This window comes from Citrobacter sp. XT1-2-2 (genome assembly GCF_023516235.1).
Classification (GTDB): Bacteria; Pseudomonadota; Gammaproteobacteria; order Enterobacterales; family Enterobacteriaceae; genus Citrobacter; species Citrobacter werkmanii.
This window is the reverse complement of record NZ_CP097324.1, coordinates 630,084-687,455: the sequence shown is the minus strand read 5'-3', so window position 1 is coordinate 687,455 and position 57,372 is coordinate 630,084. Positions and strand designations below refer to the sequence as shown.

Here is a 57,372-nt window from a genome sequence, read left to right as displayed (position 1 = left end):
TCCAGCTGGCCTCCACGTTTTCCAGCTCGGCATTCACCTCCGCGACTGCGGCCAGCAGCGCCTGACTGATGGTGTCCGCGTCGATATCGGCTGGCAGTGACCGCTGCGCCTGAAAGTCCTTCAGATTCAGATCCGGCCAGAACCCGTTATTCGTTAGCGGTTCATCCTGATAATCCAGCGGTTTTCCGCTAAACATAATTCCCCCGAAAAAGGCGGACTGACCGGTTTCCACGGCACAGTGACACATGGAGTGTTCTGCCCTCCACCGCGTCCGCCTGGCTTGCGGTAGTCTTTACCCCTGCGTCAGTTTTCGGATCCGGGCGGCAATCGTCTGCCGTGCCGTTCTGACGCCGATTTTTAAATAGTATTTTTCTGCGGTGGCCAGCAGTTGATCGGCTTTCTCCAGCGTTTCAATGTCGTCCACGCCCGCAGCCGTTGTCTGGCCATCTTCGCCGCGCAGCAGCTCCAGCCCGGCAAACTTGAACCACTTGGCCGTGACCTGTTCATGCAGCCGCCAGGTACTGGCGACACGCTCAAATGTGCGGGAAAAATACGGCTCAACACTTTCCCCGCGCCCCGATGTTTCCTGCGCCCAGGCCAGCATCGTATCGGCCACGAACGTGGGAAAATTACTGCGCAACCGATCCGGGGTTGCCTGCTGCTGGCTGATTGCAATGTCAGCCCAGTCCAGCGCCTTATCCAGATCGCCCACGTCAAACAGCCAGATAACACACCAGGCAAATACCGGGTTGGCGTACACCTGCCCGCTTTCCAGATACGCTTCCACGGTCGGTGTCCAGCGCGGCAGTAACACATCCCGCTTAAACTCAACGCGATCCGCGATTGTCGGCAGGTTACGGGCATGTTCCACATCCGTTTCCAGCGCCTTAATCAGCAGGTGCATGCTTTCTGTGGTTTCCAGTGCCTGACTACGTTTCAGCTTTTGTTCCATCGCAATGCGCTGGCTGTGACGCTGCGCGGGAGAAAGTGCCATTTATCAGCCCTCTGCTGGTTCGGAAACCTTGCCAATAGTCACGGCGGATTCATCAATGGCCGCATACAGCTCCGGCACTTCAACCGCATAGCCTTCATTACGCAGGTATTTGTTTTCGAACTGCTTACGGTCTTCAACAAATTCCGCTTTACGCATACGGGTGTTACGCTGGGTGTAGATATGCAAATTAGAAAGCGGCGTGACGACCATACGTTTACCCGGCATAAACGGCGGGATAACAGCAGGACGGCCAGCAATGGTGCTGCCCAGCATCTGCGCCGCGATTTTCTCAGTCGGGCGGTCTGCGGCCTGATACAGTCGGTATTGTTCAGCAGCGACCAGATCGGCTCCGACCAGAACCACCAGACGCGGGTCATTGCGGAACTGTGCCGGAATCTTGGCGTTAATCAGGTCTGAAGCCATTGCATCCAGTGATTTGTAATCCCCGGCTTCATCCAGCACGACCGGATCGGTCATAATCTGATTACCACCCAGCAGCGTTTTCATACGCTCATGCCAGCCGATGTTGACATCTTCGCCGTTCGGGTTATCCGTTGGATTCGTCGTTTTTGCGCGACTCTTACCGTTAAAGCCAATACGCAGCATATCCAGCGCAAAAGCCTGTGTGGTAAACGCCTGAACCAGGTTGTAAAACTCGTTTTCGTCCTTACCGGCATTTGCCCAGACCGAAAGCAGATCCCAGCGCAGTGCGGCGCAACTGTCCGTTTCAACCAGTGAATAGTCATTGCCGTCCACGCCAACCTGACGAACAAAGCGGCCATTTTCACTGCGGCCGGTATGCAGCACGGAGGAACCGACAGAAATCACCTGGCCACTCAGCTGGTCAACATCCAGACAGGTGATCATGTTCAGGAACTCCACGGACTCCAGCAGCGCCAGACGCAGCGCATTTTCCTGCGGGTCATTCAGGGAGAAATAGCGACTGGTATCACGTGCACCAAACTGCTGCGCCATACCACTCGAATATTTATCCAGTAAATCCCGTGCACGATTATTAAGGTGCATAAAACTCCCTCGCGATTAAGCGATAATAAAAATGTTTTGTACTAATTAACGTCAGAACGTATTACAGGAAATTAAACTTGCCCGCTTTTTCTGAAATCTTACGCCCTGGTGTACGGGTGGATTTATTACCCAGATCGTTAAAACGTTTAACGATATCTTTTGCATTATCACGAATAGCCGCAAATTCTTCGGTATCGACCACTTCCGCAATGGTATCCACATCACCCTGAACATCATTGAGCTGATTTTCAATTTTGGCCACACGGCCTTCCAGTTCGTTTACCGCGTTGGCCAGCGCCTGTAACTTATCATCACCCTGCGCGGTATCATCAGGCGGCGTTTCATCTTCAAACTTCGGTTTAATACCAAACAATTTTTGCCAGTTCTTCATTCGTATTTCCTGTTTAATTTTTCCATCACGGGAAATCACACAACTGTAATATCCCTGCTTAGATAATTTTTTGCGCCGACTACTAAAGCGCAGCCGTGTGGTGCCAACACTGGCGGGAGTATCTGTAACCGCCAGCCCCTTGAGGTATGTACGCCCACTACCGCGCCAGTTTTCTTCCGGTTCAATCGAGAAGAACAGGAGCTGATCTTCATGGTTGGCGAATATTAATCGCATATTCGGGCAAAGGCTGACGTAAAGCCGCGCCAGCCCGATCCGCCTCAGCAATGGCGCTGAACTGCGTTTTCTCTCAACCAATAAAAACACGGCATCTTCGGTGTAATCAGTAATGGCTAAAAGCTCGTCACAGGTTAAACGGTGCGGCTGTGCTGGATTCAATTTGTTGCGCAGGACCTGTGACCTCATACCAACGGCAGCGGCTACATCTTCCAGATTGTGTTCAATTGCAAATGCTCGGCAAGCCGCATCAAAGTGAGCATGTTTAGAGGTCTGGTAATCAAACATTGTTCGCATTCCCCGAATCCGTAGGATGGATTACGCATTAAGCGAAATATTGCATTCGCTTAACGCCTGAACTGTCAGGGCTGCCATGTTGATATGCACGCCGCTCATAGGTGCATCTTTCTTACCCCGTATTGGCAAGCGGCCATCGCGAACCATATCGCGCGCCGTTCCTTCAGGGGTTCCTGTGAGGCGGCAGTATTCCTTTAAAGGCAGGTAGGGCGTTGGGATGGTGATTGTAATGTTAGGACGCATAAGGCAAACTCCTTCGTTCAGTTGAATGCAGCAACATTCAATAACATTCGCAAAATGAAAAACTACAAGGCAAGCCTACTTTTCATTTTGAAAAGTGTCAATTACTACTTTTCAAAATGAGCATGGCAATGCGGAGTGACTATGTTCAAAATTGATTTTGAGGGGGATAGCACCCCTGTGTTGGATCGGATGATTGAAGCCTACGGATTTACTTCAAAGTTAATGTTGGCTCAGCATTTTGATATGGCAGCCAGCACTCTCTCAGGTAGATATCGCAGAGGGGGATTCCCAGCAGATATGGCTGCTCGCTGCGTAGCTGATACTGGTGTTTCTCTTGAGTGGCTAGCCACAGGAGAAGGCAAAAAGTTTGAAGACGACCAACTGGACATAATGAAGTTTCCCCGCAAAAAATTGGTTGATGGAAAACTTTATGACTCTGGCTACGTAATGTTTGACAAGGTGTTTTTCAGAGCAGGAACTCCGCTCCCCTCAGATCCAATCTGTGTACAGGATGAAAAGGCGCAATACATCCTCGACCAGGAATTCGCCGAAGTATTTGATGGGGAATGGCTGGTTAACGTTGAAGGTAAATCTAGCATCAGGACACTGACGCGCATCCCGGTAAAAAAGGTTCGCGTAAGCGGTGTTGGCATGGCTTTTGACTGCGGACTGGAAGATATCGAAATTATAGGCCGCGTGGTAATGACGATAACAAACGCATAATGGGAATCAGAAAACAGCCGGACGGGAAATGGTTGCTGGACTTTTACCCAGAAGGAAAACCCCAAGGAAAAGCCAGCAAACGCATCCGAAAGACGTTCTCCACCAAAGGCGAAGCCCTAGCCTATCAAAACCACATTATGGAAAACGTCCATGTAAAACCTTGGCTAGGCGGAAAAGAGGATCGCCGCAAATTGCGCGACCTTGTAAACCAGTGGTTTGATGAACACGGCGTTACGTTGGACGATGGTGAAAAGCGCAAATCCACAATGGAATTTGCCTGTGAAAGTATGGGCGATCCACTTGCTCATGAATTCGATGCAACCATGTTTTCCCTGTATCGGAAAAAACGCCTTTCTGGGGAGATATCCCGGACAACTCGCGTCAAACAAGTTTCCCCTAGGACAATGAATCTTGAGCTGGCCTATTTCCGCGCGGTATTTAATGAGCTGAAGCGACTGGGACACTGGAAACTTGATAACCCGCTAATAAATGTCCGCGCTTTCAAATCAGAGGAAGCCGAACTGGCATACCTTGAACATGAAGAGATTACGCGGCTGTTAGAAGAGTGCATGAAAAGCCGTAACGACAGTACATACTGGGTAGCTTGTCTTTGCCTGGTAACTGGCGCACGGTGGGATGAAGCAGAATCTATAACAACGAAACAAATAAAAAATCTGAAAGTTAGCTTTTTCAAAACTAAGGGGAACAGAAACCGGACTGTACCAATCAGCCAGGAATTTTATGACGCACTTCCAAAACCGGCAAAGCCAGGACGTTTCTTCAAATCGTGCTATTCAGCATTCCGCAAAGCCGTCGAACGAGCTGAACTCAACTTGCCCGACGGCCAGCTTTCACACGTATTACGCCATACATTTGCTAGTCATTTTATGATGAATGGAGGTAACATATTGGTTTTACAGCGGTTACTGGGTCATACAGATATCAAAATGACTATGAGATATTCTCATTTCGCACCGGACCATTTAGAAGAAGCAATTAAACTTAATCCACTTAGGAGTATTTATGGAAATAATTAAAAAACATTGGGGGAAAATTTCACTTTCATTACTAATTATTTTAATGCCTATTATTTTCTACTTATGTAAATTTCACTCCCTTCCATTCTCTGACAAAACTCAAGATTGGTCAAACTTTGGATCATATCTAGGTGGAGTTTATAGTTCAGCATTTGGGTTAGCAAGCACACTTATACTATGCCTAACTCTTTATTACACTATAAAAAACAACTCCGAACAATCAAAGATTAATACCATTCAGCTTGAACAATTAAAAAACGAATCCATAAAGAATACATTCACAAGTCATATCCAAGCCTTAAACGAGAAGCTTGACAAACGTGTTAATAAAATCCACACATTATCAAATTACCTTTCATCACCATCAATTTACAGTGAAGATAAATACCTAGAAGAGCTTTGCAATGAATATAATAATAAATTTTCATTAGCTCGAAATAATATACCAACTGGTTCTCCATCTCCCTTCGAGGTTGCATTTGATGTGTTAACCAAATTTAGAATCAGATATCCTCAAGAAATAACAGCTTTACTGAATATTTTATCAATAGTAAATACTTGCCAGGACAATTCTCTCAAAGAAGAATTGATCAGATTATTCCATTCATTGACGTATAGAGACAGAACTTACTGGATAGTAATTTATTCATTTTTCGTTAATGATGAGGCCAAAAGTACGCTTGAACGGAATCCGTCCTTGATTGCAATGGCAGATGGAATGAGTATTTAGAAAAGAGGGGCACGAACTGCCCCTTTTTTGTCCCCTCAGAACTCAAATATTCAATAACATCCAATAGCATTCGTGCGGTAACTTATTGTTTTAAATGTAAGTTATTGTTTTTCAAAGGTGGTACATCGTTCTCATAATCGCTTGGTCGCTGGTTCAAGTCCAGCAGGGGCCACCAAATATCAAGGACTTGCGAGAAATCGCAGGTCCTTTTTTATTAATCTTTCGTTTAGATATGTCTGCCCAATAAGCAGCATGTGGCAACCCTTCTGGACGCCGCCATCCAGAGATGGAAACGTCCGTTAGCGTTTTATTCGATAGTCAGCTCACACAAGTTCTTTGAGCTGCTCCTGCATGTAGGTTGAAAAATACTCTGGGTTTTTGATAAGGATGCGGTTACCGGAGGCAACTTTTTCTGCCCATCCGGCCACTTTTTTCGTGAACTCAGGATTCCATCCCTCCTGCTCACCCCGTGCCATCACAACTTCCGGACTCGCTGGCACACCTAAGTCATGCAAATACTTTAGAATTCCCTTAGCGGTGCTTTCATCCATTGAATGGGGTACTGACGCCGAAGTGTTCATACCACCGATAAAATCCAAGGCTTTCTCAATTGCTGTTGGCATGCTCTTATCCTTAAAATTAACCACGTTAGAGACACCTTGATACTATGTACCCAACTCCGCCGGGATATCAAAGAGAACATCGCCTTTCTTTGACTTACCCCGCAGCTAAACGCTTGCGCGGCTGTTTTCTGCGCTATTTTTTTGCTTCTCCGGCTAAAACCAGCCCGGTCGCCACCGCATTGCGCGGGCCTTCAGTGCCACGGATGTTGCCCTGCCCGGCGACAACGCCGTAATGCGCCAGCGCATCGGTGATCATCTGCGGAATTTCAAAATCCAGCGATGAACCGCCTACCAGCACCACAAAAGTGATATCGCGAATGGAGCCGCCAGGTGATACCTGGCGTAACGCGCGCAGACAGTTGGTGACAAAAACTTTCTCTTTGGCCTGACGACGCACCAGACGAACCTTCTCCAGCGAGGTCTGGTTATCAACCGGGATCAGCTCGCCGTCTTTCAGATACACCACTTTGGCAAATACTGACGGGCTGAGCGGTTCACGAAAAAACTCCACCGCGCCGTTCTCGTGGCGAATGCTGAACAGGCTCTCCACTTTGGCCAGCGGGTATTTTTTAATTTCCTCTGCTAAAAACGGATCGCTTAAGCCCAGTTCCGTTTGAATTAGCAGGCTGACCATATTCCCCGCCCCAGCAAGATGTACCGCCTTCACTACGCCGTCGCTATTAATAATGGCGGCATCGGTGGATCCTGCGCCTAAATCGAGGATCGCCAGCGGCGCGGCGCATCCGGGCGTCGTTAACGCGCCAGCCACGGCCATGTTGGCTTCCACCCCACCCACCTCCACGGGCGTGTTTAGCCGCGCGCTCAGTTCGCTGGCGATAGCCTGCATCTGTAAGCGGTCAGATTTCACCATCGCCGCAATGCCAACGGCGTTCTCCATTGAGCATTCACCGGCAATGCCACCCTGCACCTCGCGGGGAATAAACGTATCCACCGCCAGAAGATCCTGAATATGCACGGCGTTCATGTCATGACCGGTCAGCGAGGCCATCACCTTACGCACCCGCTCAAGCATCCCGCCCGCGTGCGTACCTGCTTCACCGCGAATATCGCACACGGGCGCACAGGCGCTCATCGCCTGCATAATGGCCTGCGCGCCTTGCGCTACGTCGGCTTCACCGCCGCGCTTTTCGCCACGAATAAAGATCTTACCCGCCGGGATCGTGCGCGACTGCACATCCCCCTGCGGTGTTTTCAGCACCACAGCGGAGCGGTTGCCAATCAGCGCTCTGGCGATAGGGACGATGGTTTGCGTTTCCTCCGGCGTCAGGGCAAAAAAGGTCGCGATGCCGTAAGGATTCGACAATACCCGCACCACCTGCCCTGCAGCCGCCACTTCCACCGCCGCCAGCACACCTTCCGGAACCTTCTCCAGTAGCGTGACTTCATCGACCACCGGCATTGCCCGACGCAGGCGATTGTTCACCAGTACGCCATCATCTTTTTTCAGGATCGCCGCCACCACGTTGATCCCACGATCCAGCGCCTCATTGATGAGCCAGACCGCTTCGAGGAAATCAATCTCTTCGCCCACCAGCGGGATCCAGCCCTGCGCAAAGCGATCTTCGCTCAGTGATGCCAGCTTATCCACGCTGATGGTGGTTCCCATCCCCACGCCGACGCCCCCCGGCGTCTGCGGGTTATGGCCAATCATTGTCGATTCCGTAATGATGGTTTCAGTGATGGTTTCCATCGCCACATCGCCAATCACCGGCGCGGCCTCATTGATGCAGATTTTCGCCACGTCCTGAAGCGACCACGGCGTTTTATCCAGTGCCTGCTGCAGGGAGGTCACCACCCCGGCAATGTTGTCCCGCGTCCCTTTCATGCCCGTGGTGGCGACAATCCCGCTGGCAATAAACTGTCCATGTTGCGCCAACGCCACTTCAGTGGTGGCATTGCCGATATCAATCCCGGCGATTAACGGCATGCGCCCTCCGTCACTGGCTGCCTTTACGCAGCTTGTTTCTCTGCTGATACACCTCTGCCGACTCGCGGACAAAAGCGGCGTTCACCGTGGCATGCCAGGTGTGCTCCAGCTCATCGGCAATCGCCTGTAGCTCCGCGAATGAAGAACGAAACGGACGTAGCGCATTGTAGATCTCCAGAATACGAGCATCCGGGATGGCAATCAGCTCCGCCGCGCGACGGAAATTGCGCGCCACGGCGTGACGCTGCATCTGTTCGGCAATCTGCGCCTGGTACTCCAGCGTTTGCTGAGAAATACGCACATCCTGCGGCCCGACCTTGCCTGCCAGCACATTCTCAAGGGTAATGTCGGTTAACTGTTTCCCGCCAGGCGTCTGGATTTTCTCCGGGCAGCGGGTGGCTAATGGGTAATCCTGCGCGGTCATGATGTTGTTGTTCATGGTCATTCCCTTACCAGTGCAATATGCAGCGTGACGGGTGCAGCATCCTGCACCACGTGTTTGGTTTCTTTGATGTGAAACAGCGCGGCCTTGGCCATAAATTTAGGGCGCACCATCTGGTCATTGACCACCGGCACCGGCGAAGGCGACTCTTTGCGTGCATAGCGCGCGGCGTTTTTACCAATCTGGCGATAGGTTTCCAGCGTCAACAGCGGAGCCTGAGAGAACAGCTCCAGGTTACTCAGCGGTAGCAGATCGCGCTGATGAATCACCGTGGTTCCTTTCGACTGGATACCAATCCCGATGCCGGAACCACTGAGATTGGCCGCATCCCACGCCATAAAAGAAACATCCGAGGTGCGCAGAATTCTCACTACCCGCGCATGCAGCCCCTCTTCTTCAATCCCTGCCACCAGCTCTTTAAGAATCGCCTTATGCGGCATATCAATCAGGGTTTTGTGCTGATACTTATCAAAGGCCGGACCGACGCCAATCACCACTTCATCTACGCGTTCGTCCGCTGTAGCCGCCTCGCCTTCGCTTACCTGCAAGGTGAAAACCGGCTTACGTTCAGTTGTGCATTCCACGGTGTACCGCCTTATTCAATTGAGCCAGGCTGAACCACGCCCGCGATATTTTTAATTTCCGCCCAGCGCTCGGCAGAGATGCGATAGCCGGTGCCTGGTCCCTGATAATCATTAATGTCGTTAACAGCGCTGACCACCTCAAACTGGCGATCCAGAATGGCCGACGTTTGCAGGTAATCACCGGTGGCGCGCTGTCTCAGCATATTGAGGATGTTACTGGCGATATCTTCGAAGCCGCTACGGCTTAGCGCGCCGACGATATCCAGCCCGGTAATATTGCGCTTCATCATCTCTTCCACGGCGGCCAGATCTTCCACCACATTGCGCGCGGGCATATCTTTGCTGCCGTGAGCGTAAGTGGCGGCCTCAACTTCCTCATCGCTAATCAGCGGCAGGCCCAGTTCGCGGAACACCGCCTGAATGGCGCGCGCCGCCTTGTTACGGATGGCGATGGTTTCTTCTTCGGTTACAGGACGCAGACCACCGTCCACCATCAGATCGCGTTGCAGAATGTTGTAATCATCGAAGTCTTCCGCGTCGAAGTTCGACCCGGCAAACATGTTGTCGTAGTTCGGCACAGCGCTATAGCCGGAGAAGATAAAGTCGGTACCCGGCAGCATTTGCATCAGGGTACGGGCGGTACGGCGAATATCTGAGTGGGAAAAGGTCTGGTCATTGGCGGAGGCCACTTCAAGGTCGAGCATCGAGGCAATCAGGTTTTCCGCCAGCACCGCGCGGATCCCCGACGGCACTGCGCCGGTCATGCCGATACAGCTGACCGCGCCGTTTTGCAGCCCCTGTACACCCGCGCCTTTGGTGATAAAGATGCAGCGCGACTCCAGATAGAGCATCGATTTACTCTCGGAATAGCCCATCAGCGCTTCCGAACCGGTACCGGAGGTATAACGCATTTTCAGCCCGCGAGACGCATAGGCCGAGGCGAGAAACGCTTTGGACCACGGCGTATCATCGCCGTCGGTAAACACCGACTCTGTACCGTATACCGATACCGTTTCGGCGTAGCTGGTTAACCCGCGCATCCCCAGCTCCAGCTCCGTCGCCTCCTCAACGGAACATTGCGTGAGCACGCCAGGGCGACCGCACTGGGAACCGACCAGCAGCGCCAGGGCGTTAAACGGCGCATAGCGGGCGATGCCGACCGTGGTTTCCTGTTCTGAAAAACCACGGATCCCCGCTTCAGCCGCATCGGCGGCAATCTGTACCGGGTTGTCTTTCAGGTTGGTGACATGGCACTGGTTGGACGGCGTGCGCCTGGCGCGCATTTTTTGCAGCGCCATCATCATTTCCACCACGTTCATTTGCGCCATCACCTCCACCGCTTTCGCCGGCGTGATGGCGGTGGTAATAGCAACAATCTCTTCCCGGCTGACGTGGATATCCACCAGCATTCTGGCGATCTCCAGCGCATCGAGCCGCATTGCCCGTTCAGTTTCAGCCACGTTAATCGCGTAGTCGGCAATAAAACGGTCAATCATGTCGAACTCGGCGCGGCTCTTGCCGTCAAGCTCAACAATACGACCATTCTCTACCTTCACCGACGAAGCCGGATCGTAGGGGCTTTCCATGGCGATCAGCCCCTCTTCAGGCCATTCGCCAATCAGCCCATCCTGATTTACAGGGCGCTTCGCAAGCACTTCGAATCGTTTTGATCTTCTCATAGTTTATGGACTCAAAAGATAAAAAATAGGGACGCCGGGCCGTATTGCCGGGGACACACCACCCGGCATTCGCCTTTCATCAGCAATGGCCGAACTCTAAATGAGCACAGCAATAAAAAAATAAAATTAATTTCGTTCCAATTTGGCACGTAATAAAAATTCATCGTTCCATATTGAAACGGTTCTCAGGAATAGCCGGAGAGAATTGTGACGAAGTTAAATGATCATTATCAATAAATGCCGATACGCAAAATCAAATTAATATTTTTGAAATTCTCACCCTATTGACTTAATAACGCGTGGCGACAAAATAAAGCCAAACCCAATGATAAAAAATAGCTGTCTCGCGATATTTTCGTGACCTCAGCCCTACACTATTTTCAGGAGAAACTGTGAATAAGAGCCAACCAATCGCCACCATTACGCTGGCGGCTGCGAAAAAAATGGCGCAGGCCGTCGAGGCTAAAGCGTCTGAGATCAACGTGCCGGTGGTCTTTTCCGTGGTGGATCGCGGCGGAAACACGCTGCTGATGCAACGCATGGACGACGCGTTTGTCACCAGTTGTGATATTTCACTGAATAAAGCCTGGACCGCCTGCTGTCTGCGCCAGGGGACTCATGAAATTACCGACGCGGTACAACCGGGTGCCTCACTATATGGTTTACAGCTAACGAATCAACAGCGAATCGTTATTTTTGGCGGCGGCTTACCTGTCATATTAAACGATAAATTAATCGGTGCCGTCGGCGTAAGTGGCGGTACTGTCGAACAAGACATGTTATTAGCGAAAACCGCACTGGATTGTTTCTCTGAATTATAAATTAAATCTAAGAAGGTAAATTATGAGCTATCGTATGTTTGATTACCTGGTGCCAAATGTGAATTTCTTTGGCCCGAATGCTATTTCGGTCGTTGGCGAACGCTGCAAACTGTTGGGCGGTAAAAAAGCGCTGCTGGTGACTGATAAAGGTCTGCGAGCCATTAAGGACGGCGCGGTTGATAAAACCCTCGAACATCTGCGTGAAGCCGGTATTGACGTGGTGGTGTTTGACGGCGTCGAACCAAACCCCAAAGACACCAACGTGCGCGACGGTCTGGAAGTTTTTCGTAAGGAGCAATGCGATATTATCGTTACCGTCGGCGGTGGTAGTCCGCATGACTGCGGTAAAGGCATCGGTATCGCGGCGACGCACGAAGGCGATCTCTACAGCTATGCCGGGATTGAAACCCTGACCAATCCGCTGCCGCCGATCGTCGCGGTGAATACCACCGCCGGCACCGCCAGCGAAGTCACCCGCCACTGCGTGCTGACCAATACCAAAACCAAAGTGAAGTTTGTGATTGTCAGCTGGCGCAACCTGCCTTCAGTCTCTATTAATGACCCGCTGCTGATGCTCGGCAAACCTGCGCCACTGACCGCAGCGACCGGGATGGACGCCCTGACCCACGCTGTTGAGGCCTATATTTCAAAAGATGCCAACCCGGTTACCGACGCTGCCGCTATCCAGGCAATTCGTCTGATCGCCCGTAATTTGCGCCAGGCCGTAGCGCTGGGCAGCAACCTGAAAGCTCGCGAGAACATGGCCTATGCCTCTTTGCTGGCGGGTATGGCCTTCAACAACGCCAACCTTGGTTACGTTCACGCGATGGCGCATCAGCTTGGCGGTCTGTACGACATGCCGCACGGCGTAGCAAATGCCGTACTGCTGCCGCACGTGGCGCGCTATAACCTGATCGCTAATCCGGAGAAATTTGCCGACATTGCAGAGTTTATGGGTGAGAACACCGACGGTCTGTCCACCATGGATGCCGCCGAACTGGCGATTCACGCCATCGCTCGTCTCTCTGCCGATATCGGTATTCCGCAGCATCTGCGCGAACTGGGCGTCAAAGAAGCCGATTTCCCGTATATGGCGGAAATGGCGCTGAAAGACGGCAATGCCTTCTCCAACCCGCGTAAAGGGAACGAGAAAGAAATTGCCGGGATCTTCCGTCAGGCATTCTGATCAATAAGGGGGCGCAATGTCACTTTCATCACCGGGCGTACATCTGTTTTATCACTCACGCTGGCAGGATACGCGCGAGCTTGATGAACTATGCTGGGGGCTGGAAGAGCAAGGCGTCCCTTGCCGGACAATCTGTTGCGACGCACATGACTGCGCGCTGGCCCTCAGCAAGCTGGCGGCTAAAAGCTCAACATTACGCGTGGGTCTCGGCCTCAGCGCCAGCGGTGATATTGCCCTAACCCACGCCCAGCTACCCGAGGATCGGGCGCTGGTCCGTGGGCACATCGCCGCCGGGGCAGCAATGATCCGCATGCTCGGCGCCAATGCTGGCCAACTGGTCAAAGTGCTTCCCTTTAGCGAGATAAAATAAATGTACCGCATCTATACCCGAACCGGCGATAAAGGCACGACTGCGCTGTTTGGCGGCAGCCGTATCGACAAAGACGACATCCGCGTTAACGCCTACGGTACGGTGGATGAACTGATTTCCCAGCTTGGCGTCTGCTATGCCAGTTCGCGCCAGGCAGAATTACGCGAAGATCTGCATGCCATCCAGAAGATGCTGTTTGTACTGGGGTCGGAACTCGCCAGCGATGAGAAAGGTCTCGCCCGCTTAACGCAGGCGATTAACGCCGAGGATATTCAGGCGCTGGAGCAGCTTATTGACCGCAATATGGCGCAGAGCGGCCCCCTGAAAGAATTTGTCATTCCGGGGAAAAATCTGGCATCGGCACAGCTACACGTTGCGCGCACCCTGGCACGGCGGCTGGAGCGGATCCTCATCGCGATGGACAGAACGCTGACGTTACGCGATGAACCCAAGCGTTATATCAACCGACTGTCGGATGCGCTGTTCTCCATGGCCAGAATCGAAGAAACTACTCCAGATGTTTGCGCTTAAACTGGCTGGCGTCGATGTCGTACTGCTTCATCTTACGCCACAAGGTCGTGCGACCAATATTCAGCAGTTGCGACATCTCCTGCACGCGCCCACTGGTGACGCGGGCGGCGTGGATAATCGCCTCTTTTTCGATAGCGGTAAACGTCAGGCTGGCAGGCAGCAGGGAAGACGCGGTCTCCAGACCGGGGCGCTCGGCAAACAGATAATCAGGTAAATTACTCAGCCGGATATGGCCGTTATCGCTACTGATGGCGATGTTTTCGATAATGCTGTTCAGCTCGAAGTCATTGCCCGGCCACGAATAAGCCACCAGTTGCGCCAGCGCGTCGTCGTCGATCTTCAGGCTGGTTGAAAAGCGTTTTTTCAGGCTATTCAGTCGCGTATAAATCAGCGAGGGAATACTGTTACGCCGCGCGCGTAGCGGCGGGATAACAATCTCAAAAGAGTGCAGCGCGTAATACAGCTGGCGGCTAAAGCGGTTTTGCTCCACCAGATTAGCGAGATCAACCGTGGTGGTGGCGATCACTTTTACATCCACCGGGATCAGGCGACGGGCATCCAGGCGGGTTAATACTCCCTGCTTGATCACCTGTAACAGCGCGGATTGCAGTTCCGGCGCCAGATATTCAATTTTCTCCAGAAACAGCGTGCCGCCGTTCGCCAGCTCAAGGCGGCTCAACCGACCATTTTCATCATCGGTGGGTGCACTGCCCATAAAATCCTGCCCCAGCACGCTGTTGGCATACAGCTGACAGTTGACGGCGATATACGGCCCACTGGCGCGTTCACTTTCATTGTGAATGGCCTGGCTCAGCAGCTCTTTCCCGACGCCCTCTTCCCCGCACAGCAGGATCGGGAAACTCCCCCTTGCCGCCTGGCGACCAAAATGGATCAAGCGTCGGGTTTCTGGATCGTCCGTCGACATCTGCTCAAAGGTGTGGCTCACCTTACCGAGCTGGCTGGTCATCAGCTGACGCATTTGCTCCACCGGGTGCAGCAGCAGGATAAAGCTGTTGCCCTGCTCCTCAACAATCGGCTTCAGGGTGATGACGGCATCAACAAACTGGTGCTGACTTTCAAAAGTGACTTCGACGTGATTCAGACCGCGGGCATGTTTAATTGCCCGACGCAGCAGCATGGGCAAATTGAGCAGGTCGTGAATGTTTTTGCCCTGGCTGGCCTGCGCGTCGAGATGCAAAAGCAGCGCCGCGCGCGCATTGAGGAACTGCAACACCCCCTGCTCATTCCAGGCCATCACGCCATCATCCATGCTCTCCAGCAGCCCGTACATCTGGTTCAGATGGCGGTTGGATTCTGCCAGCAGGCTGTCGGTCAGCAATGAATTGCCGACTTCTCTGGCAATCGCCAGCGTCAGGGATAAATCAGAAACGGACTCATGTTCTACCAGACAGCACAATGAGATGGAGCCAAACAGACGTCCATGGTTATCGAACACCGGCGTCGAGCAGAACGACCACGGATGCAACGCCTGTTTAAAGTGCTGAGCGCCAGAGGTTTTTGTCGGCTGCCCCGGCATCGTCGCCAGCGACAGCGCACAACTGCCGATAATGCTTTCCGCGCAATAGCTGCCGTCGCGAAATCCAAGCTCCGCCAGCTGTTCTATCGTCTGCGGATCGCCGCAACGGCTGAGAATACAGGCTGATTCATCCAGAATCAGCAGTGCGCACGGACGACCGTCCATAAACTCCCAGGCATCTTCCAGCGCGGCCTGCGCAATCGTCAGCAGCGCCGTCTTGCGACGACAAATCGACTCAAAGGTCAGCCCTTGCGCCTGATGCGGCGCCTGCCAGGTTTCCCGCTGCATAAACTTGCTGCAACGATGCCAGGACTGGGCGAGAACCGAAGAGACTTCCTGCCCGATGCTATGCGTGTGCGCCGTCATATCCATTTCCGCTGTTTTGCCATAGACAACCCCTCCGGCAGAGACTGTCAGAGGGGGAGAAGATGCTGGGTAAATTTACCTATGCCCGATTAACGCGCCAGCCACTGCTGTCCCAGCAGGTCTGCCGTCAAAATAGCGGCATGTACGCTTTCAGGCGTCACCGGGAACGGCATATTGTGAATGGTTTCACCTTCTGCGCAGGTGGCTTTAGCCACGGCCATAATCTTGTCGTCAATGTCGTCTTTCACGCCCATTTCCGCTAACGTTACCGGCAGGCCCACTTTCTGACAGAAATTCAGCACGGTTTCGATCTCTTCCATCGGGCTGTTCTGCAGCACCAGCTGCGCCAGCGTACCAAAGGCGACTTTTTCACCGTGGTACAGATGGTGACACTCTTCCAGAATCGTAAAGCCGTTATGGATGGCATGTGCCCCCGCAAGGCCGCTGCTTTCAAAGCCGATACCGCTGAGGTAGGTGTTGGCTTCGACAATACGTTCCAGCGCATCGGTCACCACGCCAGCCTGGGCGGCTAAGCGTGCCTTTTCGCCTTCCGCCAGCAGGGTATCATAGCACAGGCGCGCCAGGCTCAGCGCCGCCACGGTGGACTGCCCGCCCGCCATGCTGGTCGCCCGAGCGTCATAACAGGCTTTCGCTTCAAACCAGGTAGAGAGCGCATCGCCCATCCCGGCCACCAGCAGACGTACCGGCGCTTTGGCAATAATTGCAGTATCCATCACCACCATATCCGGGTTTTTCGGGTAGATCAGATACTCTTCAAACTCACCCGCTTCGGTATAGATAACGGACAGCGCGCTGGTTGGCGCATCGGTAGATGCGATAGTTGGGATCACCACCACCGGCAGCTTCTGGTAATAACCAATCGCTTTGGCGGTATCTAACGTTTTCCCACCGCCAATCCCAACCACACCACGGCAACCGTGTTTTTTCAGAATGGCAATCAGGCGATTAATTTCAACATGGCTGCATTCACCGTTGAAGCGTTCCGCGTGGCAGCTAATGTCATGGCTATGCAGACCATTGAGTACCTTCTCTCCCGCCAGCTTCATGACGAAGTCGTCCGCAATCACGAAAAAGCTGTCCGCCAGATTTTTAGCGTATTGACCAAATAAGGTAGAAGCGTCAGGACCCTGGAGATATTTGGCTGGAGATTGAATAACTTTTAGCATTCCTTTCATCCTCAAATAAGTACATGTTTTTACATGGTGAGCCCTGGCGTTAACCCGTTTAGCCTGATGTTGACGGCGAAAGCGGACGTACCGGAGCGATGTAATAACTGTATGGCGAGGCGTGCACAAAAAAATCTTTCGTCATTTTGTTCTGATATGAAACAGATAAAAAAGGCACACGTTTCATATTGGAACGCTTAACCACAAAAATAATAAGGTTTGCGATCCCGATCCGTTCCTTTACCGCGAAATCACCGTCCAACACGAAGATCAATTTCCCCAATAACGCGCCATCCTGCGTAAAAACCCGCAAAAAAAGGCTGACAGCGCCGTGCAGCCTGCTCTGATCGCAGAAGAAAAAAGTCGAGCGAGTTCGCATTGTGCTGATTTTTCGCCTAATTAAGTTTCATTTCGGAACAAAAAACAGCAATCACGTTTCGTAATGAAACTCATTTTCGCGTTGTTTTTTTCCATGCTGACTTCGCCAGAATCTCTCTATCGCCTCCGCACCATGAACATGCATTCGGGGGTTTGTCTTACACTCAACCTCGAGGAGCCGTTATGTCTCAATTCTTTTTTAACCAACGCACCCAGCTTGTGAGCGACGTGATCGACGGTGCAATTATCACCAGCCCGTGGAATAACCTGGCGCGTCTGGAGAGCGATCCGGCCATTCGCGTCGTGGTTCGCCGCGACCTTAACAAAAATAACGTGGCGGTGATCTCCGGCGGCGGTTCAGGTCACGAACCTGCGCACGTTGGGTTTATCGGCAAAGGAATGCTGACCGCGGCGGTCTGCGGCGACGTGTTCGCCTCCCCGAGCGTGGATGCGGTACTGACCGCTATTCAGGCAGTGACCGGTGAGGCTGGCTGTCTGTTGATTGTGAAGAACTACACCGGTGACCGTCTTAATTTCGGTCTCGCCGCCGAGAAAGCACGACGCCTGGGCTACAACGTTGAAATGCTGATAGTCGGTGACGACATCTCCCTGCCGGATAACAAACACCCACGCGGCATTGCGGGAACCATCCTGGTGCATAAAATCGCCGGCTATTTCGCTGAACGCGGCTACAACCTCGCCACCGTCCTGCGTGAAGCGCAGTACGCAGCCAACAACACCTTCAGCCTGGGCGTCGCCCTCTCCAGCTGTCATCTGCCGCAAGAAACCGACGCCACGCCACGCCATCATCCGGGTCATGCTGAGCTGGGGATGGGCATTCACGGCGAGCCGGGGGCCTCGGTTATTGATACCCAAAACAGCGCGCAGGTGGTGAACCTGATGGTGGATAAACTGCTGACGGTCCTACCTGAAACCGGCAGAGTGGCGGTGATGATTAACAATCTTGGCGGCGTATCCGTTGCGGAAATGGCCATTATCACCCGCGAACTGGCCAGCAGTCCGCTATACCCACGCATCGACTGGCTGATTGGTCCGGCCTCGCTGGTCACCGCGCTGGATATGAAAGGATTCTCACTAACGACCATCGTGCTGGAAGAGAGCATCGAAAAAGCGCTGCTGACCGAAGTGGAAACCAGCAACTGGCCGACTCCCGTCCCACCGCGTGAAATCAGCTACGCGCCATCATCCCAGCGCAGCGCGCACGTGGAATTCCAGCCCTCTGCCAACGCGCGGGTCGCTGAAATTGTGGAGCAGGTCACCAGAACGCTTTCCAATCTGGAAGCACATCTCAACGCGCTGGATGCCAAAGTCGGCGATGGCGATACGGGTTCAACCTTTGCCGCCGGCGCGCGTGAAATTGCCAGTCTGCTGCAGCGTCAGCAGCTTCCACTGGATGACCTTGCCACGCTGTTCGCGCTGATTGGCGAACGCCTGACCGTGGTGATGGGTGGTTCCAGCGGCGTGCTGATGTCTATTTTCTTTACCGCCGCCGGGCAGAAACTGGAACAGGGAGCTAACGTTGCCGAAGCGCTGAATGCGGGTCTGGATCAGATGAAGTTCTACGGCGGCGCAGACGAAGGCGATCGCACCATGATAGATGCACTGCAACCCGCGCTGACCTCACTGCTGGCGCAGACGGACAACCTGCATGCCGCTTTTGACGCCGCGCAAGCCGGGGCCGAACGAACCTGTTTGTCGAGCAAAGCCAATGCGGGTCGCGCATCGTATCTGAGCAGCGAAAGTTTGCTGGGTAATATGGATCCCGGGGCGCATGCCGTCGCAATGGTATTTAAAGCGCTGGCGGAGAGTGAGTTGGGTTAAGTGATAAATGCCTGATGCGCTTCGCGCATCAGGCAGAACGTTAACGATAAACGCGGAGGCCACCCTCGACGCCGCGGCTAAACAGTACCTGCCAAAGCTCAATATCTCTGGCGCGGAAAGCCCCAGCGCAGGCGCATAAATAGTAATTAAACATTCTTCTGAAGGTGGCGGAGTAACGTGAAGACAGCTCCGGCCATGCCTGATTAAAACGCTCATGCCAGGCCATCAGCGTTTTATCGTAATCGCTGCCAAAGTTATGCCAGTCTTCCATTACAAAGCGTGATTCGCTGGCCTCGGCAATATGCGATATCGACGGTAAGCAACCGTTCGGGAAAATGTATTTATTGATCCACGGATCGACGCTCATACCCTTTTTGTTGCTGCCAATGGTATGCAGCAGGAACAGCCCGTCCGGTTTTAAACAACGGTCGGCGATGCTGAAATAGGTGTCGTAGTTTTTCGGCCCGACGTGTTCGAACATCCCCACGGAGACAATGCGATCGTAGTGTTTATCGAGATCACGATAATCCTGCAGCAGAATATTAACGTCCAGCCCTTCACAGCGCTGTTGCGCCATTTTCTGCTGCTCTTTAGAGATAGTGACGCCTTCTACCGCCACGCCGTAATGACGCGCTGCATATTCCGCCAGTCCGCCCCAGCCACAACCGATATCGAGTAAACGCATACCCGGTTTGAGTTGTAGCTTCTCACAAATCATTTTTAATTTGGCATTTTGCGCATCGTCTAATGTGGTCGCGTCTTTCCAGTAACCACAGGAATATTGCATATGCGGATCCAGCATCAGCGCAAAAAGATCGTTCCCAATATCATAATGTTCTTTGCCGACAATCCACGCGCGGCTCCGCGACTGCAAATTAAACAGGCGAGCGCTGGCAATGCGTAAAATATCTTTCAGGTTGCCCGGCATTTGCTGGTCGAGTTTTGCTTTGAGAATTTTACAGAACAGAATATCGAGCCGCTCGCAGTCCCACCAGCCTTCCATATAGCTTTCGCCCAGCCCTAACGAGCCTTGTTGCAGTACCCGCTTAAAGAAACCGGCATGATGAAGTTGAATGTCCCAGGCACGAGAGCCATTAATCTGGATATCCGCTTGCGAAAGCAGCTCTTTCCCCATTCGGGTCCAGTTATCATTTGTTTCATTGACGATGACAGCATCTGAACAAAGCGTGTTCATGGTATTTACCAAAGTGGGCTAAAAATCGTTACGCAAGATTATTATGGAAAACTGAATGTATGTATTATGATCTGCGGACAAGATCTATCGAATAGCGGACACATCACCGGGAGCATTGACGATTTATTTATGGAGACTCTCGCGCAAAAACAGTGGAATTCATTTCCCGATAACTCCATTACGGAGCTGCCGCAGGACGTGTACTTTCGTTCTTATGTCCTGGAAGCCAACCATCATGTTCCGCAGCATTCGCACTCTTTTATGCAGTTTCATTTCGCCCGTAAAGGCAGTATGCGAATTGATGTTGCCGGCAAATGCTGGATAATCCCGGCGCATTATGGCATCTGGATCCCCAATAATACCGAACATGCGGTCTGGGCACTGGATGATGTGCATTTAGAGAATCTGGATATTAAGCCGGGTTTTCTTGAAGAGAGCATTAATGAATGTAAAGTGGTGGCAATCAGTGATTTCGCCAGAGAGTTTATTCATTACGCCACCAATTTAATTTCGGGCCATTATGATAGCCAGTCAAAAGAGGGCAAGCTGGTTAGTGTTCTGGTCGATATTATTCTGCAGCTCCCGGAAGTCGCTTTTGTATTACCCTGGCCGCACGATCGCGAATTAACCAAAGTGTGCCGGACAATTCAGGAATCCCCGGCGCTGGAGCATTCGGTTGAATACTGGGCGCAGCATCTGGGCATGTCAGCCCGTACCTTTTCACGGCATTTCAAAAAAGAAACCGGATTGCCCTTCAGCGTCTGGAAGCAAAAAATGCGTATTCTGGAGTCCGTATTAATGCTGAAGAAAAATAAAAGCGTAACTGCCGTGGCGCTGGATGTGGGGTATTCCAGCACCGCGGCATTTAGCTACGCCTTTCGCCAGGCGTTTGGCGTACCACCGTCTAATTACTGATTAACGGCGTTGATGCCAGTAAGCCGTTGCGCGCACCAGTTGCTGATCGAACGCCGCGGTTTCAAAGCGAGCGCAGAGGTTTTTTACCACCCTGCCTTCGCCGGTAATCCAGATGAAATAATCGTCTGCGGGCACGTTCAGCCGCGATAAATGTTCGTTCACCGCCTGTTCGTCATGGCCGATAATCCACTGAATAGTAAACTCGTCGAGATGGGCAAAATAGTCCTGATACGCCGCATCCTGCACGCTTACCAGCGCCGTTACGTTCGGACGTACCGCTAAACGGCTGAGCGACTCCAGGCGTCGGCGCAGCGCGGGCATTCCTGATTCATCACACACGTAAACCTGATACGCATAATCCTCTGGCACCACCAAAGAACCGCGCGGACCACCGATCGTCAGCTTGTCACCCTCGCGAGCATTCATTGCCCATGTGCTCGCCACGCCACCGTCATGAATATAAAAATCCAGCGCCAGCTCATGGCGCGCTTCGTCATACAACGGCGTGTAGTCACGGGAGAGCGGACGCACCCCCTCGGCCCAGACAATGCCTTCATCGGTGACAACAGGCGGCACAAAATGGCTGCCCGGCTCCGGGAAAAAGACCTTGGTATGGTCATCAAAGCCGTGCGAGCTAAAACCGTCCAGCGCATCACCGCCCAGTACGATGCGCTGAAAACCCGCGCTGATACGTTCTACGCGCAGGACGGTAAGTTCACGGAAGCGCAATTCATTGCGAACGCGCTGTGGGTAGCGTGAGGTGTTTTTTGTCATTTTTTCGCCTTCGTGAAGATAATACGATATATCTAAATTTATTTTTAAATGATAATGATTACTAATCAGAAAGATTGCAAGCACTTTTTTGATATAGCCACATTGTGATTACCAGCCATCACAGACCTTATGAAAATAGATAATAATCAATAAATTAAACAATATTGAATTTGTCGACTTGCGTAAAAACAACATTTAGATATAAATTAGATATATCTAAAACACATCAGGAGACGATGATGCAAAACCATCATGAAGGTTGCTGTAAACAGACAGAGCACCAACACGAAGGCTGCTGCAAGGGTGAAGGACATCACCACGAAAGCCGCCACAGTGAGCACCATGCAGGCTGCTGCAAAGGTGAAGAGCATCGCCACGAAGGCTGTAACAAAGAACATCGCCATGAACAAGGATGCGGACACCGCCACGGTCGCGGCGGCGGTCGTCGGCAGCGCTTCTTTGGTCACGGCGAATTACGCCTGGTGATTCTGGATATCCTGACCCGCGACGCCAGCCACGGCTATGAACTGATTAAAGCGATTGAAACCCTGACTCAGGGTAACTACACCCCGAGCCCGGGCGTTATCTATCCGACGCTGGATCTGTTGCAGGATCAAGCCCTGATCGCCATCAGCGACGAGGAAGGTGGGCGTAAGCAGATTGCCATCACGACTCAAGGTCTGCAGTGGCTGGATGAGAACCGCGAACATCTGGAACATATCCACGAACGTATTAAAGCCCGCTGTGTGGGTTTTGAATTACGTAAAAACCCACAGATGAAACGCGCGCTGGAGAACTTCAAAGCTGTGCTGGACCTACGCGTCAATCATGGTGATACCAGCGAGGCGCAGATCAAAAAAATCATTGGTATTATCGATCGCGCCGCGCTGGACATTACTCAGTTAGATTAATCTGCGCAGCAGGCAGAACCCGTGTCCGGCGTTGCGCCTGCTGTGGTTAAGATTAATGCAGCACCGTGACCGCATCTTCCAGACGACCCGCGCGATGTTTCACCATCGCGGAAATCTGGGCGCTCTCTTCAACCAGTTCAGCGTTTTTCTGCGTAATGCTGCTCAGTTCATTCACCGCACGAGTCAGGCTGGAAAGACCATCGGACTGTTCCAGCGTTGAGTGGCTGATTTGCGCGATCAGTTGAGTGACGTTTTGCACCTGCGCCACAATATCGTCCATCGTACGCCCCGCGGCGTGCACCTGATCGGAGCCGGACTGTACCTTATCGGCGCTGGCATCAATCAGCTTGCGGATATCATTGGCCGCGCTGGCGCTACGACTGGCAAGATGACGCACTTCTCCCGCCACTACGGCGAAACCTTTGCCCTGCTCGCCCGCCCTCGCGGCTTCTACGGCGGCGTTCAAGGCCAGAATATTGGTCTGGAAAGCAATATCGTTTATCAGCGTGGTAATGGTGCCGATCCGCTGAGTGCTGTTGGCAATATCATCCATGGTTTTGATGACGATATCCATCGCCTCGCCGCCGTGTGTTGCCGCGCTGCTGGCAGCAATCGAGAGTTTATCGGCTGCGGCGGCGGTCTCAGAGTTTTGTTTCACCGACGCCGCCATCTGATTCATGGTGGTCACCGTTTCCTGCACATTCTCCACGGTCTGCTGCGTATGCTTGTTCAAATCATCACTGCCTTTTGCCAGCGTTTCGCTGTCGCTGCGCACACAACTCACCTGGCTGGAGACATCATGGATGAGCCAACGGCACATTAACCCCAGTTGCCCCACCGCTCGCAGCATCAAACCCAATTCATCACTGCGGTTAAGATGCGATACGCTGTTGCGCTCACCGGTCGCCACTTTCAACGCCTGGCGAGCAACATTCTCGATGGGACGCACAATTTGCCATTCGAAAATAGCCGTCCCCAGCAGCATTACCAACGCACTCATCAACAGTAACGGCCATTCGGCGCCCGTTTGCTGCAATGCGGTCGCCAGTACGGCAAACATCAATGCCATCACGCTGCGTACCCGCCAGCGAATAGGCAGTGCCGGGAGTTTACCCAGCCAGCCTTTGCGTACCACCAACCCTTTATGAATACGTCGGTTGCAACGTCCTTCATTCAGCGCCTTATATAAAGGCTCTACTGCCGCAATTTCTTCGTCAGTTGCCCGGGTGCGAATCGACATGTACCCGGTCACTCGCCCCTCCCGCACCATCGGCACCGCGTTGGCCCTCACCCAGTAGTGATCGCCATTCTTACGCCGATTTTTCACAATGCCGCTCCATGGTTCACCCTGCTTAAGGGTGTACCACATATCCGCAAACGCCGCTTTTGGCATGTCCGGATGACGAACCAGGTTGTGCGGCTTATCGAGCAATTCATTCAGTTGATAGCCGCTGACCTGGACAAAGGTATCGTTCGCATGAGTGATATAGCTTTGTAAGTCGGTGGTGGACATGAGGGTGATATCATCATCCAGCGGTGTATTTTGCTGACTAACGTAGGGATGAGAAGACATGGTTGCGTCCTGTGCAGGTTATCTGGTTGTTAACTCTTTCGGCTTATGTTATTTCGGCGATAATCTTTTTATCTTTAGTTGTTAAATTTGATTTAGATCGCAATTTGCGATTAAACCTCAAAATCTGTACGCATTCTAATTCGTTGATTTAAAATACTTTCATTAAGTAACTATTCAATTGCACGTCTTCCCCCGCACCGTGACAGTGCAAACATTGCCCATTTTTAGCGCAAATACGCGTTAATTCGATCTGTTTTCAGGTGCCAAATCTGGGCAAAATGCCAGCAAATGTTAAATACTGGCATTAAATGTTGCGCAAATAAGATGTTTCCTGCTGTTTATCCCGATTTTTGCTAAGCGCGCCGGAATGGCGCAATCCCTGCAATACTTAAATCAGTATCATGTGATACGCCAGCTCCGGGAGCATATTTTGAACAGGTTACCTTCCAGCGCATCGGCCCTGGCCTGCAGCGCACACGCACTGAATCTCATCGAAAAGCGCACGCTTGATCATGAGGAAATGAAATCATTAAACCGAGAGGTGATTGAGTACTTTAAGGAGCATGTCAATCCGGGGTTCTTAGAGTATCGAAAATCTGTAACTGCAGGCGGGGATTACGGAGCCGTAGAGTGGCAAGCGGGAAGCCTGAATACGCTTGTCGACACCCAGGGACAGGAGTTTGTTGATTGCCTGGGTGGTTTTGGCATTTTCAACGTGGGGCACCGTAATCCAGTCGTGGTTTCCGCCGTACAGAATCAACTCGCGAAACAACCTCTGCACAGCCAGGAGTTACTTGACCCGTTGCGGGCCATGCTGGCAAAAACCCTCGCCGCACTGGCGCCCGGTAAGCTGAAATACAGTTTTTTCTGTAACAGCGGGACCGAGTCGGTTGAAGCCGCCCTGAAGCTGGCGAAAGCGTATCAATCGCCACGCGGTAAATTTACATTTATCGCCACCAGCGGCGCATTCCATGGTAAATCCCTGGGCGCGCTGTCCGCCACGGCGAAATCCACCTTCCGTAAACCCTTTATGCCGCTGCTGCCGGGCTTCCGTCATGTGCCGTTTGGCGATATTAACGCGATGCGTACCATGCTCAGCGAATGTAAAAAGACCGGTGACGACGTCGCAGCCGTGATCCTTGAGCCTATTCAGGGCGAAGGGGGCGTGATCCTGCCGCCGCAAGGGTATTTGACCGCCGTGCGTAAACTTTGCGATGAGTTTGGCGCGCTGATGATCCTTGACGAAGTGCAGACCGGCATGGGGCGTACCGGCAAAATGTTCGCCTGCGAGCACGAAAACGTGCAGCCCGACATTATGTGTCTGGCCAAAGCGTTGGGCGGCGGCGTGATGCCGATTGGCGCAACCATTGCCACCGAAGAGGTGTTCTCCGTCCTGTTCGATAATCCTTTCCTGCATACCACTACGTTTGGCGGCAACCCGCTCGCGTGTGCGGCGGCGCTGGCCACCATTAACGTCCTGCTGGAGCAAAATTTACCGGCTCAGGCAGAGCAGAAAGGCGATATGTTGCTGGATGGTTTCCGCCAGCTTGCGCGGGAATACCCGGATCTGGTGCACGATGTACGCGGCAAAGGCATGTTGATGGCGATTGAGTTTGTCGATAATGAAATCGGCTATAACTTTGCCAGTGAGATGTTCCGCCAGCGGGTGCTGGTCGCCGGGACCCTGAACAATGCCAAGACGATCCGCATCGAACCGCCGCTAACGTTAACGATCGAGCAATGCGATCTGGTGTTGCGATCAACACGCAAAGCTCTGGCAGCATTACGGGTGAGCGTGGAGCAGATGTAATACCTGTCGGATGGCGCTGCGCGTGTCCGGCCTACGAAAGTTTGTCCTTTGTAGGCTCAGGCGTAGCCGCCATCCGGCAGAATCGTTCTCTGGCCCCATTCCTTTTTTGAATCCCATCACAATCACGGCATTCCTCTTTTCCCTTTTACGCTGCGACGGCTAAATTATTAACTCATCCGACCACATAACAATAATTTTACATACTGGACACCTTTATGAGCTATCCGTCGCTGTTCGCCCCGCTCGATTTAGGCTTCACCACGCTTAAAAACCGCGTGCTGATGGGTTCAATGCACACCGGGCTGGAAGAGTATCCCGATGGTGCCCAACGGCTGGCCGCGTTCTATGCCGAACGCGCGCGTCACGGCGTGGCTCTGATTGTGACCGGAGGCATTGCGCCAGCGTTATCCGGCGTGGGTATGGAAGGCGGCGCGGTGCTCAACGATACCAGCCAGCTCGCGCATCATCGTGTGATTACCGATGCCGTGCATGACGAAGGCGGCAAAATCGCACTGCAAATCCTGCATACCGGGCGTTACAGCTATCAGCCGCATCTGGTGGCGCCTTCCGCCATTCAGGCCCCCATCAACCGCTTTACGCCGCATGAACTGACGCACGATGAAGTTCTGCAGCTGATTGAGGATTTTGCCCACTGCGCGCAGCTGGCGCGAGAAGCGGGCTACGATGGCGTGGAAGTGATGGGCTCGGAAGGGTATCTCATCAACGAATTCCTGACCTTGCGCACCAATCAGCGCGACGACGAATGGGGCGGTGAGTATGCCAACCGCATGCGTTTTGCCGTCGAGGTGGTGCGGGCAGTACGTCAGCGTGCCGGCAATGACTTTATTATTATCTTCCGCCTGTCGATGCTCGATCTGGTAGAAAACGGCGGCACCTTCGAGGAAACAGTCCAGTTGGCGCAGGCTGTAGAAGCCGCAGGCGCAACTATTATCAACACCGGTATTGGCTGGCACGAGGCGCGTATTCCCACCATCGCCACCCCGGTGCCGCGTGGCGCATTTAGCTGGGTGACGCGCAAGCTGAAAGGTCATGTGACGATCCCCCTGGTCACCACCAACCGCATTAACGATCCTAAAGTCGCCGATGACATTCTGGCCCGCGGCGATGCCGATATGGTGTCGATGGCCCGTCCGTTCCTCGCCGATGCAGAACTGCTGTCAAAAGCGCAAAGCGGACGGTCGGATGAGATCAATACCTGTATCGGTTGCAACCAGGCCTGCCTGGATCAGATCTTCGTCGGCAAAGTCACCTCTTGTCTGGTGAATCCACGCGCCTGCCATGAAACCAAAATGCCGATCGTTACAGCCACTGTGCCGAAAAATCTGGCGGTTGTCGGCGCGGGTCCTGCTGGCCTCGCCTTTGCCATTAATGCCGCCGCGCGCGGGCATCACGTAACGCTGTTTGACGCCCATAGCGAGATTGGCGGACAGTTTAATATCGCCAAACAGATCCCCGGCAAAGAAGAATTCTATGAAACCCTGCGCTACTACCGTCGGATGATCGACGTGACGGGCGTGACGCTAAGGCTGAACCACGTTGTCACCGCGCGCGCTCTGGAAACTTTTGACGAGGCGATCCTCGCCAGCGGGATCGAACCGCGGATGCCGCCGATCGAGGGGATCGATCATCCGAAAGTGTTGAGCTATCTTGACGTCCTGCGCGATAAAGCGCCGGTGGGTAAACGCGTCGCCATCATTGGTTGCGGCGGGATCGGTTTTGATACTGCCATGTATCTGAGCCAACCCGGCGATCCCACCAGCCAGAACATCGCGGAGTTCTGTGTGGAATGGGGGATCGACACCAGCCTGCAACAGCCTGGCGGATTACGCCCGGAAGGTCCGCACTTATCCCGCAGTCCGCGTCAGATAGTGATGTTGCAGCGCAAGGCCAGCAAACCGGGGCAAGGTTTAGGTAAAACGACGGGCTGGATCCATCGCGCCACCCTGCTCTCACGCGGCGTGAAAATGATCCCGGCGGTCAGTTACCAGAAAATTGATGATGATGGATTACACGTCGTATTGAACGGCGAACCGGTAATCTTTAACGTGGATAACGTGGTGATTTGCGCCGGACAAGAGCCACGCCGTGAGCTGGTCGATCCTCTCCACGCGGCAGGTAAAACGGTGCATCTGATCGGCGGCTGCGATGTGGCGTTGGAACTGGATGCCCGCCGCGCTATCGCGCAAGGCACGAGGCTGGCACTGGAAATTTAACGGCATGTCTTTCGTGTGCCGGATAAGGCGCTCACGCCTCCATCCGGCACACGCGATTACCGACGACGACCTAATTTCACCGATTTGAGAATCACAAACTTATTATTGGTGGCGATGGTCTCGCAGTTGCCGAAAATCTTCTTCAGCTTGTGGAAGTAGTCGAGGTGACGGTTCGCCACGATATACAGCTCGCCGTTGATTTTCAGGCAGCGACGGGCGTGATGGAACATCTCCCAGGCGATATTGTCGGTCAGCGCGTGCTTCTGATGGAACGGCGGGTTGCACAGCACAGCATTAAAGCGGAACGGCTCAACCCCGGACAGCGCGTTGTTAATCATAAACTCGCAGCGATCCAGCGCCTCAGGCATATTGCTTTCGACGTTCAGACGACTTGACGCCACCGCCATCGGCGATTCATCCACAAACACCACGCTGGCTTGTGGGTTTTTCTCCAGCAATGTCAGGCCAATCACGCCATTCCCACAGCCGAGATCGACAATCTCCCCTTCAAGATTTGCAGGCAGGTGCTCAATAAAGAAGCGCGCGCCGATATCCAGTCCTGTACGAGAGAAAACGTTGGCGTGGTTATGGATAGTCCAGTCGGTACCTTCCAGCTTCCAGCTTAGCGTTTGCGAAGCAGCGGCAAGTTCAGGTTTGCTGAACGTACAGTTGATCAGACGGGCTTTTTTCCACGCCAGCGTCGTGGTGGTTGGACCCAACACCTTTTCAAACAGCTCCAGCGTCGAGGTATGAATGTCGCGTGCTTTCGCTCCGGCAATAATCCGCGTTTGCGGCGTCACCACTTCACGCAGCGCGCGCAGCTGTTGCTCCAGCAGCGCCATGGTTTTAGGAATTTTAATCAGCACCACGCCCGGCGCCTGCGGATAGTCAGCGGTGCTGTCGAGAAATTTGACGCTCGATTCGGCGATGTCGTTGTGACGCAGGTTCTCGCGAGTGGCAAGTTCGCTGAGGTAGGAGTCGCCAATGCTGTACGGTGTATGTTCCGCCAGCGCACAGCCCAGCGCGCCGAAGGTATCATTCAGGATCAGCACCGGGCCGCTAATCTCGGTATCGTCCAGCTGTTGCAGCAGATATTCATCCGCCGCTTCCCACGCCAGCAGCGGGTTAACGTCATCCGTTTCCGGGAAACGTTTAAGTGACAGCGAACGGAAACCGTTGTCTATGTGGCTCATCGGCCCTCCTGAATGGTAAAATTTCGGCGTATCCCTGAAAAGGGTGCGTGAGTATACACTTTTTATACTTTATATGGGGCAATAATGAGTCAGTTGACCTATCTGCAGGGCTACCCGGAGAACCTACTTGATCAGGTACGCACATTAATTGCCGAGCAACGTCTGGGATCGGTATTAGATAAGCGCTATCCCGGCACGCATGATTTCGCGACCGACAAAGCGCTCTGGCAATATACGCAAGATCTGAAAAATCAGTTCCTGCGTAACGCCCCGCCGCTGAATAAGGTGATGTACGACAGCAAGATCCATGTTCTGAAGAATGCGCTGGGACTGCATACCGCCGTTTCTCGCGTGCAGGGAGGCAAGCTAAAAGCCAAAGCGGAGATCCGCGTGGCGACCGTTTTTCGCAATGCCCCGGAACCCTTCCTGCGAATGATCGTGGTCCATGAACTGGCGCATCTGAAAGAAAAAGAGCATAACAAAGCGTTTTACCAACTGTGCTGTCATATGGAACCTCAGTACCATCAACTGGAGTTCGATACCCGCCTGTGGTTAACGCAACAATCGTTAAAGCAAAGTGCGTAGTCGCGCACTGGCTTTGTCTTCAGGGCATGCTAAATTGACGAAAGGATCCCTTTTAGCAGCCTGAAGGCCTTTATGATACGTTTCGCAGTAATTGGCACAAACTGGATCACTCGCCAGTTTGTCGATGCCGCCCATGAAACCGGCAAGTATAAGTTAACCGCGGTTTATTCCCGCAGTCTTGAGCAGGCACAGACCTTCGCCAACGATTATCTCGTCGAGCACCTGTTTACCTCGCTGGAAGCGATGGCCAGCAGTGATGCGATTGACGCCGTCTACATCGCCAGCCCAAACTCCCTGCACTTCCCGCAGACAGCGCTATTTTTGCAGCACAAAAAGCATGTCATTTGCGAAAAGCCGCTGGCCTCAAATCTGGCGCAAGCTGAAGCCGCTATCGCCTGCGCGCGCGAAAATCAGGTGGTGCTGTTTGAAGCATTTAAGACCGCCAGCCTGCCTAACTTCCTGCTGCTGCAGCAAGCGTTACCCAAAGTGGGCAGAATCAGGAAAGCGTTTATCAATTACTGCCAGTACTCCTCGCGTTACCAGCGTTATCTGGACGGTGAAAATCCAAATACGTTTAATCCGGCGTTCTCTAACGGTTCGATTATGGATATCGGCTTTTACTGCCTGGCCTCAGCGGTTGCGCTGTGGGGCGAACCACAGAGCGTGCAGGCCAGCGCCAGCCTGCTGGAAAGTGGTGTGGATGCCCACGGCGTGGTCGTACTGAATTACGGTGATTTCAGCGTCACACTCCAGCACTCCAAAGTCAGCGACTCGGTATTAGCCAGTGAAATTCAGGGCGAGTCGGGTTCGCTGGTCATTGAGCATATCTCTGAATGTCAGAAAGTATGCTTCGTGGCGCGTGGTGGCAAAACGCAGGATCTGACGGTGCCTCAGCATATCAATACGATGCTGTATGAGGCAGAGACATTTGCTCATCTGGTTGAATCTGGCGAAGTGGATCATCCGGCACTAAGCGTCAGCCGGATCACCGCCAAACTGCAAACGGAAATTCGCCGTCAGACCGGCGTGATTTTCCCCGCAGACGAAACGGTGACGTCGCTGACTGCGTAAAGGTATGTAAAACGAATGTTGCAGGCCATTGACTGCATCCATGGCCTGTAATATTTTGTAACCCGCAAAGGGGAGTAACTTCGTTGTCGGTTGATCGTCATTACGATGTGTGCAAAACCACATCCGGTCACCGGGCAACAACAAAGGAATACGCTAGCGTATTCCTTTGTTGTTGTAAGTGAGACCTTGCCGAATGGCAAGGTCTATGCATAAAAAGCAGCGGCTAACGTCATTCGGCGTTGGCCGTTTTTTTATGCATGGGGGAATTATGAATACTGTCGGCACACCGTTGTTGTGGGGCGGCTTCGCTGTTGTGGTGGTGATTATGTTGGCCATCGACCTGCTGCTGCAGGGTCGCCGTGGCGCACATACTATGTCGATGAAGCAGGCGGCAGCCTGGTCTATCGTCTGGGTCACGCTGTCGTTACTGTTTAACGCCGCATTCTGGTGGTACCTGGCCCAAACGCAGGGCCGCGCCGTTGCCGACCCACAGGCGCTGGCGTTCCTAACCGGCTATCTGATCGAGAAATCACTGGCGGTAGATAACGTCTTTGTCTGGTTGATGCTGTTCAGCTACTTCTCGGTACCGCCTGCGTTACAGCGTCGGGTACTGGTGTACGGCGTACTGGGCGCGATTGTGCTGCGTACGATTATGATCTTCGCAGGTAGCTGGCTTATCGCCCAGTTCGAATGGCTGCTGTACGTCTTTGGCGCGTTCCTGCTGTTTACCGGCGTGAAGATGGCGCTGGCGAAAGAAGACGCTTCCGGTATCGGCGACAGACCGTTAGTCCGCTGGCTGCGGAGTCATTTACGCATGACCGATACCATCGAAGACGAAAAATTCTTCGTGCGTAAAAACGGACTGCTGTTCGTCACGCCGCTGATGCTGGTGTTGATTCTGGTTGAGCTGAGTGATGTCATTTTTGCCGTCGACAGTATTCCGGCAATCTTCGCCGTCACAACCGACCCGTTCATCGTGTTGACCTCGAACCTGTTTGCTATTTTGGGTCTGCGTGCGATGTACTTCCTGCTGGCTGGCGTGGCGGAGCGTTTCTCCATGCTGAAATACGGCTTGTCGGTCATTCTGGTGTTTATCGGTATTAAGATGCTAATCGTCGATTTCTACCATATCCCGATCGCTATCTCGTTAGGCGTGGTGTTCGGTATTCTGTTCGTTACGCTGGTCGTGAATGCGTGGGTTAATCACCAGCACGATAAAAAGCAGCAAATACAGTAACTTTCATTCGCTAGCTGAAAAGCCCGACAACACACTGCGTGCGTCGGGCTTTTTGTTTATCATGTCAAAATAATGTTAATTTAAAGTTATAAAACATGATCTGAACGCAAAAATCAGGAGATTTCGCTTTCCGGGACTTCATCTTTCCTTATACTCAACCAGGCAAACACTTTGTTACATCCAGAAAGATGCGTCATCAGAATGCACACTGGATGAGCAACAACACAATGAAAGGATTACTACATGACTACGCAACGTTCATCGGGGCTGCTCTCGCGTTTGGCGCAAGGGAGCCTGGTTAAACAAATTTTGATCGGTTTAGTACTGGGGATATTGCTGGCGCTGGTGTCAAAACCTGCTGCAGAAGCCGTCGGGCTGTTGGGTACGCTGTTTGTTGGCGCATTAAAAGCCGTGGCACCTATTCTGGTCCTGATGCTGGTTATGGCGTCCATCGCTAACCACCAGCACGGACAAAAAACCAATATCCGTCCAATCCTGTTCCTTTACCTGCTGGGAACATTTTCCGCAGCATTAGCGGCGGTTGTCTTCAGCTTCGCCTTCCCGTCCACACTGCATCTTTCCAGCAGCGCCAGCGACATCGTACCGCCATCCGGCATTGTCGAAGTCATGCGTAGCCTGCTGATGAGCATGGTTTCTAACCCGATTGATGCTCTGCTTAACGCCAACTATATCGGCATTCTGGTATGGGCCGTCGGCCTGGGTTTTGCGCTGCGTCATGGGAATGAAACGACCAAGAATCTGGTCAATGATATGTCCAACGCCGTCACCTTTATGGTGAAGCTGGTGATTCGTTTCGCGCCGATCGGTATTTTCGGTCTGGTCTCCTCTACGCTGGCAACGACCGGTTTTGCCACCCTTTGGGGCTACGCTCAACTGCTAGCCGTGCTGGTAGGCTGTATGCTGCTGGTCGCGCTGGTGGTTAACCCGCTGCTGGTATTCTGGAAAATTCGCCGTAACCCGTATCCGCTGGTGCTGGCCTGTCTGCGTGAAAGCGGCGTGTATGCCTTCTTTACCCGCAGCTCCGCGGCAAACATTCCGGTGAATATGGCGCTGTGTGAGAAGTTGAATCTGGATCGTGATACCTACTCAGTGTCTATTCCGCTGGGGGCCACCATTAATATGGCGGGTGCGGCGATCACCATTACCGTGCTGACGCTGGCGGCGGTGAATACGCTGGGTATTCCGGTCGATTTACCGACAGCGCTGTTACTCAGCGTGGTGGCTTCGCTGTGTGCCTGTGGCGCATCGGGCGTGGCGGGTGGTTCGCTGCTGTTAATCCCGCTGGCGTGCAACATGTTCGGGATTCCGAATGACATCGCCATGCAGGTGGTTGCCGTTGGCTTTATCATCGGGGTGCTGCAGGACTCCTGTGAAACGGCCTTGAACTCTTCTACAGATGTTCTGTTTACCGCTGCAGCCTGTCAGGCAGAAGACGAACGTCTGGCAAACAACGCCCTGCGCGGCTAATCTCTGCTCCGCTCCGTCATCGGGCGGAGGGGTTCTTAGCTTGTACGCTTTTTTCAATTTTGAACGGATCAATTCCGCGTTTTTGCATCCGCCGGAAGCGAATAATGTTCAGGCCGTTCATCACCAGAAAACTCCCTTCGATCATCGTCCCGCCAATCGATCCCAGCCAGAAATTATGGATAACCCAACAGGCGGTTGCGCACCACATAACGCAACGCACGGTTAACCCCTGGCAGCGAAACAACGCCCAGGTGCTGGCCAGCGTGCCGATTATCGGCAACAGCTCCATCGCATGCTGTAATTTCGCAAGTCCGAGAACCAGGGTGAGGATAATAAAAACGGTCATTACCCACAGTTTGCGGGTATGCATCGAGACGAGTGTGCGGATAGTATTAAGCTCGGCACTCATTCCTGCAGGCCAGGCACCCATCAGGAAAAAATGCACACCAATGGTGGCACTATAGACAGCGAGTTGCAGCCGGAACCGACGCTCATCACGATTGAAAAAGGTGGTAATGCCGATTAGAAAGGCGATGACACCTACGCCCTGAGCCAGCCAATACGCGGTCATGCAAGCAACCCCAACTCCATTTCGTAGGCCGGATAAGGCATGTTCGCCGCCATCCGGCCACGGTTTGAGCCTGATGGCACTGCGCTTATCAGGCCCACATCTTTACAATCAAAGGGTTACGCCGCTTTTAAAGATAGCCAGTTCTCTAAAATCGTTTCGCTCGTTGCAGGTTTGCTTACCGTTAGCGATATCGACGATGGTATCGACAAATTCTTCCAGTAACTGTGGCATCGCTTTGCCGTGGATCAGTTGTCCGGCGTCAAAATCGATCCAGTGCTTTTTCTTCGCTGCCAGCTCGCTGTTGGTAGCAATTTTCACCGTCGGCACAAATCCACCATACGGCGTACCGCGACCGGTACTGAACAACACCATATGACAGCCCGCGCCCGCCAGTGCACTGGTGGCGACTGCGTCGTTACCCGGTGCGCTTAGCAGGTTCAGGCCGTGCGTTTTCAGACGTTCGCCATAGCGCAATACGTCCACCACCTGGCTGGAACCCGCTTTCTGGGTACAGCCCAGCGATTTATCTTCCAGGGTGGTAATACCGCCCGCTTTGTTACCCGGCGATGGGTTCTCGTAGATCGGCTGGTCGTGAGCAATGAAGTACTGTTTGAAGTCATTCACCATAGTGACCAGCTTGCCGAACGTTTCTTCGTCACGGCAGTGGTCCATCAGCAGTTGCTCGGCGCCGAACATTTCCGGTACTTCGGTCAGCACGGTGGTGCCGCCGTTGGCAATCACGTAGTCGGAGAAACGGCCCAACATCGGGTTGGCGGTAATGCCGGACAGGCCGTCAGAGCCGCCGCATTCCAGACCAAACTTCAACTCGCCCAGCTTACCAGGTTCACGCTTATCGTTACGCATCACGTTGTACAACTGGTGAAGATGTTCGATCCCCGCTTCCACTTCGTCTTCCTGGTGTTGACAGACCATAAAGTGAACGCGATCGGGATCATACTCGCCTAAGGTTTCGCGAAAAGCGTCAACCTGGTTGTTTTCACAGCCGAGGCCGACCACCAGCACTGCGCCCGCGTTCGGGTGGCGCACCATGTTTTGCAGCATGGTGCGGGTGTTGATATGGTCGTCTCCCAGTTGTGAGCAGCCGTAGGTGTGGCTGAAGAGATGCACGCCGTCGATACCTTCGGCGTCGTTGGTCTCTTTCAGGAAGCGATTCTGCATCTGACGGGCCATGGCGTTGACGCAGCCTACTGTCGGCAGGATCCACAATTCGTTACGCACGCCAACATCGCCGTTGGCACGACGGTAGATCTGTACATCACGATCCGCTGGTTGCGCTTCAGGTTCCTGAAAGTCGGGTTGATAGCTATATTCATCCAGATCGCTCAGATTGGTACGCGTGTTATGAGCATGAATATGCTCGCCCGCCGCGATATCAACCAAAGCATGGCCGATCGGCAGGCCATATTTCATGACGTTCTCACCCTGTGCGATCTCGCAGAGTGCGAATTTATGTCCACGAGAGACCGCCTGGCGCAGGGTTACCGCCTGCCCGTCAACGGTCACGTCGGTTCCTTCAGCCAAATCAGCGAGCGCTACCGCAACGTTATCCAGCGTATGGATCTTGATGTATTGCATATCAACCCCGGACCTTAGTTCAGTTCAATGGCGAAATAATCGCGCGCATTGTTGAAGCAAATGTTTTTCACCATTTCACCCAGCAGTTGGATGTCGGCTGGGGCTTCGCCCGCAGTAACCCAACGACCGATCATCTGGCACAGAATACGACGGAAGTATTCGTGACGGGTGTAAGACAGGAAGCTACGGCTGTCGGTCAGCATGCCGACGAAGCGGCTCAGCAGGCCCAGTTGCGCCAGCTGTGTCATCTGACGTTCCATCCCGTCTTTCTGATCGTTGAACCACCAGCCGGAACCGAACTGCATTTTGCCCGGCATGCCTTCGCCCTGGAAGTTACCGATCATGGTGCCCAGCACTTCGTTATCACGCGGGTTCAGGCAGTACAGAATGGTTTTCGGCAGCAGGTTCTGTTCGTTCTGCTTACTCAGCAGTTTGGACAGTTCTTCCGCCATCGGACGGTCATTGATGGAGTCGAAGCCGACGTCCGCGCCCAGCAGTTTGAACTGACGCAGGTTGTTATTACGCAGCGCGCCGATGTGGTACTGCTGTACCCATTCGCGACGTGCGTATTCTGCACCGAGGAACACCAGCACAGCGGTTTTGAACTGGGCGACTTCATGCTCGCTCAGGGTTTCACCGGCCAGACGACGAGCCAGGATGCTATCCAGCTCCGCTTCGTTAGATTCCGCGAAAAGGACAACGTCCAGCGCGTGGTCAGACACTTTACAGCCGTGAGCGGCGAAGTGGTCCAGACGTTTGGTCAGCGCGGTCTGCAGGTCAGCGAAACGACGGATATCGGTGTCAGAGACTTCACCGAGCTTGGCCATGTAATCGTTAAAGGTCGCCAGTTCGATGTTGAAGGCTTTATCCGGCCGCCAGCTCGGCAGCACTTTCACATCAAAACTTCCGTCTTTGGCAACGGCGGCGTGATGCTCCAGAGAATCGATCGGGTCATCGGTGGTGCCGACCATTTTCACGTTCATCTGCTGCATGATGCCACGCGCGGAGAATTGATCCTGCGCCAGCAGTTCGTTGCACTGGTTCCAAATTTCGTCAGCCGTTGCCGGAGACAGCAGCTTACCTGTAATACCAAACGGGCGACGTAACTCGAGGTGGGTCCAGTGGTACAGCGGGTTACCGATAGTGTGCGGAACCGTAGCGGCCCAGGCATCAAACTTCTCACGATCGGAGGCATCGCCGGTACACAGGCGCTCAGCGACGCCGTTGGTACGCATCGCACGCCACTTATAGTGGTCACCCTTCAGCCAGATGTCATACAGGTTATTAAAACGGTAGTTTTCAGCGATTTGTTGCGGTGGTAAATGGCAGTGGTAATCGAAGATCGGCTGGTCTTTGGCGTAATCATGATACAGACGGCGGGCAAATTCGGTATCCAGCAGGAAATCTTCAGTCATAAACGGAGTCATTATCGTCTTCCTCTCAACGAGTGCGTCAGATTGCTTATGTTTTGATGTTGACAAAGTTATCACACCAATTTCCACACCCCGAAGATATTTTCGTGAGTTAGATCAACAAATGATGACAAAAAAATTACTCTCAAAGAGGTAAATCATGCCTCAGGCCGCGCCAGTACTGGCTTTGCTGAATCGAAATAATGACCACACGAAGATTCACACTTTTGTGATGGCACTCACCTTTTAAAGTTGTATGACAAGTTATCTTTTGGCCGTCGCGATACATAAGCCGACGGAATGCAAATTACCGATGTATCAACATCGGATTGACCGGTACGGAAACCGAATTAGCACAACTATTGACATGGCAACGTTCGGGGAGTACCGGCTTTTTTTTCGGTTCCCCCTCGTAAAAGAACATCCTCCGCCCTGAACTGGAAGATGACCGCTCGTTGGCGGACATAACAAAACGATGAGGTTTTACATGCGTAAAATTAAAGGGTTACGTTGGTACATGATCGCACTGGTGACGCTTGGCACCGTGTTGGGTTACCTCACACGTAACACTGTGGCGGCAGCTGCGCCGACTCTGATGGAAGAGTTACACATCTCCACTCAACAGTATTCCTATATCATCGCAGCGTATTCTGCTGCTTACACCGTAATGCAACCCGTGGCAGGTTACGTGCTTGATGTACTCGGCACAAAAATCGGTTACGCGATGTTCGCCGTTCTGTGGGCCGTCTTCTGTGGCGCGACCGCACTGGCTGGCAGTTGGGGCGGACTGGCGCTGGCGCGAGGCGCGGTAGGTGCAGCTGAAGCCGCAATGATCCCGGCTGGCCTGAAAGCCAGTTCAGAATGGTTTCCGGCAAAAGAACGTTCCATCGCCGTGGGTTATTTCAACGTTGGTTCTTCTATCGGCGCGATGATTGCACCGCCGTTGGTGGTCTGGGCTATCGTCATGCACAGTTGGCAGATGGCATTCATTATTTCCGGCGCCCTGAGCTTCATCTGGGCGATGTCCTGGCTGGTGTTCTACAAACATCCACGCGACCAGAAAAAACTGTCTGATGAAGAACGTGATTACATTCTGAACGGCCAGGAATCACAGCATAAAAACACGACCTCGAAGAAAATGTCGCTCGGCCAGATCCTGCGTAACCGCCAGTTCTGGGGCATCGCGCTGCCGCGTTTCCTGGCAGAACCGGCGTGGGGGACATTCAACGCCTGGATCCCGCTGTTCATGTTCAAAGTCTACGGCTTTAACCTGAAAGAAATCGCCATGTTTGCCTGGATGCCAATGCTGTTTGCTGACCTGGGCTGTATCGTTGGGGGTTACCTGCCACCGCTGTTCCAGCGTTGGTTCGGCGTGAACCTGATCGTGTCCCGTAAAATGGTGGTCACCATGGGCGCGCTGCTGATGATTGGCCCTGGCATGATTGGTCTGTTCACCAGCCCGTATATCGCTATCGCCCTGCTGTGCATCGGCGGCTTTGCTCACCAGGCGCTGTCCGGTGCGCTGATTACGCTCTCTTCTGACGTATTTGGTCGTAATGAAGTGGCAACCGCGAACGGTCTGACCGGTATGTCCGCCTGGCTTGCCAGTACGCTGTTTGCTCTGGTCGTTGGCGCGCTGGCCGACACCATCGGCTTTAGCCCGCTGTTCGCCGTGCTGGCGGTATTCGACCTGCTTGGCGCGTTGGTCATCTGGACGGTACTACAGAACAAATCAGCCAGCGAGATAGATTCAGGTCCACAGACGGGCGATCCCGCGACGCAAAGTTAACCAGATGCGATACAGCAAGGTTATTTAATGCTAAGCCGCCAGCTATCTGGCGGCTTTTTTGTCCTCGCGAGTGGAGGCGTAATCGCAAAAGTGGTATAACAAATATAGTCTGCCGTATCATGCCTGGAGCGCATATGGAAATCACTGAACCACGCCGTTTATACCAACAACTTGCCGCTGATCTTAAAGAACGCATTGAGCAGGGCGTCTATCTGGTGGGTGACAAACTTCCCGCCGAGCGCTTTATCGCCGATGAAAAAAATGTCAGCCGTACCGTGGTTCGTGAAGCGATTATCATGCTGGAAGTTGAGGGCTATGTTGAGGTGCGTAAAGGATCGGGGATCCACGTCATCTCTAACCAACCCAAACATTATGTTGCTCCCGACGAAGGTCTGGAATTCGCCAGTTACGGTCCTTTTGAGCTGCTTCAGGCTCGACAGCTCATTGAAAGCAACATTGCCGAGTTTGCCGCCACTCAGGTGACCAAACAGGACATCATGAAACTGATGGAAATTCAGGAGAAGTCGCGTAATGAAAAAAGCTTTCGTGACTCCGAATGGGATCTCCAGTTCCATGTGCAGGTCGCGCTGGCCACGCAGAACTCCGCCCTGGCCGCCATCGTGGAAAAAATGTGGACTCAGCGTATTCACAACCCTTACTGGAAAAAACTGCACGACCACATCGACTCGCGTACGGTAGATAACTGGTGCGACGACCATGATCAGATCCTGCGGGCGCTGATTCGCAAAGATCCCCATGCCGCTAAACTGGCGATGTGGCAGCATCTGGAGAACACGAAGCAGATGCTGTTTAACGAAACCAGCGATGATTTTGAGTTCAACGCGGACCGTTACCTTTTTACTGAAAATCCGGTCGTTCATCTCGATACGGCCGCTAACGGCGCAAAATAATCAATCTTATCGATACAGGCGTGACGAAGCGCCTGTACCTGATGCTTGGTAAGCATTAGGTATAAAATGTCAGCCTGTGTAAATCCTCTCGCCTCCCTCTAATGCGATAAGCAAAATCAGAGTTCAGCAACCGTAATTTCTATAACGGACAACGTTGACCTTTGTTACAATTAGATGCTATTTGAATTTTTGTGTTTAAGAGCTTGCTAACTTCACAACTTCACAGGGAACAGTTCAGGCCGTGAATTTGTATCAGACCGCGCACCTTGCAAAAAATATCAATAAAATCGCGGTGTTACAAAATCCAGAAAAACCGGCATGACGATAACCGATTCTCCAGGAATATTGAATGGAACTACTGACTCAATTACTGAATGCTTTATGGGCTCAGGATTTTGAAACTCTGGCCAATCCTTCCATGATTGGCATGCTCTATTTTGTACTATTTACCATTTTGTTTCTGGAAAATGGACTGCTGCCAGCAGCGTTTTTACCCGGCGACAGTTTGCTGGTACTGGTCGGCGTGCTTATTGCCAAAGGCGCAATGGGTTTTCCGCAAACGGTACTGCTACTCACCACCGCGGCCAGCCTCGGCTGTTGGCTTAGTTATATCCAGGGGCGATGGCTGGGAAACACCCGCACCGTGCAAAACTGGTTGTCGCATCTTCCTGCGCATTACCATCAGCGCGCGCATCATCTTTTTCATAAGCATGGCTTGTCTGCGCTGCTGGTTGGTCGCTTCATTGCGTTTGTCAGAACATTACTGCCGACCATCGCAGGGTTATCCGGCCTGAATAATGCGCGCTTTCAGTTCTTTAACTGGATGAGCGGATTGCTTTGGGTCCTGATCCTCACAACGCTTGGCTATCTGCTGGGCAAAACGCCGGTATTTCTTAAGTATGAAGATCAGCTCATGTCTTGCCTGATGCTGCTTCCTGTGGTGTTACTGGTGTTTGGTCTGGCGGGTTCACTGGTTGTGCTGTGGAAAAAGAAATACGGGAACCGAGGATAAATTATGCTGAAATCATGCATAACGCTCCGACGACTTGCCTGGGCCACCACCTTTATGCTGTTTATCGGGGCGCTGCTCCTGACCTGGTCGGTTATTCGCCAGCAGGAGTCAACGCTTGCCATTCGCGCCATAAACCAGGGAGCCAGCATGCCTGATGGCTTCTCTATCTGGCATCACCTGGATGCCAACGGCATCCGCTTTAAAAGTATTACCCCGCAAAATGACGCGCTGCTGATCACTTTTGATTCCAGCGCGCAGAGCGCAGCCGCCAAAGTGGTGCTGGACCGTACGTTGCCACATGGTTTCGTCATCGCTCAGCAGGATGATGATAATCAGGCGGTGCAGTGGTTATCCCGCTTACGTGATACCCCGCACCGTTTTGGTTAATCTCCAGGAATCTGAATTAGATCACTCACTTTGGTGATTTCACCGTTTAGCGCCTATGATTAATAAACTGGGATTATGGCCCAACGTTTTATTAATCTGGAGCATCGACCGCAAGCCACAACGTCGAATCACAATGGAAGGTTCAAGAATGAAATACCGCATCGCTTTGGCTATTAGCCTTTTCGCTCTCAGTGCCGGCAGTTACGCCACCACCCTCTGTCAGGAAAAAGAACAGGATATTCAGCGGGAGATTAGCTATGCCGAAAAGCACAACAATCAGAACCGCATCAATGGTCTGAACAAAGCACTTAGTGAGGTTCGGGCCAACTGTACTGACAGCAAACTGCGCGCCGACCATCAGAAAAAAATCGCAGAGCAGAAAGATGAGATAGCCGAGCGTCAAGATGATTTAGCCGAGGCGAAGCAAAAAGGTGATGCGGATAAAATTGCCAAACGCGAACGTAAGCTTGCCGAAGCTCAGAATGAGCTGAAAGAACTCGAATCACGCGATTACTAAGTACGGTAACTACCCACTCAACTGGAGAAAACTATGTCGAAAGATAATGCTACGGACAACCTGCGCGCTGAGCTGAAATCTCTTGCGGATACGCTTGAAGAAGTACTTAGCTCCTCTGGCGATAAGTCGAAGGAAGAGATGAGTAAAATTCGCAGCAAAGCCGAACACGCCCTGCGGGAGAGCCGTCATCGTCTGAGTGAAACCAGCGATGTGATTGCCAAACAGACCCGTGAAGCCGCGGCCAAAGCCGATAACTATGTACGCGAAAACCCATGGACTGGCGTCGGGATTGGCGCTGCAGTCGGTGTGGTGCTTGGTGTACTGCTGTCGCGCCGTTAACAATGGCTGACTCTCAACACGCACAAGGTCCAGGCAAAAGCGTACTGGGTATTGGACAGCGGATCCTGACGATTCTCGTTGAGATCGTAGAAACGCGGTTGCGGCTGGCCGTCGTGGAACTGGAAGAGGAAAAATCAAATCTCATCCAGATCCTGCTGATGCTTGGGCTGACCATGCTGTTCGCGGCGTTTGGGCTGATGAGCCTGATGGTGCTTATCATCTGGGCCATTGATCCGCAATATCGCCTGAACGCAATGATTGCCACCACCGTTGTGCTGTTGGTTATGGCGCTTATTGGCGGGATATGGACTCTGCGTAAAGCTCGCAAAACAACACTGCTACGCCATACGCGCCACGAACTCGCAAACGACAGGCAGGCCCTGGAGGATGATGCATAATGAGCAGTAAAGTCGAACGTCAACAACGTAAGGCGCAACTGCTTGGACAGATCCAGCAGCAACGGCTGGATCTGTCTGCTACTCGCCGCGACTGGCTGGAGGCCACCGAAGTCTACGATCGTGGTTGGAAAACACTGTTGAACCTACGTGGCTGGGTGTTAGTGGGTAGCAGTATCATGGCAGTTCGTACCATTCGTAACCCTAATCTGCTGGTACGCTGGGCTAAGCGCGGTTTTAGCGTCTGGAGTATCTGGCGTCTGGTTAAAGCGACCATCAGACAGCAACAACTGCGCGGCTAATCCCTCTCACTCCCCTAACCTCAAAATTTTTGAAAAAATTTGACAGTTTTCCTTGCTAACAATTGTCATTAAGCACGTTTATGATTCTCTCCATCGACAGCAACGACGCGCTCTGCAGCGTCGTTGCACACAAAACAAAATAAGCCGCCTGAGTGGTTTCCTGGAGTGAATGATGAAGAAATTAGAAGATGTTGGTGTACTGGTAGCGCGCATTCTGATGCCAATCCTGTTTATTTCCGCAGGCTGGGGAAAAATCACCGGATATGCGGGTACCCAACAGTATATGGAAGCCATGGGCGTGCCTGGTTTTATGTTACCGCTGGTCATCCTGCTTGAGTTTGGCGGTGGTCTGGCAATCCTGTTCGGCTTCCTGACCCGTACTACCGCGCTGTTCACCGCAGGCTTCACGCTGCTGACAGCGTTCATCTTCCACAGCAACTTTGCGGAAGGCGTGAACTCTCTGATGTTCATGAAAAACCTGACCATCGCAGGCGGTTTCCTGCTGCTGGCTATCACCGGTCCGGGCGCATTCAGCATCGACCGTGTACTGAATAAAAAGTGGTAAGCGAACTATACTGAACACATGAAAAAGCGAGGAGACATCTCCTCGCTTTTGCTATCTGAGGAGGCGATAAAATGGGACAACTGATTGACGGCGTATGGCATGACACCTGGTATGACACCAAATCAACCGGGGGAAAATTTCAACGTTCAGCATCGGCTTACCGCAACTGGCTCACCGCGGATGGCGCACCGGGTCCAACGGGCGAAGGGGGATTCGCTGCCGAAAAAGACCGCTATCATCTCTACGTTTCTCTGGCCTGTCCGTGGGCGCACCGTACGCTGATTTTGCGTAAGCTCAAAGGGCTGGAACCGTTTATTTCCGTTTCCGTTGTGCATCCGCTGATGCTGGAAAACGGCTGGACCTTTGATGATACCTTCCCGGCTGCAACCGGCGATACGCTGTATCAACACGAGTTTCTTTACCAGCTCTATCTGCACGCCGATCCGCATTACAGCGGTCGGGTAACCGTCCCGGTGTTGTGGGATAAAAAAAATCACACCATTGTCAGCAACGAATCTGCGGAGATCATCCGCATGTTTAACACCGCTTTTGATGCTTTGGGCGCAAAAGCCGGGGATTACTACCCGTCAGCCCTGCAAAGTCAAATCGACGAGCTGAATGGCTGGATTTATGACAACGTCAATAACGGTGTGTACAAAGCCGGATTTGCCACCAGCCAGGAAGCGTACGACGACGCCGTGGAAAAAGTCTTCCAATCCCTGGCGCGTCTGGAGCAAATTCTGGGGCAGCATCGCTATCTGACCGGCAACCAGTTAACAGAAGCAGATATTCGCCTGTGGACCACGCTGGTACGTTTTGATCCCGTGTATGTGACCCATTTCAAGTGCGACAAATACCGGATTAGCGATTATCTGAACCTGTATGGTTTCCTGCGCGACATCTACCAGATACCGGGCATTGCGGAAACCGTCAATTTCGATCACATCCGTAATCACTACTTCCGTAGCCATAAAACCATTAACCCGACTGGTATTATTTCTGTTGGGCCGTGGCAGGACCTTAACGAACCCCACGGGCGTGACGAGCGTTTCGCGTAATTTACACTGGCCCCTTTGGGGAATACCGATTAGTTAAGCATGTATGGCGAACATGTGATTTTTGCTCAGGGTTCCGTTCACCTCAGCGGTGTCATTTCTTTGAAACGCCGTTACCCGTGAACGTGCAAGGGAGGCTCACCGCCGCCTCCCTTGCAACCCAGGCTCCCGGCGGGAAAATCGTCGCTGCGCGATTCATTCGTCTTATGCCGTCTGCCTGTCGGGTCGGGGCCGAGCCTGCATCCCTGCAGGCCATCCCCTCTGCCCGCATCCCTGCGGGCAGACCCGGTCAGCCGTCAACGCCTCATCGATTTTCAGCCGGACATGGGTCATCGCTTCAACGCTCTGACTTCCAGTAAAATCTGTTTTGCTGTTCAGATATATTCAAATAAAAATACAGATGGTCAGGTGTGGCTGGTCCGGCTGAAAATTGCCGACGTGTTTCCGTAAGGCCGGGAGAACCCGCAGGGATGCGGGTTCAGGGCGCGCTTTGCAAGGACGCTTCATCGCGCCCGGCCCGAAAGCCTGAAGGAATAAGCGGAGGGAACCACGAAGTGGCAATTTTCCGTGCCGGGAGCCGGGATTGTAAAGGGCGTGGCGGAGAACGCCCTTTACACGTTCACAGGAATCGATGTCTCAGAGAAACGATGAACATAAGGTGAACGGAACCCTTTCTCTGAGAGCGCATATTCATAACGTCTACCACACTGGCGATAGTTTCTGAAACTAAGGCGTTCACTGATAAGTATTACCCATCAGCGGGCCAAATAATTAACACATCAAACATTTACCATCATTTCATTCACAGCTATTCTTAATTTGATTGCTTTAAAAACAAGTAATTGAATGCAGAACGAGGCAAAAATGGATTGGTATTTAAACGTATTAAAGAATTACTTTGGTTTTGGTGGTCGCGCGCGTCGTAAAGAATACTGGATGTTTGTGCTGGTCAACATCATCTTCACGTTCGTGCTGGGTATCCTGGACAGAATGCTTGGCTGGGAACGCGCCGGAGGGGAAGGCATCTTAACGACGATTTATGGGGTTCTGGTGTTTATCCCCTGGTGGGCGGTACAGTTCCGGCGTTTGCATGACACCGATCGTTCAGCCTGGTGGCTGCTGGTGCTGCTGATCCCGATCGTTGGCTGGTTGATTATCATCATTTTCAACTGCCAAAACGGGACACAGGGGAGCAACCGCTTCGGGCCCGATCCCAAACAGTTATCCTGACGTAGCATATGTAGATGCCTGATGGCGCTGCGCTTATCAGGCCTGCAACATACTCCGTCCTCCAGGCCGGATAAGGTGCAATTGCACCGTATCCGGCGTAACAGTCCGGCTATTTTCCCGCAAACAGTTTCGGGATTTCCCGCAGACACCAGGATTTCGCCTCGCCCATACTGTCTCGCCGCCAGGCCATAATGATATCAATTTCACTTGTCGACTCTGGGCTTACTACCCGCAACCGACCAGCCGCAATATCCTCTTCCACCAGCGGGTACGGCATCGTCGCCACGCCCAGTCCGGCTAACAGCGCCTGACGTTTATCTTCTATCGAACTCACCGTCAGACGAGGTTGTTTATCCAGCAGTTGTACGGTCAACACCGGACGTTCACGCGCGGTATCCGCCACCGCGATACCACGGTATTTCACGCGGGTGACTTCTGATAACGGTTCCGGCTCCTGATGGATAGGATGATCCGGTGCCGCCACATACACATTCATCAGCGAGTACAGCTTGCGCGAGTTGATTTCTGAAGATGAGCGAAAATGCATATCCGGCGCAATCACAATATCCGCTCGCCCTTGCTCCAGACGCTCCCACGCCCCGGCCAGAACTTCGGTGATAACGGAAAGCTGGGTATTGGCCTTCCCGGCAAGCCTGTCGATCAGCGGGAAAAACGCCGCCGTCGGCACCAACGCTTCGGTCACGATAGTCAGATGCGTTTCCCACCCACGCGCCAGCGCTTCGGCATCGGTAGTCAGCTTATCCGCAGCTTCCAGCAGGACGCGTCCACGCTCCAGCAGCATACGCCCGACGTTGGTGAATTTTGTGCGGTGACCTGAACGGTCAAACAACACGACGTCCAGCTCTTCCTCCAGCTTCTGCATGGTATAGCTGAGGGCTGACGGAACCCGCCCCAGTTCATCTGCCGCGGCGGCAAAGCTACCGCGTCTGTCTATTGCGTCCATGACGCGTAACGCTTCAAGCGTTAAAGCCCTTTCTTTGGCCATCTCGTTCTCATTCAGGAAATTTGAACATACCGGGCAGAATATCTGGCTAACAATGCAGCGTCTAGCCATTTAACATAAAAGGAAGTAAAGAGAGGTCAAGAACTATGATTACTACCCGTACAGCCAAACAATGCGGACAGGCAGACTACGGCTGGCTGCAGGCCCGTTATACCTTCTCCTTTGGACACTATTTTGATCCTAAACTGCTGGGTTATGCCTCGCTGCGTGTTCTGAACCAGGAAGTTCTGGCACCGGGGGCCTCTTTCCAGCCACGTACCTATCCGAAAGTGGATATCGTCAACCTGATCCTCGAAGGGGAAGCTGAGTACCGCGACAGTGAAGGCAACCATATCCAGGCCAAAGCAGGCGAAGTGCTATTGCTCGCGACACAACCCGGGATCAGCTATAGCGAACACAATATCAGTAAAGATAAGCCGTTAACCAGAATGCAGCTCTGGCTGGATGCCTGCCCGCAGCGCGAAAATACCTGCGTGCAGAAAGCCACGCTGAGTGCCGGTAAGCATCAGCTGCTGGCCTCGCCGGACGGTGAGCAAGGCAGCCTGCATCTGCGCCAACAGGTTTGGGTGCATCATGTTGAGCTGCAACAAGGCGAATCGCTCAGTTTTCAGTTACATGGGCCTCGCGCTTATCTGCAGTCGATCCACGGCAGATTCCATGCGGTGACGGCTGGCGCCGAAAAAGAAGCCCTCACCTGCGGCGATGGCGCATTTATTCGTGACGAGACTAACATAACGTTAGTCGCCGATACCCCGCTGCGTGCTTTGCTGATAGATTTGCCCGTATAGTCATGGAAAACAATGGAGTACGGCTATTGAGCAAGAAAAAAACAAAAAAACGCCAGCCGCAGGCTGAGCCGCAAAAACAGAATACGGCGACTTTCGGTTATGAAGAAATGCTGACAGAACTGGAAGCGATTGTGGCCGATGCCGAGCTACGGCTCGAAGATGAAGAAGCCGCCTGAAAGGCGGCTAAGAGTGATGCCGGGTGGCGGCTGCACCTTACCCGGCCTATAAATTAATGCGCTTTACTGGCCATGATCTCAATGATCTGCTTGTCGGTTTCCTGCATTGAACGACACGCCAGCGCGCACAGGTTAGTGATAGATTGCTCCACGTTATGCGCCACAATCCCTTCGTTACCCGTTACGGCAGTATCGTCCAGTGCCATCAGCACCGCTTTCCACGCCGCAGATGCGCTGGTTGAAACTTTCATCGCGCAGCTGTTTGAGGCGCCATCGCAAATCATTCCGCTCACGTCGCCAATCATGCTGCTGATCGCCATCGCGATGGTGTTGTAGCGCCCATCGACAATCCATGCCATACCCGCCGCAGCGCCCATCGCCGCCGTGGTTGCCGCGCACAGTGCGGACAAACGTGGAAGCTGATGATGGATGTAGATTGCGCTCAGGTGAGACAGCATCAGCGCACGCGCCAGTTTTTCCTCATCCGCGCCAAAATGCTCAGCAACCACCATCACCGGAACGGTGGCGGTAATACCTTGATTACCGGAGCCGGAATTGCTCATCGCCGGTAGCGTCGCCCCGCCCATTCGCGCATCCGATGCCGCACTGGTACGGATCAGAATAGCGGTAGACAGATCGTTTGCCAGCAGGCCACGCGCGCACTGCTTCTCAAGCGTAGTCCCGATGTGCAAGCCCCAGTTGCCGCGCAGCCCTTCCTGAGACAGCGCCCCGTTCAGTTTTGCCGCATCGAGAATAAAGCGGATTGACGCAAACGGCACCGCATTCACAAACGCCAGAATCTCTTCCAGCGAGGTGTGAGACAGTACCGCCAGCGGTGATTCCTGCTCCTCTTCCTGAGTGCTCTCTTCTGTGGCGAACACCACGCCTTTGTTGGTTTCAATGCGCACAACGTTGGTATGGCCGCCAACAATGGTCACGCACACCCATCCTTCAGCGCTGTACACTTTCGCGCGGGAAAAGAGAATATCTTCGCAAGGCTCCTGCAGCATCACCGTAACCTTCCCGGCACTCAGCATCGCTTTGGCCTGCGCCACCGCCTCAGCCGAAGCGTCTTTCAGCACTTCCAGCCCGGCTTTGGCATTACCGCCGATCGCGCCCAGCGCGGCGGCAATCGGTAACCCCACCATGCCAGTCCCCGGAACGGTCACTCCCAGGCCATTTTTCATCAGGTTTGGCGAGACCCACGCATCAATGCGTTCAACCGCGCCTTCCAGCTCAGAGGAGGCGACGGCCGCCGCCAGAGCCAGAGAGATAGGTTCCGTGCAGCCCAGCGCGGGCTTCACTTCTTCCTGCACTGCGCGAATAAAACTATCCCATAATGGATTCAATGTAGTCTCAAACATAACAACAACCTTTGCTCAGATAACTCAGGAAAATGCCAGGAACGGAGAAACGCACAGCAGCAGGCCCGTGATAATAATCAGATACAGAGAGGCGCCTTTGTATTTGTGCAGTGCAGGAACTTTGTAGACCAGCCACGCCGGGATCAGACAACCCACCATGCCGAAGATTGGGCTACAAATAGAGGTGAAGCTCAGTACCGGCGCATTGAGCACAATTGCGCTCCAGGCCAGTAAGATGGCGAAAACCATAATGCCGCGCTGCACCAGGGTTTCATTGATTTTCTCGGCTGGCATTTTACGGCGCAGCACGTTCATCACGATCCCCTGAGTAGCTTCACGGAAGCCTAAATAGACGCCGAAGAAGGCGGTCATTACGGCAAAGATGTTCAGGATAACGCTGACGATTTTCACCCAGCCAGCGCCATCGCCGCTAATAAACTGCGCGGCAATCGCCAGAGCGGAAATGTTCTGCTCATAGGCTTTAACCGCTTCGTCATGACCCATCGCCAGCGTGAAGGAAACGGCGTAGAAAAAGACCGTAACGAACAGAATACCAAACGCGATGTTCATAGCGCGCAGCGCTTTATGACGCGCCACCTCAATGGATTTTTCGCGAGAACGATATGAGATAACCATTGGGCTCAGAGTCTGAATAAACAGAATCGAGGTCAGCGTAAACGGCAGCGTGATAATCGCGTTTTTGATCAGCAGCGCCATCGGCGGCAGCGAACCTACGTTATATAAATGCCACATCCCTACCATCGACACGCCAAGCGCCGCTACCACCAGCAGCTTGGTCAGTACCATACCGGTAGAGATTTTAAACAGCAGTTTTTCCCCGCGCGACGAGATGGCCACCAGGATACAAATCAGCACCAGGCCATAGAACGGGCTGTCGGACAGTAAGCCTTCAGTCACGCCAAACGTGTGCAGATAGGAGGCGCTGTCGTTAGTAATGGCGGTGGAATAGACGAACATCCAGATGACCAGCATCACAAAATACAATGCCCCCAACAGGATGCCCCAGTTTTTACCCAGGTAGCCGCTGATCACGCTCGGGTAGTCTTTACATTCCGGAGATTCAGCCAGTGTATTGATAAACAGACGCTGGAACAGATACATGGCAGGGTAGCCAATAATGGAGGAGAGTAAGAATACCCACAGCCCCATCAGCCCTACCTGGACGGGAAGAAAAACAATTCCCGCGCCGATTGCCATACCGATACTCATAATGACCCAGCCGGTGTCCGTGCTGTCGAATTTAATGGCTTCGCGCCATTCGCTTTCGGTCATTCCCGCCCGACGCGCCGGAGCAGATGCGTCGAGTATTACGCTGCTATTCGTTGCCGTTTCCATAATTTCCCGCTCAATGTGTAGGTAGAGGTTTTTTATTTTTTTCGTACTGCTTAATGCGATACGCAGTACATAAGATGCAGGTGAGCTATTGGAGTAATGAATAAATGATACGCGCGGGATCAGAGAAAAACTTCACAAACAAACCCCTGTAATTTCTAAAAGTTAAGAAATAATTTCTCTTTTAATACCATTAAATGTATTAAATTTCTGTTTTTGAAGCAGATCACAACAAAAAATGCGCGCTAAAGTGCTAATGCTGATCAGTTAACACCTCACCTTCTGCGTTTTTGTTAAAACAGCAAAACAGATTTAACTGGAAGTCAGAGCGTTGAAGCGATGACCCCGGTCCGGCTGAAAATCGATGAGGCGTTGACGGCTGACCGGGACTGCCCGCAGGGATGCGGGCAGAGGGGACGGCCTGCAGGGATGCAGGCTCGGCCCCGACCCGACAGGCAGACGGAATAAGACGAATAGCTCGCGCAGCGACGATTTTCCCGCCGGGAGCCTGGGATGCAAGGGAGGCGGCGGTGAGCCTCCCTTGCACGTTCACGGGTAACTGCGTTTCAGAAAAATGACAGCGCTGAGGTGAACGGAACCCTGAGTAAGAATCACATGTTCTCCATACATGCTTAACTGAGCGAAATTACACTAAAGTGCACCTTTTCTATCATGCCAAATTGATGGATTCATTGCCGGATGGCGGCGCTTACGCCTTATCCGGCCTACCAACACACCCTTTCATCTCAGGTACAAACCACTTTAATCGCCAGGCCACCGCGTGAAGTTTCACGGTACTTGTCATTCATATCTTTGCCCGTTTCGTACATGGTCTCGATCACCTTATCGAGCGAAACGCGTGGCTCAGACGTCCGACGTAACGCCATACGCGCGGCGTTAACGGCTTTTACCGCGTTGATCGCGTTGCGTTCGATGCACGGTATTTGCACCTGTCCGGCTACCGGGTCGCAGGTCAGCCCCAGGTTATGCTCCATGGCGATTTCCGCCGCAATGCATACCTGCGCAGGGCTACCGCCAAGCAACTCTGTCAGCCCTGCTGCCGCCATGGAACAGGCTACTCCAATCTCTCCCTGACAGCCCACTTCGGCACCAGAAATAGAGGCATTCATCTTATACAGCGCGCCTATCGCCCCAGCCGCCAGCAAATATCGGGCAATCGAGTTCGCATTCACCGGGCGGCGGAATTTATCGTAATAGGCCAATACAGCGGGAATAATTCCGCAAGCGCCGTTGGTTGGCGCGGTAACAACCCGACACCCGGCGGCATTTTCTTCGCTCACGGCCAGAGCGAACATGTTGATCCAGTCGATAACGTTCATCGGGTCGCTGGACAGGTTGTCGCTGGAAACCAGCAGTCGCCGCAGCGCCACGGCGCGACGCGGGACGTTAAGCGGGCCCGGCAGGACGCCTTCGGTGTTCATGCCGCGCTCAATCCCGGCGTGCATGACGTCCCAGATGGCGGCAAAACCAGCATCGATTTCTTCTTTGCTGCGCATCGCCAGTTCGTTTTGCATCATCAGGCCAGAAACAGACAACCCGTTGCGCTCGCACAGCTTCAGCAGTTCGCTGGCGGAATGAAAGTTGTAGGGCACGGGTGTTTCAATGTCATGCGCCTGACCAAATTGCTCCTCTTCAACGATAAAACCACCGCCGATGGAGTAATAGGTTTTACTTAGCAGTGTCTCGTTGCCGTGCCATGCGGTAATACGCATACCATTTTCATGGCGCGGCAGCGTTTCGCTATGAAAGAGAATATTTTCGTCTGGCGAGAAATCGACAATATGCGTGCCCTCAGCAACCGGCAAACGTCCGGTACGGGCCACTTCCTGAGTAAAACCAGCGATTGAATCTATATTAACGTTTTGCGGACTGTTACCGGCCAGTCCCATCATGATGGCGACGTCTGTCGCATGACCTTTGCCGGTCAGAGAGAGCGATCCATAAAGATCAACCACGATATGCGTGGTCCTGAAGAGTTCCCCGCTGCTGACCAACAGATCGATAAAGCTTTTACCTGCGTTCATTGGCCCCACGGTATGGGAGCTGGAAGGTCCAATGCCAATCTTGAAAATATCGAATGCGCTAATCATATCCACACCCTCGGATTGCCGTTCAGTGAAGACCAGGTTTCACACTCATTAAGGATCGGGGCGATCCTGCGATCGCCCCGCAAGGGATTACAGCGTATCGCCACGCACGGCGATGGCTTCAATCTCCAGCTTCACATCCTTTGGTAAGCGGGCGACCTGTACGCAGCTGCGCGTAGGGTAGATTGCCTTGTGCTCATCAAAAAACTGCTGGTACACCTGGTTAATGGTGGCGAAGTCGTTCAGGTCAGAAACGAAAACGGTGGTCTTGACGATATCGCTCACCTTCAAACCGGCGGACTCGACGATCGCTTTCACGTTTTCCAGGCTTTGACGCGCCTGATCGGCCACGTGTTCTGCCACTTCACCGGTCTGTGGACACACCGGAATCTGACCTGAAGTCAACACCATACTGCCCAGATCCACACCCTGTACGTAAGGTCCAATCGCCCCTGGCGCACATTCGGTTGCAATAACTTTTCTCATATCCCCTCCGGCGTCAGAGCGCCTGGGTGAAAGTACGTGAAATAACGTCCTGCTGCTGTTCGCGGGTCAACGCATTGAAGCGCACCGCATAACCAGACACGCGGATCGTCAGGTTCGGATAGTTTTCCGGATGCTCAATGGCATCCATCAACATTTCACGGTTCATAACGTTAACGTTTAGATGCTGCCCACCTTCCACATGCGCTTCATGGTGGAAGTAACCATCCAGCAGCCCGACCAGGTTGGTTTTACGCACGCTATCCTCTTTGCCAAGCGCAGCCGGCACAATGGAGAAGGTGTACGAAATACCATCTTTGGCATAGGTAAACGGCAGTTTGGCGACCGAGGTTAACGACGCCACCGCACCTTTGCGATCGCGGCCGTGCATCGGGTTCGCCCCTGGCGCAAACGGCGTGCCTGCGCGACGTCCATCCGGCGTGTTACCGGTTTTCTGGCCGTACACTACGTTGGAGGTGATGGTCAGAATGGACTGCGTCGGCACCGCATTACGGTAGGTCGGCAACACCTTAATTTTCTTCATAAAGCGTTCGACCAGGTCGCAGGCAATACTGTCTACGCGCTCGTCGTTGTTGCCGTATTGCGGATAGTCGCCTTCGATTTCAAAATCAACCGCCAGACCGTTTTCATCACGAATCGGTTTCACGCGGGCGTATTTAATAGCCGACAGTGAATCCGCCGCTACGGACAGCCCCGCCATACCACAGGCCATCGTGCGATAAACATCACGATCGTGCAGCGCCATCAGCGAAGCTTCGTAGCTGTACTTGTCGTGCATGTAGTGGATGATGTTCAGCGCGCTGATGTACTGCACGGCCAGCCAGTCCATAAAGTGGTCCAGGCTCTCCATCACCGTGTCGTAATCCAGCACTTCATCCATTAGCGGCGCCGTTTTCGGCCCGACCTGAATTTTCAGCTTCTCATCCACACCGCCGTTGATTGCGTACAGCAACGTTTTGGCGAGGTTGGCGCGCGCGCCAAAGAACTGCATTTGCTTGCCGATAACCATCGGGCTTACGCAGCAGGCAATGGCATAGTCATCGCTGTTAAAGTCAGTACGCATCAGATCATCGTTTTCGTACTGTAAAGACGAGGTGATGATGGACACCTGAGCGGCATATTTTTTGAAGGCAATCGGTAGCTGCTCGGACCACAGTACCGTCAGGTTCGGCTCAGGCGCCGGCCCCATGGTGTGCAGCGTATGCAGGTAGCGGAACGAGTTTTTGGTCACCAGCGTACGGCCATCCAGCCCCATACCGCCGATAACTTCGGTTGCCCAGATAGGGTCGCCTGAGAACAGGGTGTCGAATTCCGGCGTACGCAGGAAGCGCACCATACGGATCTTCATAATGAAGTGATCGATCAGTTCCTGCGCCTGCTGTTCGTTTAAAATTCCCGCTTTGAAGTCGCGCTCAATGTAGATGTCGAGGAACGAAGCGGTACGGCCCAGCGACATGGCGCCGCCGTTCTGCGATTTCACCGCAGCCAGATAAGCAAAGTACACCCACTGTACCGCTTCCTGCGCATTTCGCGCCGGACGGGAGATATCGCAGCCATACTTCGCCGCCATTTCCTGCATTTGCAGCAGAGCGCGACGGTGTTCAGACAGCTCTTCACGCAGACGAATCGTGGCTTCAAGATTCTGCCCCCACTCCAGATTCGACTGAAGATCGGCAAACTGCAGTTCACGCTCACGCACCAGATAGCGGATACCGTACAGCGCGACGCGACGGTAGTCACCGATGATACGGCCACGACCATAGCCGTCCGGCAGACCGGTCAGTACGCCGGATTTACGGCAACGCAGCATATCCGGGGAATAAGCATCGAATACCCCCTGGTTGTGGGTCTTACGCAGGTCAGTAAACAGGTATTCAAAATTAGCGTCCATCTCACGACCATAAGCGTCAAAAGAGCTTTTGATCATGTTGATGCCGCCGAACGGATGCAGGGCACGCTTGAGCGGCGCATCCGTTTGCAGACCGACGATTTTTTCCAGTTCTTGTTCAATATAACCGGCGTCATGCGCGGTTATCGTGGTGGCAATATTGGTATCGAAATCAACCGGCGCATGGGTCGAGTTTTCAATACGGATGCCCGCCATAACTTTTTCCCACAACGCCGTGGTTGCTGGCGTTGCTTCGGCGAGGAAAGATTCATCCCCTTCATAAGGCGTGTAGTTGTGCTGAATAAAATCACGGACATTAATTTCTTCTTTCCAGTCCGTACCTTTAAAGCCTTTCCAGGCTTCGGCATACAGCATATCGCTGGTATCGATATTTACCTTCATGAAAAATAATCTCTCTGCTGAAAATTAATTATGCAAATGCTACTGGGATATTAATTTTGCCTAACGCAATGGCATCACGAGCAATCATTTTCTCTTCATTTGTGGGAATAACCGCACAAATAACACGAGCATCCTTATTAGAGATAATTCTTTCGCCATGGGAATTTGGCAGACCATTCATCTCGCTATCGATATTTACACCTAAAACGGCCAGATGCTCGATAACCAAACGGCGAATTAATACTGAGTTCTCACCGATTCCACCGGTGAAAATAATGCCATCAAGACGATGCAGCGATGCGGCATGTCCGGCGATATGACGCGCAATACGATGCACAAACGTTTTAATCGCCAGCTGCGCGCGCTCATGCCCTTCGTGCCAGGCTTTTTCTAACGTACGTAAGTCAGAGGACAGACCGGAAATACCCAGCAACCCGGACTCTTTATTCACTACGCGCTCAAGGTCGCTCAGCGTCTGGTTGGTTTCAGCGGCAATCCACGCCATCGCGCCGAAATCTACGTCGCCGCTGCGTGTGCCCATCATCAGCCCTTCCAGCGGCGTCATGCCCATCGAGGTATCAACGCTCTGCCCGTTACGTACCGCACAGATAGAGGCGCCGTTGCCCAGATGCGCCACAACCAGACCAGAATCATCATTCTGCAGATCCAGAAGTTCATGCGCCCGTTGCGAAACATAGCGATGCGACGTGCCGTGGAAACCGTAACGACGAACGCCTAACTCCTCAAAATATTTCCACGGTAAACCGTACAGATAGGCTTCTGGGGCCATCGTCTGGTGGAAGCTGGTATCAAATACCGCGACCTGCTGCACGCCTGGGAAAAGATGCTGAGCAGATTCAATCCCGCTCAGGTTCGCATAATTATGTAGCGGTGCTAATGGCGATACCCGGCGAATATTGTCGATAACTTCCTCAGTAATAATTGCTGATTCGGTAAAGATATTTCCGCCGTGGGCAATGCGGTGGCCAATTAAGGCCACGCTGTCCATTAAATTACGTTTTTCCAGTTCAACGGCAATCGCTTTTAATGCATCTTCGTAGCTGTGGTGAGCCAGCTTAGCTGGCTCTCCTCCATTAATTGCTATGAACGCATTTTCAGAGTTAATACCGTCTGCAATTCCCGCCATTAAAACTTCACAGTTTGCTGCATCGAGCACTGAGAATTTAATGGAAGATGAACCACAGTTAATAACCAGTACTACCGGAAACTCATTCATTTCACTACTCCGCTCATCCTGAGCTTAAGGATTAAAACAGTTTGTAGACAATGTTCAGGATGGTCAGCAGACCAATCACGGTAACAAACACGTTATCCAGACGGCCACGGTATTTCGCCAGCGATGGCGCTTTACGGATGGCATACATCGGCAGCAGGCAGAGCAGAGAGGCAATAATCGGCGCGCCCATTGCTTCAATCAGGTCCAGGATGTTCGGGTTGGCGTATGCCACAACCCAGGTGGAACCCATGATGAAGATCATGCTGATGGTGTTGAGCTTGCCCATGGAAAC

General features: G+C 52.8%; 57 protein-coding genes and 1 pseudogene (2 of these 58 running past the window's edge). 29 read left to right on the top strand and 29 right to left on the bottom strand.

What is annotated here, in order from left to right:
• The 6 genes and pseudogenes from M4I31_RS03365 to M4I31_RS03345 all read right to left on the bottom strand — a co-directional run.
• Window positions 1–196: the start of a head completion/stabilization protein gene (locus tag M4I31_RS03365; protein ID WP_250856873.1), read on the bottom strand. The gene continues 245 nt to the left of window position 1, outside the view; 196 of the gene's 441 nt are visible here — the first part of the coding sequence; its start codon is at window positions 194–196; the stop codon falls past the left edge of the window.
• A gap of 96 nt (window positions 197–292) precedes the next feature.
• Window positions 293–994 carry a phage terminase small subunit gene (gpM, locus tag M4I31_RS03360; protein ID WP_052928182.1) on the bottom strand — a complete coding sequence of 234 codons (702 nt, stop codon included), beginning with the start codon at window positions 992–994 and terminating at the stop codon, window positions 293–295.
• A gap of 3 nt (window positions 995–997) precedes the next feature.
• Window positions 998–2,020, bottom strand: a complete 1,023-nt coding sequence (locus tag M4I31_RS03355) for a phage major capsid protein, P2 family (RefSeq protein WP_003838043.1) — start codon at window positions 2,018–2,020, stop codon at window positions 998–1,000.
• A 61-nt stretch (window positions 2,021–2,081) separates the two neighbouring features.
• Window positions 2,082–2,696, bottom strand: coding sequence for a GPO family capsid scaffolding protein (locus M4I31_RS03350; RefSeq protein ID WP_371924035.1), 615 nt, complete (start codon window positions 2,694–2,696; stop codon window positions 2,082–2,084).
• A gap of 30 nt (window positions 2,697–2,726) precedes the next feature.
• Window positions 2,727–2,933, bottom strand: a pseudogene (locus tag M4I31_RS24075) (phage regulatory CII family protein); the annotation flags it as partial.
• Between the two features lie 30 nt (window positions 2,934–2,963).
• Window positions 2,964–3,185 carry a hypothetical protein gene (locus M4I31_RS03345; RefSeq protein ID WP_060683173.1) on the bottom strand — a complete coding sequence of 74 codons (222 nt, stop codon included), beginning with the start codon at window positions 3,183–3,185 and terminating at the stop codon, window positions 2,964–2,966.
• A gap of 141 nt (window positions 3,186–3,326) precedes the next feature.
• Here M4I31_RS03345 and M4I31_RS03340 point away from each other — a divergent pair, with 141 nt between their 5' ends.
• The 3 genes from M4I31_RS03340 to M4I31_RS03330 are packed head-to-tail and all read left to right on the top strand — an operon-like array spanning window position 3,327 to window position 5,675.
• Window positions 3,327–3,908 carry a phage repressor protein CI gene (locus tag M4I31_RS03340; protein WP_250856853.1) on the top strand — a complete coding sequence of 194 codons (582 nt, stop codon included), beginning with the start codon at window positions 3,327–3,329 and terminating at the stop codon, window positions 3,906–3,908.
• A complete protein-coding gene (locus tag M4I31_RS03335) occupies window positions 3,908–4,945 on the top strand; it encodes a tyrosine-type recombinase/integrase (RefSeq protein WP_250856852.1) in 1,038 nt (345 codons plus the stop codon). Before M4I31_RS03340 ends, M4I31_RS03335 begins: the two co-directional genes overlap by 1 nt.
• Window positions 4,932–5,675 carry a hypothetical protein gene (locus tag M4I31_RS03330; RefSeq protein ID WP_250856851.1) on the top strand — a complete coding sequence of 248 codons (744 nt, stop codon included), beginning with the start codon at window positions 4,932–4,934 and terminating at the stop codon, window positions 5,673–5,675. Before M4I31_RS03335 ends, M4I31_RS03330 begins: the two co-directional genes overlap by 14 nt.
• Before the next feature lie 323 nt (window positions 5,676–5,998).
• Here M4I31_RS03330 and M4I31_RS03325 read toward each other — a convergent pair whose 3' ends face one another.
• From M4I31_RS03325 to M4I31_RS03305, 5 genes are all read right to left on the bottom strand, one after another.
• On the bottom strand, window positions 5,999–6,322 hold the full coding sequence (locus M4I31_RS03325) for a DUF1889 family protein (RefSeq protein ID WP_001573898.1): 324 nt from the start codon (window positions 6,320–6,322) through the stop codon (window positions 5,999–6,001).
• A 109-nt stretch (window positions 6,323–6,431) separates the two neighbouring features.
• On the bottom strand, window positions 6,432–8,246 hold the full coding sequence (locus M4I31_RS03320) for a diol dehydratase reactivase subunit alpha (protein WP_085048692.1): 1,815 nt from the start codon (window positions 8,244–8,246) through the stop codon (window positions 6,432–6,434).
• Window positions 8,247–8,256: 10 nt separating this feature from the next.
• Complete coding sequence (locus tag M4I31_RS03315; protein WP_085048691.1) at window positions 8,257–8,685, bottom strand: diol dehydratase small subunit; 429 nt, start codon at window positions 8,683–8,685, stop codon at window positions 8,257–8,259.
• A gap of 2 nt (window positions 8,686–8,687) precedes the next feature.
• Window positions 8,688–9,272: a propanediol/glycerol family dehydratase medium subunit gene (locus M4I31_RS03310; RefSeq protein ID WP_038634014.1), complete on the bottom strand. Its 585-nt coding sequence runs from the start codon at window positions 9,270–9,272 to the stop codon at window positions 8,688–8,690.
• Between the two features lie 11 nt (window positions 9,273–9,283).
• Entirely contained in the window at window positions 9,284–10,951 is a 1,668-nt protein-coding gene (locus tag M4I31_RS03305) for a propanediol/glycerol family dehydratase large subunit (protein WP_085048690.1), read from the bottom strand.
• 392 nt (window positions 10,952–11,343) lie between these two features.
• Between M4I31_RS03305 and M4I31_RS03300 the strand changes: the two genes are divergently transcribed.
• Genes M4I31_RS03300 through M4I31_RS03285 form a run of 4 tightly spaced genes read left to right on the top strand, consistent with a single transcriptional unit; the run spans window position 11,344 to window position 13,859 of the window.
• Complete coding sequence (locus M4I31_RS03300; protein ID WP_085048689.1) at window positions 11,344–11,772, top strand: heme-binding protein; 429 nt, start codon at window positions 11,344–11,346, stop codon at window positions 11,770–11,772.
• Between the two features lie 22 nt (window positions 11,773–11,794).
• Window positions 11,795–12,958, top strand: coding sequence for a 1,3-propanediol dehydrogenase (dhaT, locus tag M4I31_RS03295; RefSeq protein ID WP_038634024.1), 1,164 nt, complete (start codon window positions 11,795–11,797; stop codon window positions 12,956–12,958).
• 16 nt (window positions 12,959–12,974) lie between these two features.
• Entirely contained in the window at window positions 12,975–13,328 is a 354-nt protein-coding gene (locus tag M4I31_RS03290; protein ID WP_085048688.1) for a glycerol dehydratase reactivase beta/small subunit family protein, read from the top strand.
• Entirely contained in the window at window positions 13,329–13,859 is a 531-nt protein-coding gene (locus tag M4I31_RS03285; protein ID WP_085048687.1) for a cob(I)yrinic acid a,c-diamide adenosyltransferase, read from the top strand.
• On the opposite strand, the gene dhaR is transcribed toward M4I31_RS03285, so the two are convergent.
• From dhaR to M4I31_RS03270, 3 genes are all read right to left on the bottom strand, one after another.
• Complete coding sequence (gene dhaR, locus M4I31_RS03280; RefSeq protein ID WP_038642879.1) at window positions 13,837–15,762, bottom strand: dihydroxyacetone kinase operon transcriptional regulator DhaR; 1,926 nt, start codon at window positions 15,760–15,762, stop codon at window positions 13,837–13,839. The two genes, M4I31_RS03285 and dhaR, sit on opposite strands and share 23 nt — an antisense overlap.
• 89 nt (window positions 15,763–15,851) lie before the next feature.
• Window positions 15,852–16,949, bottom strand: a complete 1,098-nt coding sequence (locus tag M4I31_RS03275) for a glycerol dehydrogenase (protein WP_085048686.1) — start codon at window positions 16,947–16,949, stop codon at window positions 15,852–15,854.
• Window positions 16,950–17,007: 58 nt separating this feature from the next.
• Window positions 17,008–17,328: a hypothetical protein gene (locus tag M4I31_RS03270; protein WP_223851221.1), complete on the bottom strand. Its 321-nt coding sequence runs from the start codon at window positions 17,326–17,328 to the stop codon at window positions 17,008–17,010.
• A 182-nt stretch (window positions 17,329–17,510) separates the two neighbouring features.
• Between M4I31_RS03270 and M4I31_RS03265 the strand changes: the two genes are divergently transcribed.
• On the top strand, window positions 17,511–19,169 hold the full coding sequence (locus M4I31_RS03265) for a glycerone kinase (RefSeq protein ID WP_085048685.1): 1,659 nt from the start codon (window positions 17,511–17,513) through the stop codon (window positions 19,167–19,169).
• A gap of 40 nt (window positions 19,170–19,209) precedes the next feature.
• Here the strand turns inward: M4I31_RS03265 and cfa are convergent, their stop codons facing one another.
• Window positions 19,210–20,364, bottom strand: coding sequence for a cyclopropane fatty acyl phospholipid synthase (gene cfa / locus M4I31_RS03260; RefSeq protein WP_038634036.1), 1,155 nt, complete (start codon window positions 20,362–20,364; stop codon window positions 19,210–19,212).
• A 66-nt stretch (window positions 20,365–20,430) separates the two neighbouring features.
• Between cfa and M4I31_RS03255 the strand changes: the two genes are divergently transcribed.
• The gene (locus tag M4I31_RS03255; RefSeq protein ID WP_038634037.1) at window positions 20,431–21,279 is read left to right on the top strand and encodes an AraC family transcriptional regulator; all 849 of its coding nucleotides are present in this window, start codon (window positions 20,431–20,433) and stop codon (window positions 21,277–21,279) included.
• Here the strand turns inward: M4I31_RS03255 and M4I31_RS03250 are convergent, their stop codons facing one another.
• Window positions 21,280–22,053, bottom strand: coding sequence for a siderophore-interacting protein (locus M4I31_RS03250; RefSeq protein ID WP_085048684.1), 774 nt, complete (start codon window positions 22,051–22,053; stop codon window positions 21,280–21,282). It abuts the gene before it with no gap.
• Window positions 22,054–22,289: 236 nt separating this feature from the next.
• Between M4I31_RS03250 and M4I31_RS03245 the strand changes: the two genes are divergently transcribed.
• On the top strand, window positions 22,290–22,964 hold the full coding sequence (locus tag M4I31_RS03245; RefSeq protein WP_161959069.1) for a PadR family transcriptional regulator: 675 nt from the start codon (window positions 22,290–22,292) through the stop codon (window positions 22,962–22,964).
• 52 nt (window positions 22,965–23,016) lie between these two features.
• Here M4I31_RS03245 and M4I31_RS03240 read toward each other — a convergent pair whose 3' ends face one another.
• A complete protein-coding gene (locus M4I31_RS03240; protein WP_085048682.1) occupies window positions 23,017–24,537 on the bottom strand; it encodes a PAS domain-containing methyl-accepting chemotaxis protein in 1,521 nt (506 codons plus the stop codon).
• 430 nt (window positions 24,538–24,967) lie between these two features.
• Between M4I31_RS03240 and ygjG the strand changes: the two genes are divergently transcribed.
• Both ygjG and M4I31_RS03230 read left to right on the top strand, forming a co-directional pair.
• Window positions 24,968–26,347 carry a putrescine aminotransferase gene (ygjG, locus tag M4I31_RS03235; protein WP_167371260.1) on the top strand — a complete coding sequence of 460 codons (1,380 nt, stop codon included), beginning with the start codon at window positions 24,968–24,970 and terminating at the stop codon, window positions 26,345–26,347.
• A 215-nt stretch (window positions 26,348–26,562) separates the two neighbouring features.
• Window positions 26,563–28,581: an NADPH-dependent 2,4-dienoyl-CoA reductase gene (locus M4I31_RS03230; RefSeq protein WP_085048681.1), complete on the top strand. Its 2,019-nt coding sequence runs from the start codon at window positions 26,563–26,565 to the stop codon at window positions 28,579–28,581.
• Between the two features lie 56 nt (window positions 28,582–28,637).
• On the opposite strand, the gene rlmG is transcribed toward M4I31_RS03230, so the two are convergent.
• Window positions 28,638–29,774 (bottom strand): 23S rRNA (guanine(1835)-N(2))-methyltransferase RlmG, encoded by a 1,137-nt coding sequence (rlmG, locus tag M4I31_RS03225; protein ID WP_069324369.1) that lies wholly within the window; start codon window positions 29,772–29,774, stop codon window positions 28,638–28,640.
• 84 nt (window positions 29,775–29,858) lie between these two features.
• Between rlmG and M4I31_RS03220 the strand changes: the two genes are divergently transcribed.
• The 4 genes from M4I31_RS03220 (at window position 29,859) to sstT (ending at window position 34,155) form a co-directional block, all read left to right on the top strand.
• A complete protein-coding gene (locus M4I31_RS03220) occupies window positions 29,859–30,359 on the top strand; it encodes a M48 family metallopeptidase (RefSeq protein ID WP_038634055.1) in 501 nt (166 codons plus the stop codon).
• A 72-nt stretch (window positions 30,360–30,431) separates the two neighbouring features.
• A complete protein-coding gene (locus M4I31_RS03215; RefSeq protein ID WP_085048680.1) occupies window positions 30,432–31,430 on the top strand; it encodes a Gfo/Idh/MocA family protein in 999 nt (332 codons plus the stop codon).
• Between the two features lie 268 nt (window positions 31,431–31,698).
• Window positions 31,699–32,667, top strand: a complete 969-nt coding sequence (locus M4I31_RS03210; protein ID WP_038642882.1) for a TerC family protein — start codon at window positions 31,699–31,701, stop codon at window positions 32,665–32,667.
• Between the two features lie 243 nt (window positions 32,668–32,910).
• Window positions 32,911–34,155 carry a serine/threonine transporter SstT gene (gene sstT / locus M4I31_RS03205; RefSeq protein ID WP_085048679.1) on the top strand — a complete coding sequence of 415 codons (1,245 nt, stop codon included), beginning with the start codon at window positions 32,911–32,913 and terminating at the stop codon, window positions 34,153–34,155.
• A gap of 16 nt (window positions 34,156–34,171) precedes the next feature.
• Here the strand turns inward: sstT and M4I31_RS03200 are convergent, their stop codons facing one another.
• The 3 genes from M4I31_RS03200 to uxaC all read right to left on the bottom strand — a co-directional run bounded on the left by M4I31_RS03200 (window position 34,172) and on the right by uxaC (window position 37,749).
• A complete protein-coding gene (locus M4I31_RS03200) occupies window positions 34,172–34,726 on the bottom strand; it encodes a YgjV family protein (RefSeq protein ID WP_069324372.1) in 555 nt (184 codons plus the stop codon).
• 108 nt (window positions 34,727–34,834) lie between these two features.
• The gene (locus M4I31_RS03195) at window positions 34,835–36,322 is read right to left on the bottom strand and encodes a UxaA family hydrolase (RefSeq protein ID WP_069324373.1); all 1,488 of its coding nucleotides are present in this window, start codon (window positions 36,320–36,322) and stop codon (window positions 34,835–34,837) included.
• Between the two features lie 14 nt (window positions 36,323–36,336).
• Window positions 36,337–37,749 carry a glucuronate isomerase gene (uxaC, locus tag M4I31_RS03190; RefSeq protein WP_085048678.1) on the bottom strand — a complete coding sequence of 471 codons (1,413 nt, stop codon included), beginning with the start codon at window positions 37,747–37,749 and terminating at the stop codon, window positions 36,337–36,339.
• Between the two features lie 472 nt (window positions 37,750–38,221).
• Between uxaC and M4I31_RS03185 the strand changes: the two genes are divergently transcribed.
• From M4I31_RS03185 to M4I31_RS03135, 11 genes are all read left to right on the top strand, one after another.
• Window positions 38,222–39,523: an MFS transporter gene (locus M4I31_RS03185; protein WP_032940740.1), complete on the top strand. Its 1,302-nt coding sequence runs from the start codon at window positions 38,222–38,224 to the stop codon at window positions 39,521–39,523.
• Between the two features lie 134 nt (window positions 39,524–39,657).
• Window positions 39,658–40,434: a transcriptional regulator ExuR gene (gene exuR / locus M4I31_RS03180; RefSeq protein WP_038634073.1), complete on the top strand. Its 777-nt coding sequence runs from the start codon at window positions 39,658–39,660 to the stop codon at window positions 40,432–40,434.
• 349 nt (window positions 40,435–40,783) lie between these two features.
• Window positions 40,784–41,446 (top strand): DedA family general envelope maintenance protein YqjA, encoded by a 663-nt coding sequence (gene yqjA / locus M4I31_RS03175; protein ID WP_003024820.1) that lies wholly within the window; start codon window positions 40,784–40,786, stop codon window positions 41,444–41,446.
• 3 nt (window positions 41,447–41,449) lie between these two features.
• Window positions 41,450–41,833, top strand: a complete 384-nt coding sequence (gene mzrA, locus M4I31_RS03170) for an EnvZ/OmpR regulon moderator MzrA (RefSeq protein WP_085048677.1) — start codon at window positions 41,450–41,452, stop codon at window positions 41,831–41,833.
• Between the two features lie 148 nt (window positions 41,834–41,981).
• Window positions 41,982–42,350, top strand: coding sequence for a DUF1090 domain-containing protein (locus M4I31_RS03165; RefSeq protein WP_038634079.1), 369 nt, complete (start codon window positions 41,982–41,984; stop codon window positions 42,348–42,350).
• Between the two features lie 33 nt (window positions 42,351–42,383).
• Window positions 42,384–42,689: a YqjD family protein gene (locus tag M4I31_RS03160; protein ID WP_006687949.1), complete on the top strand. Its 306-nt coding sequence runs from the start codon at window positions 42,384–42,386 to the stop codon at window positions 42,687–42,689.
• Window positions 42,690–42,691: 2 nt separating this feature from the next.
• Window positions 42,692–43,087, top strand: a complete 396-nt coding sequence (locus M4I31_RS03155) for a phage holin family protein (RefSeq protein WP_038634082.1) — start codon at window positions 42,692–42,694, stop codon at window positions 43,085–43,087.
• Window positions 43,087–43,386, top strand: coding sequence for a YqjK-like family protein (locus M4I31_RS03150; protein ID WP_038634085.1), 300 nt, complete (start codon window positions 43,087–43,089; stop codon window positions 43,384–43,386). Before M4I31_RS03155 ends, M4I31_RS03150 begins: the two co-directional genes overlap by 1 nt.
• 172 nt (window positions 43,387–43,558) lie before the next feature.
• Window positions 43,559–43,951: a DoxX family protein gene (locus tag M4I31_RS03145; protein WP_032940735.1), complete on the top strand. Its 393-nt coding sequence runs from the start codon at window positions 43,559–43,561 to the stop codon at window positions 43,949–43,951.
• A gap of 71 nt (window positions 43,952–44,022) precedes the next feature.
• The gene (locus tag M4I31_RS03140; protein ID WP_038634087.1) at window positions 44,023–45,009 is read left to right on the top strand and encodes a glutathione S-transferase family protein; all 987 of its coding nucleotides are present in this window, start codon (window positions 44,023–44,025) and stop codon (window positions 45,007–45,009) included.
• Between the two features lie 861 nt (window positions 45,010–45,870).
• Window positions 45,871–46,236: a DUF805 domain-containing protein gene (locus M4I31_RS03135; protein ID WP_038642883.1), complete on the top strand. Its 366-nt coding sequence runs from the start codon at window positions 45,871–45,873 to the stop codon at window positions 46,234–46,236.
• Between the two features lie 109 nt (window positions 46,237–46,345).
• Here the strand turns inward: M4I31_RS03135 and yhaJ are convergent, their stop codons facing one another.
• Complete coding sequence (yhaJ, locus tag M4I31_RS03130) at window positions 46,346–47,242, bottom strand: DNA-binding transcriptional regulator YhaJ (RefSeq protein ID WP_016154624.1); 897 nt, start codon at window positions 47,240–47,242, stop codon at window positions 46,346–46,348.
• A 104-nt stretch (window positions 47,243–47,346) separates the two neighbouring features.
• On the opposite strand from yhaJ, the gene M4I31_RS03125 reads away from it, so the two are divergent.
• Window positions 47,347–48,048, top strand: coding sequence for a pirin family protein (locus M4I31_RS03125; RefSeq protein WP_085048676.1), 702 nt, complete (start codon window positions 47,347–47,349; stop codon window positions 48,046–48,048).
• A gap of 26 nt (window positions 48,049–48,074) precedes the next feature.
• Window positions 48,075–48,224, top strand: a complete 150-nt coding sequence (locus M4I31_RS03120) for a hypothetical protein (protein ID WP_087856874.1) — start codon at window positions 48,075–48,077, stop codon at window positions 48,222–48,224.
• 53 nt (window positions 48,225–48,277) lie between these two features.
• Here the strand turns inward: M4I31_RS03120 and M4I31_RS03115 are convergent, their stop codons facing one another.
• The 7 genes from M4I31_RS03115 to tdcC all read right to left on the bottom strand — a co-directional run.
• Entirely contained in the window at window positions 48,278–49,588 is a 1,311-nt protein-coding gene (locus M4I31_RS03115; RefSeq protein WP_085048675.1) for a serine dehydratase subunit alpha family protein, read from the bottom strand.
• Between the two features lie 24 nt (window positions 49,589–49,612).
• On the bottom strand, window positions 49,613–50,944 hold the full coding sequence (locus M4I31_RS03110) for an amino acid permease (protein ID WP_038634097.1): 1,332 nt from the start codon (window positions 50,942–50,944) through the stop codon (window positions 49,613–49,615).
• Window positions 50,945–51,687: 743 nt separating this feature from the next.
• Complete coding sequence (gene tdcG / locus M4I31_RS03105; RefSeq protein ID WP_038634099.1) at window positions 51,688–53,052, bottom strand: L-serine ammonia-lyase; 1,365 nt, start codon at window positions 53,050–53,052, stop codon at window positions 51,688–51,690.
• Window positions 53,053–53,139: 87 nt separating this feature from the next.
• Window positions 53,140–53,535, bottom strand: coding sequence for an enamine/imine deaminase (locus M4I31_RS03100; protein WP_038634102.1), 396 nt, complete (start codon window positions 53,533–53,535; stop codon window positions 53,140–53,142).
• Between the two features lie 13 nt (window positions 53,536–53,548).
• Complete coding sequence (tdcE, locus tag M4I31_RS03095) at window positions 53,549–55,843, bottom strand: 2-ketobutyrate formate-lyase/pyruvate formate-lyase (protein WP_085048674.1); 2,295 nt, start codon at window positions 55,841–55,843, stop codon at window positions 53,549–53,551.
• Window positions 55,844–55,871: 28 nt separating this feature from the next.
• Window positions 55,872–57,080, bottom strand: coding sequence for a propionate kinase (gene tdcD, locus M4I31_RS03090; protein WP_085048673.1), 1,209 nt, complete (start codon window positions 57,078–57,080; stop codon window positions 55,872–55,874).
• A 31-nt stretch (window positions 57,081–57,111) separates the two neighbouring features.
• Window positions 57,112–57,372, bottom strand: partial view of a threonine/serine transporter TdcC gene (gene tdcC, locus M4I31_RS03085; protein ID WP_006687934.1) — the 3' end only. 1,071 nt of this gene lie beyond the right edge of the window; only the last 261 of its 1,332 coding nucleotides appear in the window; the start codon falls outside the window, past its right edge; the stop codon is at window positions 57,112–57,114.

Coding starts and splice junctions, on each gene's coding strand:
- gpM (WP_052928182.1), bottom strand. CDS start 994: ATGGCACTTTCTCCCGCGCAGCGTCACAGCCAGCGCATTGCGATGGAA.
- M4I31_RS03355 (WP_003838043.1), bottom strand. CDS start 2,020: ATGCACCTTAATAATCGTGCACGGGATTTACTGGATAAATATTCGAGT.
- M4I31_RS03345 (WP_060683173.1), bottom strand. CDS start 3,185: ATGCGTCCTAACATTACAATCACCATCCCAACGCCCTACCTGCCTTTA.
- M4I31_RS03340 (WP_250856853.1), top strand. CDS start 3,327: ATGTTCAAAATTGATTTTGAGGGGGATAGCACCCCTGTGTTGGATCGG.
- M4I31_RS03335 (WP_250856852.1), top strand. CDS start 3,908: ATGGGAATCAGAAAACAGCCGGACGGGAAATGGTTGCTGGACTTTTAC.
- M4I31_RS03330 (WP_250856851.1), top strand. CDS start 4,932: ATGGAAATAATTAAAAAACATTGGGGGAAAATTTCACTTTCATTACTA.
- M4I31_RS03320 (WP_085048692.1), bottom strand. CDS start 8,246: ATGCCGTTAATCGCCGGGATTGATATCGGCAATGCCACCACTGAAGTG.
- M4I31_RS03315 (WP_085048691.1), bottom strand. CDS start 8,685: ATGAACAACAACATCATGACCGCGCAGGATTACCCATTAGCCACCCGC.
- M4I31_RS03305 (WP_085048690.1), bottom strand. CDS start 10,951: ATGAGAAGATCAAAACGATTCGAAGTGCTTGCGAAGCGCCCTGTAAAT.
- dhaT (WP_038634024.1), top strand. CDS start 11,795: ATGAGCTATCGTATGTTTGATTACCTGGTGCCAAATGTGAATTTCTTT.
- M4I31_RS03290 (WP_085048688.1), top strand. CDS start 12,975: ATGTCACTTTCATCACCGGGCGTACATCTGTTTTATCACTCACGCTGG.
- M4I31_RS03285 (WP_085048687.1), top strand. CDS start 13,329: ATGTACCGCATCTATACCCGAACCGGCGATAAAGGCACGACTGCGCTG.
- dhaR (WP_038642879.1), bottom strand. CDS start 15,762: ATGACGGCGCACACGCATAGCATCGGGCAGGAAGTCTCTTCGGTTCTC.
- M4I31_RS03275 (WP_085048686.1), bottom strand. CDS start 16,949: ATGCTAAAAGTTATTCAATCTCCAGCCAAATATCTCCAGGGTCCTGAC.
- M4I31_RS03270 (WP_223851221.1), bottom strand. CDS start 17,328: ATGCGAACTCGCTCGACTTTTTTCTTCTGCGATCAGAGCAGGCTGCAC.
- M4I31_RS03265 (WP_085048685.1), top strand. CDS start 17,511: ATGTCTCAATTCTTTTTTAACCAACGCACCCAGCTTGTGAGCGACGTG.
- cfa (WP_038634036.1), bottom strand. CDS start 20,364: ATGAACACGCTTTGTTCAGATGCTGTCATCGTCAATGAAACAAATGAT.
- M4I31_RS03255 (WP_038634037.1), top strand. CDS start 20,431: ATGATCTGCGGACAAGATCTATCGAATAGCGGACACATCACCGGGAGC.
- M4I31_RS03250 (WP_085048684.1), bottom strand. CDS start 22,053: ATGACAAAAAACACCTCACGCTACCCACAGCGCGTTCGCAATGAATTG.
- M4I31_RS03245 (WP_161959069.1), top strand. CDS start 22,290: ATGATGCAAAACCATCATGAAGGTTGCTGTAAACAGACAGAGCACCAA.
- M4I31_RS03240 (WP_085048682.1), bottom strand. CDS start 24,537: ATGTCTTCTCATCCCTACGTTAGTCAGCAAAATACACCGCTGGATGAT.
- M4I31_RS03230 (WP_085048681.1), top strand. CDS start 26,563: ATGAGCTATCCGTCGCTGTTCGCCCCGCTCGATTTAGGCTTCACCACG.
- rlmG (WP_069324369.1), bottom strand. CDS start 29,774: ATGAGCCACATAGACAACGGTTTCCGTTCGCTGTCACTTAAACGTTTC.
- M4I31_RS03220 (WP_038634055.1), top strand. CDS start 29,859: ATGAGTCAGTTGACCTATCTGCAGGGCTACCCGGAGAACCTACTTGAT.
- M4I31_RS03215 (WP_085048680.1), top strand. CDS start 30,432: ATGATACGTTTCGCAGTAATTGGCACAAACTGGATCACTCGCCAGTTT.
- M4I31_RS03210 (WP_038642882.1), top strand. CDS start 31,699: ATGAATACTGTCGGCACACCGTTGTTGTGGGGCGGCTTCGCTGTTGTG.
- sstT (WP_085048679.1), top strand. CDS start 32,911: ATGACTACGCAACGTTCATCGGGGCTGCTCTCGCGTTTGGCGCAAGGG.
- M4I31_RS03200 (WP_069324372.1), bottom strand. CDS start 34,726: ATGACCGCGTATTGGCTGGCTCAGGGCGTAGGTGTCATCGCCTTTCTA.
- M4I31_RS03195 (WP_069324373.1), bottom strand. CDS start 36,322: ATGCAATACATCAAGATCCATACGCTGGATAACGTTGCGGTAGCGCTC.
- uxaC (WP_085048678.1), bottom strand. CDS start 37,749: ATGACTCCGTTTATGACTGAAGATTTCCTGCTGGATACCGAATTTGCC.
- M4I31_RS03185 (WP_032940740.1), top strand. CDS start 38,222: ATGCGTAAAATTAAAGGGTTACGTTGGTACATGATCGCACTGGTGACG.
- exuR (WP_038634073.1), top strand. CDS start 39,658: ATGGAAATCACTGAACCACGCCGTTTATACCAACAACTTGCCGCTGAT.
- yqjA (WP_003024820.1), top strand. CDS start 40,784: ATGGAACTACTGACTCAATTACTGAATGCTTTATGGGCTCAGGATTTT.
- mzrA (WP_085048677.1), top strand. CDS start 41,450: ATGCTGAAATCATGCATAACGCTCCGACGACTTGCCTGGGCCACCACC.
- M4I31_RS03165 (WP_038634079.1), top strand. CDS start 41,982: ATGAAATACCGCATCGCTTTGGCTATTAGCCTTTTCGCTCTCAGTGCC.
- M4I31_RS03160 (WP_006687949.1), top strand. CDS start 42,384: ATGTCGAAAGATAATGCTACGGACAACCTGCGCGCTGAGCTGAAATCT.
- M4I31_RS03155 (WP_038634082.1), top strand. CDS start 42,692: ATGGCTGACTCTCAACACGCACAAGGTCCAGGCAAAAGCGTACTGGGT.
- M4I31_RS03150 (WP_038634085.1), top strand. CDS start 43,087: ATGAGCAGTAAAGTCGAACGTCAACAACGTAAGGCGCAACTGCTTGGA.
- M4I31_RS03145 (WP_032940735.1), top strand. CDS start 43,559: ATGAAGAAATTAGAAGATGTTGGTGTACTGGTAGCGCGCATTCTGATG.
- M4I31_RS03140 (WP_038634087.1), top strand. CDS start 44,023: ATGGGACAACTGATTGACGGCGTATGGCATGACACCTGGTATGACACC.
- M4I31_RS03135 (WP_038642883.1), top strand. CDS start 45,871: ATGGATTGGTATTTAAACGTATTAAAGAATTACTTTGGTTTTGGTGGT.
- yhaJ (WP_016154624.1), bottom strand. CDS start 47,242: ATGGCCAAAGAAAGGGCTTTAACGCTTGAAGCGTTACGCGTCATGGAC.
- M4I31_RS03125 (WP_085048676.1), top strand. CDS start 47,347: ATGATTACTACCCGTACAGCCAAACAATGCGGACAGGCAGACTACGGC.
- M4I31_RS03115 (WP_085048675.1), bottom strand. CDS start 49,588: ATGTTTGAGACTACATTGAATCCATTATGGGATAGTTTTATTCGCGCA.
- M4I31_RS03110 (WP_038634097.1), bottom strand. CDS start 50,944: ATGGAAACGGCAACGAATAGCAGCGTAATACTCGACGCATCTGCTCCG.
- tdcG (WP_038634099.1), bottom strand. CDS start 53,052: ATGATTAGCGCATTCGATATTTTCAAGATTGGCATTGGACCTTCCAGC.
- M4I31_RS03100 (WP_038634102.1), bottom strand. CDS start 53,535: ATGAGAAAAGTTATTGCAACCGAATGTGCGCCAGGGGCGATTGGACCT.
- tdcE (WP_085048674.1), bottom strand. CDS start 55,843: ATGAAGGTAAATATCGATACCAGCGATATGCTGTATGCCGAAGCCTGG.
- tdcD (WP_085048673.1), bottom strand. CDS start 57,080: ATGAATGAGTTTCCGGTAGTACTGGTTATTAACTGTGGTTCATCTTCC.